Raw genomic sequence first — 54986 nt, 5'->3', positions numbered from 1 at the left:
GCCGACGATCGTCACATCCATGCCCTCGGCGAGCAGGGTCCGGGCCAGGGCAAGACCCATACCGGAGCCGCCACCGATGATGATCGCTTCAGTCATGATCCGAGACTGCACCGCAGGACCGGTCCCGGGGCAGGCCGCGTCCTTCCTAGGTGCGGCACGGCCACCCAGGAGCGGGCCGACCGTGGGAAACTCGACGCGTGAACGCGATGGCCAACTTCCTTCGGATCCGGCGGGGTCGGATCGGCCCGGCCGAGGTCGGGCTGCCCACCGGGCCGGGCGCCCGGCGCACACCGGGGCTGCGCCGCGAGGAACTGGCCGCGCTGGCCGGCGTGAGCGTGGACTACTACATCCGGATCGAGCAGGGCCGGGAGACCGCGCCGAGCGACGCCGTACTGAGCGCACTGGCCCGGGCACTGCGTCTCAGCGCCGACGAGCACGCCCACCTGCTCGGCCTCGCCGACCAGGTCGCCGGGCGCACACCGCGCCGTCGGCCCGCCGACCCGCGCCCGGCCGGCCCCGGCCTGCGGCTGCTGCTGGAGTCGGTCCGGCCCAGCCCGGCCTACGTGCTCGACGACGTCAACGACGTACTGGCCGCCAATCCCGAAGGCCTTGCCCTGATGCCCGGGCTCGGCGGCTGGCCGTCGGCACAGCGCAACACGATCCGGTACACCTTCCTGCACGCGAGCGCGCGGACCCTGTTCGCCGACTGGGACCGGGTGGCCCGCAACTGCGTCGCGCACCTGCACACCGCCGAACTGAGCGCGCCCGGGCGCACCGCCGCGCTGGTCGACGAACTGTCCTCGGCCAGCGGCGAGTTCGCCGCTCTGTGGCGTCGGCACGAGGTGTGGGTCAAACGCGCGGGAGAGACCGCGTTCCGCCACCCGGCGATCGGCCGGATCACCCTCGCCAACGAGGTGCTCACCGCTGCCGGTGACGGTCAACGCATCCTGCTCTACCAGGCCCCGCCCGGAACGGCCGAGCACGACGCCCTGGTCCTGCTGGCCATGACCACCGGGAACCTGCGCACCACCTGAACCGGCCGACACGCCGAGCTGACCGTCGAGGTCTCCTACGACGGGGGCGTGACCTGGCAGCCGCTCACGGTGAAGACCGACGCGAATACCGGCTCGCACCGTGAGGTGAGCGCACGACGGTGACCGCCGCCCGGCGCCGACAGCCCCTCCGGCCCGGCCCCGCACCCCGCGGGACCGGGCCGGACCTGTCGGCGCCGCGGGGTGCGGGGCCGGGCGGCGGTACGGGCGCCGAACGAGTCGGACGTCTCCGGCACCCCCGGGGACGCCGTTTTGCCGGACCGGCAACAGTACTGGCCGAGTCGCGACCCGATGGGCGACGGTGGGCCGGTGACCGACAACATCGCAACGGAATCGCCTGTGTCCGACCTCCCCTCCCCCGCCGACGGATACCTCGGGGACCCGGCCGTACGGGCGGAGTGGGACAACCGCTATACCGACCGGCACCAACTGTGGAGCGGACAGCCCAACGGTGCGCTGGTGGCCGAGGTCGCCGGGCTCGCACCGGGGCGCGTGCTCGACGTCGGCTGCGGCGAGGGCGCGGACGCCGTCTGGCTCGCGCGCGCCGGCTGGGACGTGACCGCTCTGGAGGTCTCGGGTGTGGCGCTGGCGCGGGCGGCGGGCCACGCGCGGGACGCCGGCGTCACCGTTCGCTGGATCCACGCCGAACTCACCCGTTCGACGCTCGCGCCGGCCTCCTTCGACCTGGTCTCGGCGCAATACCCGGCCCTGCTGCGCACCCCCGACGCCGCCGCCGAGCGTGCCCTGCTCGCGGCCGTCGCGCCCGGCGGCATCCTGCTGCTCGTCCACCACGCGGGGATGGAGAACCAGCAGGCCAACGACAGCGGCTTCGACCCGGCCGACTACGTCTGGCCCTCGATGGTCGCCGAACTGCTCACCGACGACTGGGAGATCGAGGTCGACGAGCAGCGGCCACGCGTCGCCCCCGACGGCGGCGCCGGCGCGCACCACACCGACGACGTGGTGCTGCGCGTACGCCGCCTCCGCTGAGGGCGCCGGCCCCCGGGATGCCGGTGTCAGGGCGTCAGGTAGGAGTGGAAGACGTGCTCCGGGTCGTACGCGGCCTTCAGTTGCCGCAGTCGCTCCCAGCCAGCCGGGGTGTACGAGCGGCGGGCCCGGGAGGGATCGGCGGTGAGGTCGGTCTCGGCGATGTAGTGGCCGGTTCCGTACGGCTCGACGATGCGCATGGTGTCCTGCAGCCAGCGCATGTTGTCGGCGTCCGCGGCGGGGTCGTCCCAGATCGCGAAGGGGGCGAGATAGGTCTCGCCCAGGATCGAGAAGGCCATGTCCTCGGCGAGGGCGCGGTCACGCGAGGCGGGCCACAGAGGCGCGAGGACCAGTGACTGTTCGGACGGGGCTGCGGCGACCGTGGCGGCGAGGGCGGGCAGCAGGGTGGTGTACCCGGTGTCCGACCACAGGGTGTCCACGGCATTGCGGTGGCCCTGTTGCCAGGAGGAGGACGCCGTTTCGTACAGCTCCTCGAAGGTCGCGGGCCGGTCGGCCTTCCGGTACAGGGCGCGGTCGGCCAGGGGGCAGTCCCGCAGCGGTTCCAGGCAGCGGGCGGCCTCCTGTGGCGTGTGCGCGAATGCGGTGCCCGTGAAGCTGATCGTCTTGGGCCTCGGGCTCGCCGTCGTCACCTCCGGGGAGGCGGTCGCGAGCATGAAGGACGCCTCGACGTTCGCCGGGAGCCTCTCGGCGGCCTCGATGGCCCAGCGGGTCACGGGCTCGACCTCGGTCAGCGGGAAGACGTACGAGGTCTCGGCGATCGCAGTCGGGCAGTCGTACAGCGACACCTGGAAGCGGGTGGCGACGCCGAAGAAGCCGGGCCCGGCGCCACGGGCGGCCCAGAACAGGTCGAGATTCTCCGCGCTGTTGCAGGTGAGGGTGGTGCCGTCGGCGGTGACCACCTCGACGGCCCGCACGCTCGCGGCCGCCGGGCCGAGCGCGCCCGAGTTCCAGCCGAGGCCGCCGCTGAGCAGATAGCCACCGAGGGCGACGGGTCCGCAGTGCCCGGCCGGGAAGGCGAGGCCGTACGGGGTGAGCGCGGCGACGAACTCACGTCCGCTCAGCGCGGGTTGGACGGTTGCGGTGCGCGAAGTCGGTTCAATCGCGCAGGCGTTGAGTGCGGAGAGGTCGATGAGCATGCCGTCGTCGCGCAGCGGTGAGCCGCACCAGCTGTGTCCGTGGGAGCGCAGCGCGATCCGGTGTCCTTCGGAGCGGGCCAGCCGGACGGCGGCCGGGACATCGCGTTCGGAGGCGACGCGGACGATCAGATCGGGGAAGCGCTGCGGCTTGAGGCCGTTCCAGAGCATGGCGGACCAGGTGTCGTGGTAGGCGGCGTCGCCGCGTCGGACGACGTCTCCCTCCATCTCTTCGGTCTTTTCGCTCATGGCGAGTCTTCAGCCGCTGGCGAGCCCGAAGGTACGGAACGCGCGAGAACCCACGCAGGCAGTCTAATTCACCAGCGGATTACCGCACAAACACGACAAAGCGATCAGAGGCTCCCCCACTCCCGTCCCGCCCGGGTCAACTGCTCCCACACGGCCGTGAGGACCGGATTCGCCGGAGCGTCCCGCCGGGACGCCAGGTACAGGGTGTTCAACGGTTCAACCACCGGCCGGTGCATCAGCGCCACCTCGCCCGCGGCCAGCGCGGGGGCGACGAGATAGCGGGGCAGGACCGAGATCCCCATGCCGGAGGCCACCGCGGCCAGCACGGCACGCAGGTCAGGGACGACGACCGCGACCTGATTGGGCGGCCGCCGCCCGAACTCGGTGCGCCAGTACCGCCGGACGATCGGAAGATCCTCCGAGTAGGCCACCAGCGGCAGATGGGACAGTGCGGCGACCGGGTCGTCGGACAGCCGCTCCCCGTCGACGGCATGCGCCAGTGCGGGCGGCCCCACGAGCAGGAACTCCTCGTCCACCAGCGTCGTCACCAGCAGGTCCTCGCGCTGTGGGCGGATCGCGGAGACCACCAGGTCGAGCCGCGCGGCGGCCAGCTCCGACAGCAGTTCCTCGGCAAGGCCCAACGTCACCCGGATCCGCAGCCCCCGGGCAGACAGCGGCGCCAGGGCGGGAAGCACCTGAAGCGACATCAGCTCGGCCGCGCCACCGAGCCGGACCGTCCCGGCCAGGGCACCCGGCTCCCGCGAGGGTTCGAGGGCGGTGCGCAGCCCGTCGACATGCGCACCGATGCGCGCGGCCAGCACCGCGGCACGGGGCGTCGGCTGCGCCCCCTTGCTCGAACGCACGAACAGCGACTCCCCCAGCTGCTCCTCAAGGCGTGCCAGCTGACCGGTGACCGCCGGCTGGCTCACCCCCAGTCGCGCGGCCGCCCCGGACAGCGATCCGGTGCGGTAGATCTCGAGAAACGTCGCCAGCAGGTCCAGCCCGGGCAAGGCGACTCCTCCCATCACAGAACTTATGGAGAGCACCCGTCTGCCGCATTCTAGCGGCTGATGCGGTGCGTCGGCCGCACCCTGTGACGCCAAGCGCCGACCGCCCACAGTCGTAAGAAGTATGCAACTCCGACCCATCACATTCCTTATGAATGGGGTGGGGCATCGGGGCATGCCCGTGATGAATCCTGCCGTTGTCCTGATCGCCGGGGCACTCCGGGCCACGGCGCACGGGCGTCACGGGCACCACGTTCACCACGTGGTCCCTGTTCGCCACATTCACCACGTTCACCACGTTCACCGCGTGGTCGACAGAGAAGAGCAGGCATTCCATGTCGAAGATCCTGATGATCGTCTCGGCCGCCGACAGCTTGGAGCTCGCCGATGGATCCAACCACCCCACCGGCTTCTGGGCGGAAGAGGTCGCGGCTTCCCACCGGGCGCTGCTCGCCGCCGGAGCGCAGGTGGACATAGCCACTCCCGGGGGCGTGCGTCCCACGGTCGACGCGCTCAGCCTCGACGCCCGCGGCGGAGTGTCCGAGACCGACGCCCAGGAGTTCCGCGCCTACCTCGACGGCATCTCCGAGCAGCTCTCCCACCCGCTCGCGCTGTCGGAGGTGGAGCCGGCGGACTACGACGCGCTCTACATCCCCGGCGGCCACGCGCCCATGGCCGACCTCGCCCACGACGCGGATCTCGGGCGGCTCCTGAAGGAGGCCGACGCCCGGGGCACGGTCGTCGCCGCTCTGTGCCACGGCGTCGCCGCCCTGCTCAGTGCCACGACCCCGGACGGTGACTTCGCGTTCGCCGGCCGCACGCTGACCGCGTTCTCCGACGCGGAGGAGAACCAGGGAGGTCTGGGCGAGAACACTCCCTACTTCCTGGAGAGTCTGCTGCGTGAGCGCGGCGCTGTCGTCGAGACCGGGGCGCCGTGGAGCGACACCGTCGTGGTGGACGGCAACCTCGTCACCGGCCAGAACCCGCAGTCCAGCGTCGCCACGGCCGAGGCCACGCTGAAGGCGCTCGCCGGCCGCTGAGCCGTACAGGGGCGGGTGCGCTCACCGCGCGGCGAGGCATCGACCGGCCTCGCCGTCACGGCTGGAACGCGCCCGCCCCGCCCGGCAAAGGCAGACGGGACGTTCAGGCTCCGGCCTGCAGGCGGAGGCCCGTCAGCGTCAGTTCCAGGGCGGAGCGGAACTGGTCGACGTCGTCGTGGCCGTCGAACTCGTCGACGATCTCGTGCACGAACGGGAACTCCTCGGGGTCGAGCTCCCGCCAGGTCTGGGCGAAGCGGCCGAGATACTCCTCACGGCTCACGGCGCCGTCGAGGATCTCCTCGGGCGGTTCCTGGCCCATGTCGACGGCGGTGCCGACGACGACCCCCACGATCGCGGACACGGCGTGGAAGCGCTGCCGCGCGGTGAGATCCAGACGAAGGGTCTGCCGGCCGAGCTTCTCGTACAGGCGCAGGGAGTTGCCCTGGACGTCGGTGTTACGCATGAAGTAGGCACCCAGCCAGGGGCGGTGCACGATCGCGTCGAACAGCAGCACGGCCATCGCGCGCAGGTCGTCGATCGGGTCGTCGCTGCCCGGAAGGTCTTCGATGTCGGCCAGCACCGCGCCCACCACGTGGTCGGTGGCGCGGTCGAGCAGTTCCTCCTTGCTCGCCACGTACCAGTAGATGCTGGCGACGCCGCCGCCGAGGCGCTGGGCGAGCGCCCGGAAGGTCAGTGCGGGCGCCCCGGCCTCGTCGAGCAGGGCCACCGCCTCGGTGAGCACGGACTCCATCGAGTGCGAAGCCCGTCGACGTCCCCCGCCCGAGCGGGTCTGCAGGCGTGTCATGGCTCCCTTTCCACCGTTCTCTCCCACCGTTCTTGCGTCGTACCGAACGCTGTTCTATCGTATCGCATCGTACACTGTTCGATAACCGTACGTCGTTCGATGAAGTGGGATGAAGAGGACTGATTGCCATGACCACCGCCACGCTGCAAACCCCGTCAACACGCACCTATCCGTCCCTACGCGCGGCGTGGATTCCCCTTGCTGCCCTCTGCCTGGCCTTCTTCGTCGAGATGGTCGACAACACGCTGCTGTCGATCGCGCTGCCCACGATCGGCCGTGACCTCGGCGGCGGGACGACCGCGCTGCAATGGGTCACCGGGGCGTACTCGCTGACCTTCGGCGGGCTGCTGCTGACCGCCGGGTCGATGGCCGACCGGCTCGGCCGCCGTCGGGTGCTGCTGGCCGGACTCGCCATGTTCGGCTCCGTGAGCCTGTGTGTCGTCCTCGTCTCCACGACGGGCGAGCTCATAGCCCTGCGGGCGGTACTCGGCATCGCCGCCGCGGCGATGGCCCCGATCACGAACTCACTGGTCTTCCGGCTGTTCGACGACGCGGCCCTGCGGATGCGCGCCATGACGGTGATGATCGTCGTCGGCATGTCCGGCTTCGTCCTCGGACCGCTGCTGGGCGGTACCGCGCTGGCCCACGTGGGGTGGGAGTGGCTGCTGGTCGTCAACGCCCCGATCGCGCTGATCGCGTGCATCGGCGTCCGGCTCGGCGTCCCGGCCGACCGGCCGGAGGACCTGACCAAGGACGCGCTCGACATCCCGGGCGCCGCGCTGAGCGTCAGCGCCATCGGGCTCGCCTGCTACTCGCTGACCAGCGGTGTCGAGCACGGCTGGCTCTCCACGGCCACCCTCGCGTCGATCGCGGGCGCCGTCGCGGCCGCGGTCGCGTTCATCCGGCACGAGCGCCGCAGCGCGGCACCCATGCTGGACCTGCGCCTCTTCTCCAACGGCACCGTCCGTGGCGCCGCCCTCGCCCAGATCGGCACGTCCATCGCGATGGCCAGCGTGATGTTCGGGCTGATCCTGCACTTCCAGTACGCCTACGGCTGGAGCCCGGTGCGGGCCGGCCTGGCGAATCTGCCGATCATCGTGACGATGCTCGCCGCGACTCCGCTGTCCGAGTGGCTCGCGCGCCGGTTCGGCCACCGCGTCGCCTGCCTGGTGGGCGCGGCCTGCCTGGCCGGCTCGCTGGCCGGTCTCGCCTGGGGCGTCGACCACGGGTACGCGGCCATCGCCGCCTGCATGGTGTTCATGACCGTCGGACTGCGTACCGTGATGACGATCTGCGCGGTCGCGCTCGTCGACGCGATGCCGAGCAACCGCACCTCCATCGCCGCCGCCCTCAACGACACCGCGCAGGAGGTCGGCTCCAGCGTCGGTACCGCCGTCGTCGGCACCCTGATCGCCGCGCTGGTCACCACCCAGCTCCCCGCCGGCACCTGGAGCGGCGACCTCGTCGCGTCGTTCTTCCACGGCGAACGGATCACCTACGCCCTGCTCGCGGTCGTCGTCGGCCTGATCGCGGCCGGGGGTGCGCTGAGCCTCACCGACTCCCACAGCGTCGAGGAGCACCCCGCCGAGGAATCCGCCTGACGGCAGAGCCCTACGACGGCGGCACGGCAGCGTTGTGCAGCGGTGGCGGAGGTCGGCCCGGATCACGCAGATCCGGGCCGGCTCCGCTTTCGCTTCGGTCTTCGCCTTCGCCGTCCACGACCGCCGGCGCGTTCTCCGGACGGGCTTAGGGTGCCCCCGTGAATGTTGATGATCTTCAGTGGCAGTCGACCCGTCTCGGCGGTGTCCTGCCGCGGCTCGTGGACGAGATCCTGGACCGCGGGGGCCTCGAGACCCTGGTGGAGGCGGCGCGTGAACGCGAGGACTGGTTCTGCGCCGTGGGTGCGGTACGAGGGCTGTGCGCGGCAGGGGAGTTCGGGCGGGCCTGGACGGTCGTGGAGCCGTTCGCGGCGTCGGGCTGGCAGCGGGCCGTGCGGACGGGGGCCGATGTCCTCGTGCGGTGGAACCGTGTCGAACAGGCGCTGGAGCTGGCGCACCCCGGCCGGCGGGGGCAGGAGGGTGCTGAGGCCTGGCGGGACTACGCCGAGGTGCTGGTCCGGGCCGGGCGGGCGGACGAGGCGATAGACGCGCTGCGCCCGTACCTACTGCGTGAAGGATGGATCCTGCGGAGCCTCGTGGAGATGACCGACGGGCAAGGATGCGACGACCGGGTGCTGGAGGTGCTCACCCCGCTCGCCGCGGGTTTCCGGCATTTCCAGGGGCAGAGCGACGCCCGTGATCTGCGGGAGGCACCGCCCGTTCCGTCCGGTCACCTGTGGGAGGCCCTGTCCGCACAGGCCCGGGTCCTGGAACGGTCCGGCCGCGTCGACGAGGCGATCCGGCTGCTCGGCGCGGACGTGGCCGCACGCCGGTACGGACCGGAGAACACCGTCATGTTCTACGTCGAGCTGCTGGCCCGGCACGGTCGGGTCGAGGAGCTGCGCGACCTCGCCACCGGCAGCCACCAGTACACCGCCGCGAGTCCGTACGTGAAGGTGCTGGAGGACCTGGGCCGAGCCGGAGAGGCGGAGGCGTACCTGCGCGACTGCATGGCAGGCCAATATCCGGGCTGGTCCGAGAGCATCCTGATGGGTCTGCTCATCCGCCAGGGTCGCTACGACGACGCCATCGATGCGGTGGGGCACACGTTCGACGAGCTCTACGACGGAAACCTTCTCCAGGCAGCCCTCATCCTGCTCGCCGAACAGGGCCAACACGACAAGGCGATCGAACTCACGGAAGGACGCAGCCCCGAGTACCTCGCGGAGAACGAGGCGTACTGGCTGCGGTCCAATCGGTGGTGGCTGATGGGCGACGCGGGACGCGCCCGGGAGGCGATCGCGCAGGTCGAGGCGCTGCCGGCCGACGAGGTCGACGACCGCGAGCTGACCATCGCCTGGCTCCTCGCCCAGGACGGCCGCGTCGAGGATGCGATCGCGCTCCTGCGCCCACTGCCCGGCACACGCGCCGCGACCGACCTGGCCGAACTGCTGATCGGTCAGGAGCGCTTCGCCGAAGCCGTCGCCGTCATCCCCGGCGTGGCAGCCCAGCGCAGGGAGCAGGAGATGGAGAGGCAGAGGACTGCGTCCGACAGCGTCGGCGGTTGGGGCGGCTCATCGACGGTGGAGGCCTGCTCGACCTGAAGCCTTTCGGCGCGGCGGTCGTCAGCGGTGCTCCGGAAGCGGGTCGGCGAAGTGCCAGCCCTCGGCGAGCAGGCCGTCGACCGCCTCCACCGCGGTGTGCAGCCGCTGCTCGTGGCTGCCGGTGACCAGCAGGTACCGGCGGCCGGTGCGCTCCAGTTCCGTCCGGAAGCGGCCGGTCATCCACGGGCGCAGCTGCGGGCCGTCGCGCAGGCCGTCGTCCTCGAAGGGCACGCCCTCGTGGTCGGTGAGCAGGTACAGATGGCGCGGGGTGCGGTCGGCGACGGCCGCGGTCTCGGGGCTGGGCGTGCCGAGGTAGCGCTCGTGCCAGATCGTGGTGGCGAAGGAGTCGGTGTCGCAGAAGAGCACCGGGGAGCCGGCGCGGGCCGCCTGCTGTTCGTCGGCGTCCTGGCGGCGGGCGATGACGGGGAACTCCTCGGAAGTGAACTCCACCTCCGACCAGTCGGCTGCGGGATCGGTGCCGCGCAGCGCGGCGAGCTTCTCCTCGCTGTACGCGCGGCCGTACTCGGGCACCCAGCCGGTGTCCGTCCAGATGCCGCCACGGGCGCGGTAGTGGGCGGCCAGGGCCCGGGAGAGCGTGGTGGTGCCGGTGGACTCGGCGCCGAGGACGACCACGCGCCGGGCGAGGGCGGCGCGCACGCCCGGGCCGAGGTACGCCCAGCAGCCCACCGGGTCCTTGCGCACGGCCGTGCCGGAGACGGGGTACGCGGTGCGGTCGAGGTCGACCAGAACCTCGGCCGCGCCGAACCGGCGGGCCAGCTCGGTGCCGTAGGACTCGGAGGTGAACACGGCGTCCACCGGGTCAGGGACGGCCGTGCGGAAAACGGCCATGTGGGCGTCCCAGACCGCGGGGTCGTGCAGGTCGACCGGGTGGTCGTCGACGGCGCCGACGACCTCGGCGTCCGGGTGGGCCTCGCGCATCCAGGTCACCCGGTCGGCGAGCGGTACCGACTCCACGGAGGCCGCGCAGACCAGGACGGTCAGCCGGTCGCACTGCGCGAGGGCGGTGCGGACCAGGTGGTGGTGGCCGGCGTGCGGCGGATAGAACTTGCCGAGCACCAGGCCGTGGCGGTACGGGCGGGCTCGGCGGGCGGCGGCGCTCATGCGGTCACCGCCGTGGCGGTGGCGGGGCCGGCGGCGAGGGTGCGCCGCCAGCCGAGCAGGCCGGCCACGCACAGGGCGAGGAAACCGACGTACAGCAGGGAGGTCAGGTACAGGCCCTTGTAGGCGTACAGCGGGATGTAGACCAGGTCGGCGGCGATCCACAGCCACCAGGACTCCAGCAGCTTGCGGCACTGGCCGTAGGTGGCGGCCAGGGAGAGCGCGGTGGTCAGCGCGTCCCAGAAGGGGACGGTGGAGTCGGTGGCCCGGTCCAGCAGGAGGGTGAGGGCGGCGGTGCCCAGCACTCCGGCGGCGGCGAGCCAGGCCCATTCGACAGCCGTGGTGCGGCGCACCGGCAGAGCGCCGGCGGTGACCGGTCCGGCGCCGCGGGCCCAGGTCCACCAGCCGTAGGCGGCCAGTGCGATGAAGACGACCTGGAGGCCGGCGTCGGCGTACAGGCCGGCCTGGAGGAAGAGCACGATGAAGAAGACGTTGTTGGCTATGCCGACCGGCCAGTTGGCGATGTGCTGCCGTGCCACCAGCCAGACGCAGAGGGCGCCGGTGGCGAAGCCGAGCGCTTCGGTCCAGCTGAGGTTCCAGTTCACGAGCGACTCCTTAATAGTCACTTCGACTATAAACAGGAGGGCGGGCAGAGGACAAGGGGAAACCTGGGGGCACGCTGCGGTCATGGCGTCGGCCTTCCTGCAGTCCGGCCGTTCGACGAGATGACGGACCGGAGCCCATTCCCTGCCGGGAATTGCCGGTCTCCACCGCGCGTCGCACGATCCGGTCCCAAGCGACCAGCCCGGCAAGGAGATTCACGTGATCGAGATCGACCCGCAGCACCTGGCCGACCGCTACATGGCTCAATGGACACTGGCCGACGCCGCCGAACGGCGCGCGGCCATCGAGCGGCTGTGGGCCGAGGACGGCAGACACATCCTTCACCCACCCGCGGGGATCAGGCGGCTCGCCGCGGAACTCGGCTTCGCCCACAGCACTTTGGAGGCTCGCGGCTACGACGCCATCGAATCCCGAGTGACGCGGAGCTACGAACGGTTCGTCGCGAAGGCGGGATTCACCTTCCGGGCCCGCGCCGACGCGGTTCGCCTCGACGGCGTGGTCAAGTTCGGCTGGCAGACGGTGTCCGCCGAGACCGGCGACGTGGTGGGCGGCGGCCTGGAGATGCTCGTGCTCGACGACGACGGGCGGATCAAGGCCGATTACATGTTCCCGGGCGGCTGAGCCGCGGCAGCAGCGGCGCCCGTCGGACCGGCAGCGACGTCAGTCGTTCCAGGGACCTCACCTCTCGGCCCGGCGGCCGCCGCGAGCGCCTCGGCCGTCGCCGCGTCGGCCGGCAGGAACGCCTCCAGTTTCAGCTCGGCCAGTGTCACGTCGACGGCGGTGGCGAAGGTGGTCACGGTCGTCATCAGGCGCAGCTCACCGTACGAGGACCGCAGGCGGAGCGGGACCGCGAAGCCGAGCAGTCCGGAGGACACACCCAACTGTGGTACGTACGCCGCGAGTTCGGCGCGCAACTCTTCCAGGTGGCCGAGGCGCGCCAGGACGTGGCGTGCCCATTCGTCGAGATTGCGGATGCGGGGGGCCAGGCCGTCGGGATGCAGCGCGAGACGGTAGACGTTGGTGCCCGGACCGACCAGCTCGGGCGCCGCCCCCTCGGTGATCAGGTCGAACGCGGTGTTCGCGGCGATCAGAGCGCCGCCGCGGTCCACCACCAGCGCCGGATACGGCAGATGGCCGCGCAGGATGTGGTCGATCGCCGTGCGCACGGGCGCCAGCGCCGGGTCGTCGAGCGCGCTCTCGGGGTAGACGGGTGCGTACCCCGCCGCCAGCAGCAGTTCGTTGCGTTCCCGCAGCGGCAGTTCCAGCGACTCGGCCAGGCGCACGACCATGTTCCGGCCGGGGACGGACCTGCCGGATTCGATGAAGCTGAGATGGCGCTGGGTGGTGCCCGCCCGAAGCGCCAGGTCGAGCTGGCTGAGATGACGGCGGATACGGCGTTCGCGAAGCGCACGGGGAAAGCTCACCGGCCTGTTGTACCGGCGGCGAAAGGTCCTGGGCCATTCCCCGCAGGGAATTGTCGCCGGCCGCACCCGACGTGAACATCACCGACATGGACATCGGTGTACTGCTTCCGACCGCGACCGCCCAGTGGGGCGCGGCCGACGACCCTCGCGAGCTGGTCCCCTTCGGCCGGCAGGCCGAACGCCTGGGCTTCTCCTCGCTGTTCGTCAACGACTCCCTGATCAGCCCGCGCATCGAGGCGCTCACGATGCTGGCCGCGCTCGCTCCGGCGACCGAGACCGTGACGCTGGGCACGGCTGCGCTGATGCCGTTCCTGCGGCGGCCGGTCCAGGCCGCGCAGTCACTGGCGTCGGTCGACCTGCTGTCCGGTGGCCGGCTCATCGTCACCGTCGGCGCGGGCTTCCCCGGCCGCTTCGGTCGCCCGCTCTACGCGCTGTCCGAGCTGCCGTGGGAAAGGCGTTTCGCCCGTCTGGACGAGACCGTCGCGCTGTGGCGGGCCCTGTGGGACGGCGCCGACTCCTTCCACGGCGAGATCCTCCGGTTCGCCGACATCCCGCCCGCGACCCGGCCGTACCGGGCCGGCGGCCCGCCGGTCTGGCTCGGCGGCGCGACCCCTGCGGCGCTGGCCCGCACCGGCCGGTCGTACGACGGCTGGCTGCCCTACCCGCCCGACCCCGCCGACTACGCGGCCGGCCTTCGTCAGGCCCGCCGGGCGGCCGTCGACGCCGGGCGGGCAGCCGAGGACATCACCCCCGCGCTGTTCGTCTCGGTACGGATCGACGACGACGTCGAGCACGGACGCCGGGCGACGGACGCCTACGCGCGGGCCACGTACGGCATGCCCCTGGAGGAGCTGGAACGGATCCAGGCCGTCGTCACCGGCTCCGCCGACCAGGTGCTCCGGTGCCTGGACCGGTACGTCGCCGCCGGCGCCCGGCACATCGTCGTCCGGCTCGCCGCGCTGGATCTGCGCACTCAGCGCGACCAGCTCGAACGGATCGCGGACCTGATCCCCGCCGTCCGCAGGACAGCGGGTCACGCCGTCGGCCCGGGGTGAGCGAGCGGCAGTGGCGGCCGGCTGCGCGGCCGAGGACGGCTTCCGCGCCGAGCCGGGCGTCCCGCTCGTCCGAGCGAGCGCGAGGAAGGCACCGACGGGCTTCATGGTCGCCTCATGCGCCGGTGCTCCAAGAGCCGTCCGGTGTCCGGGTCCTGAACCTCTGGGGTGTCACCCCGGTGCGAGGGCAGCGGGGTTCCCGGTTTCGTGTGCACGACCGGCTCGGTACGCCCCCGCGAGAAAGGCGTCGTCATGACCGTCACGCGTCCCGTGGTCTTCATCCACGGACTCTGGCTGCACAGCAGCTCCTGGCAGCCTTGGATCGACCTGTTCGGCGAGCAGGGTTACAGCCCGTCCGCGCCCGGCTGGCCCGGCGACCCCGACACCGTCGAGGAGGCGCGCCAGAACCCCGAGAGCATCGCCGGACACGGCATCGACGACGTGGTCGAGCACTACGCGGCCCTGATCGCGGACCTGCCGGTGCGGCCCGTCCTGATCGGTCACTCCTTCGGTGGGATGATCGCGCAGAAGCTGCTCGGCCAGGACCGCGCCGCCGCGGCGGTCGCGATAGACGCCGCGCAGATCAAGGGCGTACTGCCGCTGCCGCTGTCCGCGCTGAGGGCGACGTTCCCGGTCTTCAAGAACCCGGCCAACAAGCACCGGTCGGTCTCCCTGACCGCGGAACAGTTCCGGTTCGCGTTCGGCAACGCTATCGAGGAGGAGGAATCGGCGGCACTGTACGAGCGCTGGACCATACCGGCACCGGGCAAGCCGCTGTACGAGGCCGCCTCCGCCAACTTCGACCCGCACTCGCCGGCGAAGGTCGACACGGACAACAGCGGACGGGGTCCGCTGCTGCTCATCTCCGGCGGCAAGGACCACACGGTGCCCGAGGCCGTCACCCGGGCCACCCTCAAGCAGTACCGGCACTCCGAGGCCGTCACCGACATCATCAGCTTCCCCGACCGGGGGCACTCCCTGACGATCGACGGAGGCTGGCGCGAGGTCGCGGACACCGTACTGACCTGGCTGCGGCGGCAGGATCAGGAGCCCGGGCGATGAGCCCCCGGCCGCCCGAGGCCACCGGAACGTCCGGCCCCGACGCGGGCCTGGCGGGACGTACGGTGGTGGTCACCGGCGCCGGGCGCGGCATCGGGCTGGCCGTCGTGGAGGCCTTCCTCGCGGCCGGCTCCCGCGTCGTCGCGGCGTCGAGGTCACGTACCGACGCCCTCGACGAGCAGGTGAAGCAGGGTGCTGAACTCACCGTCGTGGAGGTCGACCTCGCGTCACCCGACGGTCCGTCGGCGCTGGTCGCCGAGGCCGTCGCGGTCCACGGCGGTGTCGATGTCCTGGTGAACAACGTGGGCGCGGTACGACCGCGGGTGGACGGTTTCCTGAGCACGACGGACGCGGACTGGGACTGGACGTTCACGGTCAATCTCATGGCCGCCGTCCGCACCACCCGGGCCGCCCTGCCGCATCTGCTCGCCACCGGGGCGGGCTGCATCGTCACCGTCTCCTCCGTCAACGCCCGGCTGCCGGACCCGCTGGTCATCGACTACGGCGCGGCAAAGGCGGCACTGACCAACTTCTGCAAGGCCCTGTCCAAGGAGGTGGGTCCACGCGGTGTGCGGGTGAACACCATCGGTCCAGGCCCGGTGGAGACGGCGCTGTGGCAGGGGGCCGGCGGTGTGGCCGCCGCGGTCGGCCGGTCCCGGGGCGTCGACCCGCGGGAGGTGGCCCGCGGCGCGGCCGGCCAGTCGGTGACCGGCCGCTTCAGCCGGCCGTCCGAGGTGGCCGATCTCGTGCTCTACCTCGCCGGACCTTCGGCGGCGAACATCACCGGGGCCGACTTCGTCATCGACGGCGGTCTCGTCGAGTCCCTCTGACCCGTCGACCGCGCCGGCCACGGTCTTCACCCCGGACGACCCGCGGGTCCTCGCCCGCCGCCCGCGCGACTCCGCGCCCCTGGAGGCCGACCTGCGGCTGCCGGCCATCCTGAGCAAGTAGGAGCTCCGAACAAGAGTGGGCCCGTCGGACGGCGCCCACTCTTGTTCGGCCGGGGGCCGCGTGCCGTGGGCACGTCCTGCCATGCGCAGCGCCGCCTTCCGTCACGAGTCCCCGGGTACGGAACACCACGGCCTGGCACAGCACGACCACGCCGCCACAATGGCGGCCCCGGTCGACGCGCCGGCCCCGCTGCGGCCTCTCCCACCGGAGCACCGGGAAGTCCTCGTGCACACCTGCCCCCGCCTGGCAGCAGCGGCTCGCATGCCGTACGGACGCGAGCATTCCGGCCCGGGAGTCCAGAGCGAGAGTGCACGATAGAAAAAACGCTGCATCATGGGAGCGCTCCCACAGGGCGGACAGCCCGCCACGCACCGCACGCGAACGGCAGGACCAGCGGCCGCGACCCGGACGCGACGCCCGCCCGCCCTTCGAGCGCGCCCACGCCCGAGCCGGTCACTGCATCACGAAGGGGCTTGTCATGGTGTGGTCCGACGTTCCCTCCGCACCCGGTCCGCCGATGGTCGGCCGGCTCGCGGAGCGTGAGGCGATCGGAAGGCTGCTCGCATCGGTCCGTGACGGCTTCAGCGGCGTCCTGGTGCTCCACGGAGACGCGGGCGTCGGCAAATCCCGGCTCCTGCGGTACGCAGCCGAGTCCGCCCAGGACCTGACGGTCGTCAGGCTGGTCGGTGTCGAGGCCGAGACCCGGCTGAGCTACGGAGCCCTGCACCGGCTCCTGCGGCCCTGCCTGGACCGGCTGCCGGCCCTGCCGCAACGCCAGTGTGACGCCCTGAACGCCGCGTTCGGGCTGACCGACGCACCACCGTCCGACCGTCATCTGGTCGGGTTGGCCACGCTGACGCTGCTCTCGGACGCCGCCACGGCCGCGCCGATGCTCTGCCTGATCGACGATGTGCAGTGGCTGGACCGCGAGTCGGCGGAGACGCTGGCATTCGTGGGCCGACGCCTGTACGCGGACTGCCTCGGGCTGCTGTTCGCCGGGCGCGCGGGCGCCGGCGACCTCGCTGTCTTCGGCGATCTGCCCGCAATCCGGCTGGAGGGGCTCGCCGGCCACGAGGCCAGGGCCCTGCTGAGCGCCCGTGTGACCGGGCACCTGAACCAGTCGGTCGCCGAGCGGCTCGTCGCCGGCACCGGAGGCAACCCGCTCGCGCTCCTGGAACTGGCGGTGAACCTGGGCTCGGAACGGCTGGCCGGGGTCACCCCGCTGCCCGAGCCGCTGCCGGTCAACCGGCAGCTGGAGGAACACTTCCGGCGGGCGGCGGCGCTGCTGCCCGCCGACACCCAGACCCTGCTCCTGCTCATGGCCGCGACGCCCACGGACGACCAGGCGGCACTGTGGCGTGCCGCCGGCGCGCTGGGGCTGTCCATCCGGTCCGCCGCACCCGCCGTCGCCGCGGGGATACTCAACCGCGGCACCACCGCCGAATTCCGCCACCCGCTGATCCGTTCCGCGGTCCACTCGGCCGCGTCCGCGGACGAGCTGCGCAGGGTCCAGACGGCACTGGCCGCCACGAGCGCCCCCGAGCGCCGGGCCTGGCATCTGGCCGAGGCGGCCGACGGCCCGGACGACGACGTGGCCGCGGAACTCGAAGCCGCCTCGGAACTGGCCCAGGCTCGTGGCGGATACTCCGAACAAGCCCTGGTCCTCACGCGGGCGGCGGAGCTGACCGCACATCCCGCCAAACGGGCCGAACGGTATCTCGACGCCGCGGCGGCGCACCTCACCTCCGGCAACCTGTCGGCGGTCCAGGCGCTGCTCGAACTCGCCACTCCCCACCTGAGCGGCCCGGTGGCCCGGGTTCAGGCGACTCGGCTGCGGGCGTCCGTCGAGATGCTCCGCGCCCGCCCCCGCAAGGTGCCCGCGATGCTGCTGGACGCGGCGGCCGAGCTCACCACCACCGATCCGACGGCACGCTGGGACCTGCTGCGCGAGGCGATGCAGGCCGCGATCATCGGCGGCCGGATGATCACCGGGACGACACCCCGCGAAGTCGCCGAAGCCACTGCCGCCGCCTGGCACGAAGCGGCGATGCCGGCCGGGAGTCCCGATCCGCTGATGGCGGCACTGGCGCGCTCCATCGCCCACGGCTACGCGGCGGGGGCCCCGGCCCTGGCGGCAGCCCTGGCCCGGTTGCGCAGCGCCGACGATCTGCACGAGCAGGACGCGTTCAGCGTCATGGTCAGCATCGCGGGCGACGAGGTGTGGGACATCGAGGGCAAGCGGGAGATCCTGCAGAAGCTGGTGGCGGCGGGCCGCGCTCGCGGCGCGCTCTACGGGCTCAGCCTGGCCCTGCTCGCCCTGGCCAAGGCGGAGATCTGGAACGGCCGGTTCGCCGCCGCCGAAAGCTGCTTCATCGAGTCGGACGACTACATGAACGCGACGGGGTACTTCAGGTCGGGAGACTTCCACAAGGCCCTGCTGTACGCCTGGACCGGCCGGGAAGCCGAACTGCGGGCCGCCGTCGCGACGATGCGCGCCATGTCCGACAGTCACGGCACCGGAGTGACGTACCGGTGGGCCGCCCAGGCCCTGAGCATCTTCGAGATCGGTTGCGGGCGCTACCGGGAAGCACTCGACGCCCAGCTCACCATATTCGCCGACCACCCCATGGTCCTGGGCGACATCAATCTCGCCGGAATGGTCGAGGCCGGACTGCGGGCCGGTGATCCCGGGGCCGCCGCCCTGGCCATGGAACGCATGGAGGAACGCGCTCCGCTCGCCGCGACCCCGTGGGCGCTGGGACTGCTCGCCCGCTGCCGGGCCCTGATGACCGACGGCGACAAGGCCGAGCGGCTGTACCAGGAGTCGATCGCGCAACTCGAGAAGGTTCCGGTGGCGGTGGACCTGGCGTGGTCGCGCCTGCTGTTCGGCGAGTGGCTGCGCCGCCGCAGACGTCGTGCCGACGCCAGGGTCCAACTGCGGTCCGCCTTCGAGTCCTTCGAGTCCTGGGGAGCCGTGCCCTTCGCCGAACGGGCGAAGGCGGAGCTGCTGGCCACCGGGGAGACGGCACGCAAACGAACCGCCGACACCCGATTCGACCTCACCCCGCAGGAACGTCATGTGGCGATGCTGGCCGCGTCGCGGCTGACCAACGCGGAGATCGCCGGCCAGCTGTTCATCACCACCTCGACCGTCGAGTTCCATATGAGCCGGGTGTTCCGCAAACTCGGCATCACGTCGCGCAGGCAGATCGAGCGCAGGCTGGGTGAGACCGACCCGGACGATTGACCGCGGGAAGCCCGGGGACCGGCCGGTCGAGCGAGCCGACCCGACGGTCTCACCGGTGGCCGTATCAGAGCGGTGCACGGCCGAGACAACCGACCCTTCCGGAGGCATATTTCACTGGAGTGTCCAGCTCCCGGCCTTGCGCGGGTCATGCCACGCCCCTTATAACCGTCGGTGCAGCATCGGTGGGGGTGGCCGGAAAGGGCAGTTGCCGCCGGCCAGGGGGATCCTCAGCTCCGCCGGGAACGGACCGCAGCGTACGCAGACCCACGGAGACCCGAGGACATGACCGACCACGCCTTTCGCGATGCCATGACCCGACTTGCCGTCGACCCGGCCTTCAGGGCCGAACTCGACGGTGACACCGAGGAGGTGGCCCGAAGACTCGGCCTGACACCCGCTCAGGTCGACGAGCTCCGCGCCCTGCGCGTCGAGTCCGGCGCCACCGGGGGGCCGGCCGCACTCGACCCACGACTGTCCAAGTCGTCCCTGTTCTTCGGGAGCGCCGCACACGCGCTGGCCCACCATGACGCAGCGCATGTCCCGGTCGACCATGTACCCGGCGACCAGGCCTCCGTCGAGCACACGACCGACCTGGCGCTTCCTGCCGACGGCCACGCGGGCGCCGACGGCCTCGACGTCTCCACCACCGGTCCCCAGAGCCTGCTCGGCGGAGGGCTGGCCCAGCATTCACCGGTCGATGTGAGCGGCGGATTCGGCGAGTTCGGCGATTTCGGGGGGTTCGGGAACGAGGCCGGGTCGGACCTCGGCGGGCTCGGTGGGCATGACGGTGGGGGTCCCGACGGCAGCTTGGGGGACTTCGGCGGCTTCGGGGACGCGGGCTCCGGTGACGGCGGCTTCGGAGCCGGTGGCACCGACGGCGGCTTCGGGGACGGCGGGTTCGGCGGTGGCTTCGGCGGTGGGCCCGGTGACGGTGGCGCCGACGGCGGGTTCGGCGGTGGCTTCGGGGACGGCGGGTTCGGCGACGGTGGCGCCGACGGCGGGTTCGGCGGTGGCTTCGGGGACGGCGGTGCCGGATCCGGTAGCGGCCTCGGCGGGTTCGGTAGCCTCGGCGGACACGGTGGCGGATTCGGTGGCGAGGGCGGCGACGCGGGCCACTTCGGACACGGCGGCATCTACGACCGCGGCGACGACGGCGGTGGGGACAGCGGCGGCGGTGAGGGCGGCGGCGGAGACAGCGGCGGTGGCGGCGGCGACCAGGAGAACACCGGACGCCGACCCGGCGGCGGTGAGGGGGGCGGCAGCGGCGGCGGAGAAGGCGGCGGCAGCGGCGGCGGTGAGGGCGGCGGCGGAACCGGTGACGGTGGCTCCGGTCACGGCGGCTCCGGTGGCGGTGAGGGCGGTGGCCACGGCGGCTCCGGTGGCGGTGACGGCGGGGGTTCCGGCGGGGGCGGCGAAGAGGGCGGCGGTCACGGTCACGACGGTGGCTCCGGCGGTGGCGGCTCCGGCGGCGGCGAAGGCGGCGGCGAAGGCGGCGGCGAAGGCGGCAGCGGCGGCGGCGGGGACCAGGAGAACACCGGTCGGCGACCCGGCGGCGGCGGTGAACCCGGGGGCGGCGACGGCGGCGGCAGCAGCCAGGAGAACACCGGACGCCGTCCAGGCGGCGGCGGTGGAGAGCCCGGCGGGGGCGACGGCGGCGAAGGCGGTGGTGGTGGCCGCGCGGGCATGACCGGCGGCACCGAGCACATGCGCGGCGGTGTGAGCGCCCCCGGCCTCGGCAGCATCTCCACACACCTCTCCCCCTCCGCGCCCGGCACCGACGGCGGCTTCACCGACGGAACGTTCACCAGCGGATCCGGCGCGGGCTGAGCCGACGCATGCTCTGCCACGCCTGCCGCGTCCATGTGCGGCGCGACTTCCCGTACTGCCTGCACTGCGGCACACTCCGCCGCGGCGCGGCACCGACGTCGTACGCCGCGCCGCAGCTGCGCGGCCTCGACGACCCCGCCCTGCTCGTCCCGCTCACCGGCCCGGTCACCACAATGGGCCGGGGCGCGGACAGCGACGTCGTCCTGTCCGACGTCAGCGTGTCGCGCCGCCATGCCCGGATCGTGCGCACCGGGTCGGGCTTCCGGATCGAGGACCTGGACTCGTTCAACGGCACGGCCGTCGCGGGCGTCGACCTGCACGGCGGCGCCGCCGACCTCGCCGACGGCACCGAGCTGTCCGTCGGCGACGTACGCCTGGTGTTCGAACAGCCCCGCGACGCCCACATCGGCCAGCGGACCCAGGTCGTCGGCACCCAGCTCACCCAACTCCCCACCGCGGCGCAGGAGGAGGCGGCACCGGAGGCGAGCGGCCCGCTCACCGCACGTCCCCGCCGCCGCTCCGGCTGGGCGCTCAAGCAACTGCCCGCCGACCGCGGCGAGGCCCGCTGGGTGCTCAACAGCACCCGCACCGGCAGGTATCTGGAGCTGGACGAGCGCGAGGTCTTCCTCTGGCAGGCCGTCGACGGCGAGAACACCGTACGGGACCTGCTGTTCGCGTACGCCGACCGCTTCGGCGAGCTCGCCCTGCCGCGCATCGAGGCCGCGCTCGCCGCGTTCGCGGACGCGGGACTGCTGCGTGGTCTGCCCGGGCACCCCGAGGCGGCGGAGCGGACGGGCTGGCGGCGGGTGGGACACGCCGTGTACCGGGCGTTGCTGAAACTGGAGATATCGGTACCCGGCCTCGACCGCACCGTCGCCCGCCTCTACCAGGCCTTCGGCTGGCGGTTCTTCACCCGGACCGGGGTCACGCTGGTCTGGCTGTCGGTGATCGGCGGGCCGGGCGCGTTCTTCGTCGCGCAGCAACGCCAGCGGCTGCTGGACTTCGGCGGCGCGGGCGTCCGGGGCCCGGTGCTGCTCGCCGCCGGATACATATCCGCCCTCGTCGTCCACGAGTTGACGCACGCCCTGGCCGTGAAGTCGTACGGCCGCAAGGTCAGGCGCGGCGGTTTCCTGCTCATGATGGGCATGCCGTTCGCGTTCGTGGACACCAGCGACATGTGGTTCGGCACCCGCTGGTCGCGTGTCGTCGTCGCGCTCTCCGGGCCGCTGTCGACGGCCGCGCTGGCCGGCTGGTGCGCGGCAGGCGCGGCCTTCCTGCCCGCCGGAGCGGCCCCGGCCGTCCTCTTCCAACTGGCCTTCGGGCTCTACCTGAACACGCTCTACAACTTCAACCCCCTGATGCCGCTGGACGGTTACCAGGCCCTGACCGATGTGCTGCGGATGCCGCGGCTGCGCGAGGAGGCGAGCGCGTACTTCCGCAAGGGGCTCTGGCTGGACCTGCGCAGCGGCAACCGGCCCGGGCCGCGGCAGGCGGGCATGGCCGCGTACGGACTCGCGGTCGTCGTCGGCACGTACGGCTTCCTCGTCCTCGCCCTGCTGGCCTGGCGCTCGCGGATCGGCGACCTGCTGGACGGGTGGCTGTCCCCGGCGTGGACCTCGCTGGTCGAGGCGGTCGTGGTCGCCCTGGTGGCCTTCCCGGTGTGGTCCGCGCCGGTGCGCTGGCTGGCCCGCCGGGTGCGGCGCCGGCGTGACGCACGGCAAGCCCCGCAGGCTCCGGCGATGGGCGCGGTCGCGGAGGAAACGGCATGAACGAGGACATCGGCAGACCCGGCCCGTGGGCCGTCCCCGGTTACGAAGAGGTGCGTACGCTCGGCGAGGGCGCCGGCGGGCGGGTCGTCCTGGCCCGGCACACCGCGACCGGGATACCCGTGGCGGTCAAGTATCTCGGCGAAAACCTGCGTACCGACCGGGAGTTCCTCGCCCGCTTCCGCGCGGAGGCCCGGCTCCTCGGCGAGTTGCGGCACCCGTGCGTGGTGCGGCTGTACGAGTACGTCGAGGCGCGCGGCGGTGCCGCCATCGTGATGGAGGCGGTGGACGGCGTCAGTCTCCGCCAACTGCTGCGCCGGCACGGGGCGACCGGCCCCGAGGCGGCCCTGGTCCTGCTCAAGGGCTCGTTGCTCGGCCTCGGCGCGGCCCACGAGGCCGGGGTGGTGCACCGCGACTACAAGCCCGAGAACGTGCTGGTCCGTGCCGACGGCACCAGTGCGCTCGCCGACTTCGGCATCGCCGTACGCGCCGGCCGCGAGACCGAGGCCGCCGGCACGCCCGCCTACATGGCGCCCGAGCAGTGGCAGGGCGAACCGGCGGGACCGGCCGGCGACGTGTACGCCGCGGCGGCCGTCTTCCACGAGTGCCTGACCGGGCGCCGCCCGTTCACCGGCGACGACGTGAGCGCGCTGCGCCTCCAGCACCTGCGGGCCCCCGTCCCCCTGGACGACGCACCCGCCCCGGTACGCGGACTGCTGCGCCGGGGCCTGGCCAAGGACCCGGCGGATCGTCCGGGCGTCGAGGCGTTCCTCGCCGACCTGGAGCGATCCGCCACCGAGGGGTACGGCGCAGGCTGGGAGGAGCGCGGACGGCGCAGGCTCGCCGAACTCACGGCGCTGCTCGCCCTGTTGTTCCCCTTCACCGCGACGGCGACCCTCGAAGCTCCGGCCCGGGCCCTGACCCTGCTCGGCCGGCTCAGGCGCGCCGGGTGGAAGGCCGCCGCCGGCGCCGCCGCACTGGCGGCCGTCGCGGGCGCGGTGACGTCCGTGGCGGCCCGGCCGCACGACACGTCGACGACGGTGGCCAGTTCAGTGCCCTCGGCACTCGACTCGCCCACACCGTCCGCCTCTTCGCCCTCCGCGTCCGTGTCCGCGCCCGGTGCCTCCCCCACGGTCGACACCAGCCCGACCGCGACCCCCTCGGACGGCCCGACGGTCTCCCCCAGCCCCACACCGAGCACCGCCGCGCCGTCCGAGTCCCCCACACCGACGACCGCGGGCCCGGCCACACCCACGCCCACACCGACACCCACGCCCGGCACGATCACGATCACCATCGGCTCCTGGCAGCGGGGGCAGACCCCCGGCACCCTGGTCGCCGACGTCACCGTCGACACGACCGGCACCGGGCCCGTGACCGTCACGGCCGACTACTACGTGAACACGCCCGCCGATCCCTACGGCCACCGGACGCAGCGACTGTCCGGCGGCACGCACTACCCCTTGGCCTTCGTGGCCGACTTCGCCAACCACCCGTGCCGGGGCACCTGGACGGTCACGCTCACCAGCACTCCGGCGGCGGCGAACGGACCCCAGACGGCCACCCTGGACGCACCGCCGTGCTGAGCTCCGTACCGAGCGAGAACGAGAACGGATCGGCATGACGACAACCACCACCGTCGCAGGGCGCACCCTGTCGGGCTGGTCGCGCGACTCCCGCCACGGCACCTGGTACGCGCTGCTCCCGGTCAGGTCCGGCGAGCCGGTGCTCGGTGCGCTTCGCATCGACCGTGCCCTGCTCGCGCCGGAGGGCACGCGCGAGCGGCTCGCGGCGGCCGTGCTCGCCGTCGGCAGGCTCCGGTTGCCCGGGGTGCTCGGCACGGTCGACCTGGTCGTGGAGGCCGGGGAGGTGTGGCTGGTCACCGCCCGGCCACCGGCTCCCACCCTCGCGGACCTGCTGGCCCGCGGGGAGACGGGCCCCGGCGCGGGCAGCGCGGCCAGCGTCCTGAACGAGACCGCGCAGAGCCTGCTCGCCCTGCACGCGGCCGGTCTCGCCCACGGGGCCCTGGACGCGGACACCGTCGTCCTCGCCCCTGACGGGGTCGCCCTGCTCGCCGAGGCCGCGCTGGGCACGGTGCTGGGGGACGCACCGGACTCGGCGCGCCGCGAGGCGGACCGCACGGCCTGGGCCGGTCTGGCCCGCACCCTCGGCGAGGCCTGGGTGACCCCCGGCACTCCCGCAGCCGCTCTGCTCGCGCAGTGTTCCGCCACCGCCGATACCGAGGGGCTCGCGGCGGCCCGAGCGACACTGGTCGCCGGGCGCGCGGCGCTCCCGGCGGGTTTCCTGCGGCGTACGGAACTCCGCGCGGCGGTGGCCGCGGCGACCCCGGTGCTCGCCACGGCTCCTACGGGGGACGAGAGGGAGGCGGACACCGAGCGTGTGCGCACCCAGGAAGAGGAAGACGAAGCCCTCGGTGCCGCAGCAGGTGGTACCGAGGTCGCCGGTGCCGAAGCCGCCGGTACTGACGACGCCGGCCCCGAAGACGTGGTTCCGCAAGTGGACAGCCCCGGGCACGCCGTGCCGGACGAGCCGGACGAGCAACTCACCATGCCCGGCCGGGCCCGCTCCGCCCCGCACCGGCCCCGCTCCGCCGCCGCGGACGATCAGGCCACCGTCCTCGGCCGACGCAATCGCACCCCCGCCGCATCCCCGGCAGCGACACGCGCCGAGGCGACGACGACGCCCCCGACCGGCGAGGACGACGGCGAGATCCTCCTGCGCTTCGGCCCCGGCGTCCCCACGGAGGCCCAGGAGGTGCTGCGCGCCCAGTGGCGTACCGCACCCGTGCCGCCGGGCGGCCGCCCCCACCCTCGAAGGCGGCGGGCCTGGATCGCCACGACGGCATTCCTCACCGCCGCGGCCGTCCTGCTCTGGCTGCTGCTGCGGCCGGACCCGGCCCCGGCGGTCACCGCCGTCGAAGTCCGGGCGCCCGCAGGGCAGTTGCACTGCGGGCAGACCGCCGATCTGGTCGGCGTCGTGACCACGGACGGTCGCGGCGGCCCGGTGACGTATCACTGGCTGCGCAGCGACGGCCACGACTCCGGCGAGCTGGTCCACATGGCCCGCCGGGGCGACCGCAGGGTCACCGTGCACCTGCGCTGGACGGTCCGCGGCCCCGGAAGCTTCCGGGGATCCGCACGCCTGCGGATCGCGCACCAGCCCGAGCCGATCGAGGCGCAGGCGGCCTTCGACTACACCTGTTCCTGACGGCCCCGGCCACCGGCTTCCTGACGGCCTCGGCCACCGGCGCGCCGGTCGGGGCGACGATCGATCGGCTCAGGAGGACTCCGTGGCCCCGGGAGGTGTGGTCACCAGGGCCGTGACCAGCCGCCGGATCAGCGGGCCGGCGGCCTGCGGTTGCGGCCCGGGGTGCATCAGGAGGTGGTGGACCGTGCCGGTCAGGGCCAGGGCCAGCATCGGGCAGTCGGCGTCCGGGGCCACTCGGCCCAGCCGTTGTTCCGCCTCGAGGTAGCGGGTCATCGCATCCTCGACCGCGCCCGGTCCCGGAGTGCCGTCCGCCCAGGAGCGGGCCACACGTTGGGCGACCTGGTTGCGGGAGAGGGCGGCCGCGGCGATCGCGGGACCGCTCGTGCCGAGCATCGCGAGTGCCGCGGCGGTGAGGTTGTCGTGCACGCTGCCGCTGCCCGCCCGGTCGGGCAGCGGTCCCACCTCCGCGGCGATCCGCGCGAACCGGTCCAGGACGAGTTGCGTCACGAAGTCGTCCAGGTCCTCGAAGTGGTTGTAGAGCAGCCCCTTCGCGCAGCCCGCCTCCTCCGTGACGGACCGGTTGGTCAGGCCGGCCGTGCCCTCCCGGGCCAGTACCCGCTCCGCCGCGGCGAAGAGCCGCTCCCGGACATCGGGGATCGCTACTCCGCGTGGGGACATCGGTTCCTCCCGGACGGCACTTGCCAGTATGGGCGAACGCTCATACCTTGGAATGGGCAGATGCCCATACTAGCTCTCCGGCAGGAGCGATCCCATGTACGAGCTCGCCAACACCGCACAGTCCCAGGCCTGGAACGGCGACGAGGGACGGCACTGGAGCGACCATCACGACCGCTGGAACGCCGTCAACGAAGGGTTCGACGAGCCCCTCCTCACCGCGGCCGGGATCGGCCCCGGCGACCGCGTGCTCGACGTCGGCTGCGGGGCCGGGCAGACCACGCTGCTGGCCGCCCGTACCGCTGCCCCAGGATCGGTCCTGGGCCTGGACCTGTCCGGCCCCATGCTCGACCGGGCGCGCCTGCTGGCCGCGCGGGAGGGCCTGGGCAACATCGGCTTCGAGCAGGGTGACGCCCAGATCCACCCCCTGCCCGAGGCCGGGTTCGACGTGGCCGTGAGCCGCTTCGGGGTGATGTTCTTCGCGGATTCGGCCGCCGCGTTCGGCAACATCGCCCGCGCGCTTCGCCCCGACGGACGGCTCGCCTTCGTCTGCATGGCGGACCCGGCCCGCTGCGAGTGGGCCCAGGTGTACGACGCGGTGAGCGCGGCCCTGGCCTCCGTGCCACAGGCGGCAGGTGACCTCACCGGCCCGGGCATGTTCTCCCTCGCCGACCCGGTCGTCGTACGCGAGGTGCTCGGGCAGGCCGGTTTCGACGACGTACGCACCGAAGCCGTCGACGCGCTCGGGGACTTCGGCCGCGACGCCGACGACGCCGCCGAGCACCTCCTGGGGTCCGGCCCCGGACGGCATCTGGTGGAACGGCTCGGCGCCGCGGGCGACGGGGCCGAGCGTGTGCGGGCCGCGCTGCGTGCCGCCCTCGCTCCGTACGCACAGGCCGCCGGGGTCCGTATGCGGACCGGGGCGTGGCTGGTCACGGCCGTCCGCCGGTGACCGCGATGTCCACCCTTCCGCCGGACCTGGAGTTGCGGACGCGCCAGGGCGGGGGCGGGGGAAGTCGAGCTGTTCTCGAGCGTTCCCTGTCACCGTGGGCGTCACGTCTGGTCCGTCACTCATCCCCGTGGTGACGGACCAGACTTCATGACGCCGGACCCATGGCGCCGGCCCCGGCGCAGGAGCGTCGGACCGACCAGCCGTCAGGCCGCCTTGCGCTGCCGCCTGATCGGCTCTCCCACCCTGTGCAGATGCGCAAGCGCCTCGCGGTAGGACTGGATCAGCCCGGTCTCGTGGTACGGGACCCCGATCTCCGCGCAGTACGCGCGCACGACGACCTGGGCGCGCCGCAGGTGGGGAGTGGGCATGCCGGGGAACAGATGGTGCTCGATCTGATAGTTGAGCCCGCCGAGCAGCAGATCGGTGACCGGGCCGCCGTGGACGTTGCGGGACGTAAGCACCTGACGGCGCAGGAAGTCGGGTCGCTCGTCGCCGGTGAAGGTGGGCATGCCCTTGTGGTTCGGGGCGAAGGTGCAGCCGAGGTAGACACCGAAGAGGCACTGGTGCAGGGCGAGGAACGCCACCGCCTTGCCGGGCGAGAGCACCAGGAACAGCGCGGACAGGTAGGCAGCCAGGTGCAGGAGGAGCAGGCTCCCCTCCAGCAGACGGCTCTTCATGGACGGTGAACGCAGCGCCCGCACACTCGCCACGTGCAGGTTGAAGCCCTCCAGCGTCAGCAGCGGAAAGAACAGGAGTGCCTGGTGACCACCTATGAGGCGGGCCGGACCGCTGCTGTTGCGGGCCTGCTCGGTGGACCACACCAGGATGTCCGGGGCGACATCGGGGTCGAGTTCCTCGTGGTTGGGGTTGGCATGGTGGCGGGTGTGCTTGTTCATCCACCAGCCGTAGCTCATGCCGATGCCGAGGTTGCCGTAGAGCCGGCCCCAGATCTCGCTCGGCCGCCGCCGTCGGAACACCTGCCGATGTGCCAGGTCGTGGGCCACGAGCGCGACCTGTCCGAAGAGCAGGGCCATGAAGGCGGCGACCGCCAGCTGCCACCAGGTGTCGCCCAGCACCACGAAGGTGGTCCAGGCCGCCGCCAGCAGCCCGGTCACCAGGCCCAGCCGCACGGTGTAGTAGCCGGGGCGCCGTTGCAGCAGACCCGCCTCGGTGATGCGCTGCGTCAGCCGGGCGAAGTCGCTGCCCGCGTCCGGGGCGGATCCGCGTGGGCGGACCGCGGACGTGGCGGTCGCGACCGTGAGGTCGGGAAGAGTTGTCATGCAGTGAGTCTGGGGAGGGGCATCCCCTCGGCAGAAGCCGGTCAGTTGCAGGCTTCCAGGGGGGCTGTCCCCCCACCGCTTCGGGGGGCGTCACCAGGCCCGCATCTCCTGACCTAGGGTTTTCTCCGGGTTTCAGGACTTCGAGCCGACGGACGGTGGCGTACCGGATCGTCAGCGACCGGCGTACAGAGTCGCCAGATCACCCGAGAGCGCGGCACGTACCTGGCGGGTGCGCTCGTCGACCAGCACCTCGACTTCGTCGTTGAGCAGCGCGGTCATGGTCTGCTCCGCCACGTCGGCCGCGCTGATCTTCGGCGAGTCGATGGAGGCCGCCAGGTCGGTGTCGACGTAGCCGGCGTGCACGCCGACCACCAGGGTGCCCTGCTCCTGCAGCGCCAGCCGGAAGGCGTTCGTCAGGGACCACTCGGCGGACTTGGAAGCCGCGTAGCTCGGCAGCTGGCGGTTGGCCACCCATGAGGCCACGGACAGCATGGTGACCAGCGCTCCGCCTCCGTTGGCGGCCAGTACGGGTGCGAACGCACGCGAGACGGCCCAGGTGCCGAAGTAGTTGACCTCCATCTCGCGCCTGGCCCCGTCGAACGACCCCTCCAGCAGAGAAGGGCCACCGGCGACCCCGGCGTTGTTGATGACGATGCTGACGTCCCCGGCGGCAGCCGCAGCCGCGGCGACCTGTTCCTCGTCGGTGACGTCCAGGCGCAGCGGGACGAGCCCCGGGGCCTCGACGGACTCCGGATCCCGGACACCGGCGTACACCTTGGCTGCGCCGTGTTCGAGCAGTGCCTGTGCGAAGGCCTGCCCGATTCCACGGTTGGCGCCCGTCACCAGGGCCACCGAACCCTTGATGTCCATGATCGTCCTTCCTCTGGGCGGATCCGAGGGACTCCCCCTTCGACGCTAAGCCCTGGACAGCGGCTCAACCACCGGTCGGCGGGGGCGGGCGCGGGCCGGGCCGAGCGCGCCGACCCCACGCGCGCCGAGGTGCCGGCCCGCCGAGGTTCCTGTGAACGCGATGTCCGGCATCGCCACGAGCGCTTGTGCGGAGGGTCGGACGCGGTCCAGCTGTGAGGGCACGCGCGGCCACCGCGGACAACCGCCCCTCCCCCGCACAGGAGTCACGCATAACCCATGTGGCTCACTCGACCCGTCGCCTCTGCGGATCGGGGATGTCGTGGGGGGTGCGTCCACGCCGGAGGCGGGCCCAGGACGGGACCGTCTCCTTCGTGGACGCACGGCGCACCCGGGGTCAGCCCTCGAAGATCTCGCGGAGCTTCGCCTCCTGCTCACCGCTGAGGTTGGAGCGGATCAGCTGCGCGTGGCCCCCCGGCAGCTCCGCCTTCACCCGGTCCACCACGGCGTCCTGGGTGAGCAGGAAGAGCGCTGAGGTGCCGGGGGTCACCTCGGCCTTCACGGTGTCGATGAGGTCGTCGTCGATGCCGACGTCGGCGAGGCTGCCGCCCAGCGCGCCCGCCGCGGCCCCGATCGCGGCGCCCAGCAGCGGCACGAAGAAGATCAGGCCGAAGAGCATGCCCCAGAACGTCCCCGACAGGGCGCCGACGCCGGTGAGGTTGCGCAGTTGCCGCGTCTTGGGCTTCTTCGCGCCCTCGGGCCAGCTGACGACGGCGGCGTCGACCACCTTGATCAGTTCCTGCTTCTGCAACCGGAGCAGAGCGTCCTCCGCCTTGTCGGCGCGATCGAAGGAGTCGAACTTCCAGACGGTAAGAGTCGCCACGTTTTTCCTCCAGTGCACGCGGGAGATACCCGAGGTCGGTGCGACCAGTAAACGATCCCGCCCGAAATGGTGCATCTCGACGCATGGGGTACGAAGGCCGCCCGGCGGGCACTCCTCACGCCGCCCCGAGGCCGCCGGACTTGCCTGCAAAGCCGCCCTGGTCTCCTGAATCGGCGGACGGCGACAGGTAGTCCTCGACGGTCACCGAGTTGTGGAAGCGTGCGCTCTTGGTGGTGAGCCGGACGAGGGCACGGCTGGGGCCCGCGGGCAGAGCGGAGATCAGGCGGGCGCCCTGCGCCAGCCCCCACACACCGAGGCGGGACGTGGGGATCAGGGTCTTCGCCGCGCCCAGCGCGACCGCGCGGCTGCCGTGCACGTGCTGCGCCATCGCGCGCTCGTAGGCGGGGAAGGCGCGCTCGTGGTCGCCGCCCGCCCGCGCCAGTTCTCCGGCGAGTACGTACGCGCCGACCACGGCCAGGCTGGTGCTGCCGCCGACGGCCGGACCGGGGCAGTAGCCCGCGTCGCCGACGAGCGTCACCCTCCCTCTCGACCAGGTGTCCATGCGCAGCTGCGTGATCGAGTCGAAGTAGAACGCCGGGGTGCGGTCGAGTCCGTCGAGCCAGCCGTCCACGTCGGTGTGCAGGCCGGAGAACGCACCGCGCAACAACTCCTTCTGCCGGGGCACGTCGTGGTGGTGGCAGTCGAGTTCGCGCTCGCTGCGGAACAGGAACAGCACCCGCGCTTCGCCGAGGTGCCGCGCGCCGTACATGCCGGCTGTGCGGCCGACACCTACGTGAATGACGAGTTCGCCGTCGAGGCCGGTGACGTCCGGCAGGGTCAGCACCCCGAAGTAGGCCCCGATGAACGCGTCGGCGCGGGAGTCCTCGCCGAAGACGAGGCGGCGCACGTTGGAGTGCAGTCCGTCCGCGCCGACGACGAGGTCGAAGCGGCGCGGGGCGGCGTTCTCGAAGCGCACCTCGCCGTCGGGCCGGATCGCCGTGATCGAGTCACCGAAGACGTACTCGACGTCGTCGCGTGTGGCGTCGTAGTAGATCTCGCTCAGGTCGTCGCGCATGATCTCGACGTGCCGCTCGAAGGCACCGCCGAAGATCTTGGAGAGGTCCGCCCGTACGGGTCGCCGTGCGCCCTCCCGATGGACGGTCAGCCGGTTCGTGCCGGTGGCCCGCGCCTCGACCCGCGGGAGTACGCCCATCCTCTCCGAGATGTCCACCGCGGGCCGGAACAGGTCGACCGCGTGGCCGCCGGTCCTGCGCAGGGTCGGCGCCCGCTCGACGACGGTCACCGAGTAGCCGTGCCGAGTGAGCCAGTACGCCAGCACCGGACCGGCGACGCTGGCGCCGGAGACGAGAATCCGCATGACACTCCTCCTGCTCGTTCAGGTCCGGGTCCGCCGTCGGGATCGGCCATGAGCCCACTGTCTCCACCGGCACCCGCCGACGGATTGGACGAATGTTCCCCTCGGTCCTGCCGGATACTTACGGTGTGCTGCTGACCTGGATCGCGGAGATCGCGGACGAGCCGCTGGTGCTGGAGCCGACCGACCGGCGGGTGGAGTGGGAGACCAATACCTGGTGGCTGGGCATGGCGGAGGACAGGCGGCCGCCCTCGGTGCCCGAGGTGGCCGCCGCCTTCGAGCGGACCGCCGAGGGTATTCGGCTCCGCATCCGCGAGACCGGTTTCACCGGGGTGGCGACGTTCTATGTCTGGCATGACGAGCAAGCCGGTCAACTGCGGTGCTCGACCGGATCGGTGGCTGCGGATGAACTGCCGTTCGACGGCGCCTACATACCCTCTGACGAGCTCCGTCCGGTGATCGAGGCCTTCCTTCGGGACGGGCATCCGGGCGTGGTTCCCGGATCGCATCCTGACGATGTGCCCGCCCCGGCGGAACCGGCCGCGCCGGCAACCGAGTCGGCGCCCCTCGCTGTCTGGGTTCGCAGTGTCGGACCGGTCACGCCCTGATCCGTTCGACTCCCCCGTCACGGACGGCACATCCCGCGTCCGCGGCGTGAGCCGCGTCGGCCGCTCGACGACGGAGCCCGGGTGCTCCGCGCCGCGCGCCTCGCCGAAGACCTGGGCTTCGACCACGTCGCGGCCCGCAACCGTCTCGTGGACAGCGGCTTCGGCCTCGACACGGGCCCGCTGGTTCTGCTGTCGGCCGTCGCGGGCGCGACCACACGCCTGCGCCTGCTGACGTCCGTACTCGTCGCGCCGTACTACCCGGCGCTGCCGCTCGCCGGCCAGGCGGTCACCCTGGACGTCGTCTCCGGCGGCCGCCTGATGCTGGGCTCACCGCCTGCACCCTGTGGCTGCCGCTCGCGGCCGGACAGGTCGAGAAGGCCATGGAAATCGAGAAGGCCACGGAATGGGTCGCCGCCGAGGTGGCGCCGCAGCTCACCCGAGGCCTCGGCGGGGACGACCGAACCCGTCGCGTCACCACCGCCCGCGGCAACGACCCTGCGATCCGCAAAAGCCAGTCGGAAGCGGAATCCGCGGCCGCGCTGTGAGGTTGTCACCATCATGGCTACTCTCGGACTCATCGGCAGTGGACACATCGGCGGCACGCTGGCCCGGCTGGCGGTCGACGCCGGCCTGGACGTCGTGCTCAGCAATTCGCGCGGCCCCGAGACGCTCGGCGACCTGGTCGCGGATCTCGGCCCACGGGCCCGCGCGGCGACTCCGGCGGAGGCCGGCGCGGCGGGCGACTGGGTGGTGGTGACCGTGCCGCTCAAGGCGTTCGACCAGATCCCGCAGGCTCCGCTGTCCGGCAAGACGGTCATCGACACCGGCAACTACTACCCGGAGCGTGACGGCGAGATCACCGCACTGAAGGACGGCACCACCACGGAGAGCCAACTCCTCCAGGGCCATCTGCCGGACGCGCATGTGGTGAAGGGATTCAACAACATCTACTTCCGCCACCTGGGCGAGCTGGCCCGCCCGAAGGGAGCGCCCGACCGCACCGCGCTGCCCCTCGCGGGCGACGACCCGGCGGCGGTGCAGCACGCCACCGAACTGCTCGACCTGCTCGGCTTCGACGCGCTGGCCTACGGCGACCTCGCCGACAGCTGGCGCTCACAGCCCGGCACCCCGGTGTACGGCCTGCCGTACGCGGGCGACGCCTCCGACTTCATGAACGTCGAGGCCACCCCGGCCGGAGCCGACATCATCCGCGCCCGCATCGAGGCCGCCGCCCGCTGACACCTGGCGGACGTGCCGGCCGCTCCACGCTCGCCGCGCCGCTCACCCGGGCGGGGCGGCGAGCGGAGCGGGGGTGCCGGCCGGGGGTTCGGCCGTCGCGGGCCGGCCCGTCACTCGTACCGGTATTTCAGCGAATCCGCCTCCACCTGCTCGATGTCGGCGAGCGTCAGCTCCGGCATCCGCAGCTGGGCCAGCGTCACCTCGGCCGAGGTCGGCTGGGCATCCGCGGACAGCCACTGCTCAGGCTTCCAGGCACCGCTGCGCAGAAGGGACTTGGGGCAGTGCGGGTAGACCTCCTCGATCCCGACCACCAGCGCACTGGTCGGCGGCTTGCCCACGGGGGTCAGCTGCGACAGGAGTTCCGGCCGGGTGGAGACGCAGGCCCGGCCGTTCACCCTGAGCGTCGTGGTGCGCCCGGGGACGACGAACAGCAGTCCGGCCCGCCCGGTGGCGATGACGTTCTGGAGGGTGTCCAGACGCTTGTTGCCGGTCGCGTCCGGTATCGCCAGCGTCCGTGAGTCGAGGACGGCGACGAACCCGGCCGGCCCGCCGCGCGGGGAGACATCACAGTTGCCCTCGGCGTCCACGCTGGCGACCAGGACCAGCGACGAGCATCCGACCAACCGCCGGGTCTGTTCGGTGAGTTCCGTCATCTGCTTGCGCACGGCCGCGTCGCCGGGAAGTGCGTAGACCCGGCGCAGGGCGTCCTGATCGGACACGGCGTCGAGGTGGAGCGAGTCGAAGGCACTGCCGACAAGAGGTGACGTCATACCCCGACCCTAACGGGCCGACCCGCGACCGACCCCGGTCAACGGGCACCGGGACATGGAGACACCTTTACACGATCGTGGACCGTGACGTGGTGGTTCTGGTCGAGGTTCGGCGTCATGATCCCTTCATGAATGACAGCGAAGCGCCCGTGTACGAGGTGTTGTACGGATTCGACCGCCGGACCACGTCGGTCCTGGCGATCTCGGCCCTGTTCAGTGTGCTGGTGCTGGTGCCCTCCGTCGACATTCCGCTGGGCCTGCGCATCGTGGGCATCCTGCTGTTCGGTGGTGGCGGACTGATCATGGCCGCGGGAGCACTGACCCGGAAAACAGCGTTCAGAGTCGACGCAACAGGCATACTCCTCGGCGGGTCTCCCGTCCGCTATCGCGCCACCACGGCGCATGTGCCGTGGCAGGACATCACGGCCGTGGTGCTGTGGCAGCAACCGGTGCCGCACAGTGTGCTGCCGTGGGTCGGCGTCGCCCGGCGCGAGGGCGCCCCGCCGCTGCCCGGGTCCGGGCAGGGACGCATCGCCCGCTCCATCGGCGAGGCTCTCACCCCCGTACCGGCCGAACTGCTCGTGGCGTCCAGGGCCATGACCGGCTGGCGGCTGGACCGAAGCCGACTCGCCGCCGCCGTCGCGTACTTCGCACCGGGGATCCAGGTGGTCGAGCACACGCTTTAGCCAACGCCGTACGAAGTCCAGCGCGGGCGCGCGGTGCGGGTGTCCGTCCGATGCCGGATCACCAGGCCCGGCTCATACGTCAGCGCCGCTGCGGGGGTGTACCGGGGCTGTGAGCGAGGGGTCGACCAGAACCGGATCCTCCGCCCGGGCCCCCGCCAGGACGTCGGGCTGGAGACAGGCGGTGGCCAGGCCGGGTTCGGCGGTGCCCGCATCGGCGAGCAGCGTGCCGTCCGGGTTCCATACGGCGCTGCCGCCGCAGCCGTGGTACGGGCCGCTGGGCCCGCTGTGATTGGCCAGCAGTACATAGCTGGTGTTGTCCAGGGCCCGTGCGGGGAAGACCGTTGCGCGCTGGCGCTCTCCGCTTCCCCGGCTGAACATCGCGCCGACCACGTAGGCGTGACAGCCGCCGAGGGCGGCGGCCCGGGCGTGCTCGGGATAGCCGGAGTCCCAGCAGATGCCGAGTCCGAGTCGCCAGCCGTCGAGATCGACGGTGCAACCTCGGGAACCCGCCCCGAAGCCGGCAGCACGCTCGTTCGGGGTGACGTGCTGTTTGTCGTACTGGGCGGCGAAGCGGCCGTCACGGCCCAGAACCACGGCGGAGATGCGCAGTTCGCCGGTCTCGGGGTCGCGGGTGGGTGCTCCGGCCACCACGGCGCAGCGGGTCTCGGCGCAGGCGGTGGCCAAGGGGTCCAGCCGGGGGTCCGCAGCGCTCAGCGTGTAGGTCGCGGGGTCGGCCACGATTCCCGGCAGTTCGTAGCCGGTGAGGAAGAGTTCCGGCAGGACCAGCAGGTCGGCGCCCTGGTCGGCGGCGCGACGGACCAGGGCGGCGGCAGCGGCGACGTTGGCGGCGACATCCAACCGGACACAGGCCGCCTGACCGGCCGCGACGGTGAGTGGTGCGGCAGGCAGGCCGTGAAGATCATCCATGGTGAACCAAACTACCCAAGCAGGCCAAGGGCCGTGGACCGACGTTGCCCACGGCCTGCCATGCTGACTAGAGTCGGCCGGGTGACTGCCGGGTCGGCCATGGGCCATGCACGAGTGAGGTTCCCGGCCTCGGCGTGAGCACGAGGCGGGCAAGAGACCCGCCGCCCTTCTCCGCGTCTTTGCTCCCGGCGCCCGCGCACGGCGCCCCCTTCACACGAGTCCCAAGACCGGAGACACACCACTGATGTCCCATGCCCAGCCGTACCCACAGGACCCCGAACCGGCCACAACTGGCGTCCAGCTGAACCACACCGCCGTCTACGCAAGCGACCGGCACCTGTCCGCCGAGTTCATCGCCGCGATTCTGGGCCTGAGGGTCGGCGCCCCGTTCGGCCCGTTCCTGCCCGTCGACCTCGGCAACGGCGTCACGCTCGACTACTACGAGAAGCGGGACGAGCCCATCCAGTCGCAGCACTACGCCTTTCTCGTACCGGATGCGCAGTTCGACACCGTGATCGCCCGCCTGGAGGTGATCGGGGTGACCTACTACGCCGACCCCGGCCACACCGAACCCGGCAGGATCAACCGCCTGTTCGGTGGCCGCGGCGCCTACTTCGACGACCCGGACGGCCACAACATGGAGGTCATGACACGGCCCTACGTCCGCCCCTAGAGCGCGCCCGGGCCGTGCAGCTCTGTTGCGGCTGATCGTCGAAGAGAGCGATGGACCGTGGTGGCGGGGCAGGCACTGCGCGGGCCCCGCCCTGCTGTTCCGGCGGTACGGCCGACGTCAAGGACAGCGCTGCCGGGCAACACCCCCTACGACGGGCCTTCGCCCGCGGGCCGCAGACATGGCTGTCCTGGTGTGGAACATGCGCCGCTCCCCGAGGGACCGAACGACAGAGATACTGCACAAAGTATCCGGTCGGTCACTTCAAGCAATGTCTCGTGGCGCGCGTGGACGCAACGGATCAGCGTCCGCGCAGCACGGATAGCCTGCGCGCATGGAGCGGATACAGCGGGTCGCCGGTGCGATCGTCGGCTCGGCGGTGGGGGACGCCTTGGGCGGCCCCTTCGAGTTCGGCCCGCAGGGAGCGTTCTCCGCGCGGTTTCCGGCCGCGGGGATCGGTGGCGAGATGTGCGGAGGCGGCGGCTGGGACCCCGGCGAGGCCACTGACGACACCCAGATGGCCGTCCTGGTCGGGGAGTCGCTGCTGGAGCGGGGCGGACTGGATCTGCCGGACGTCTTCGCCCGCTTCCAGCGGTGGGCGGCATCGGAGCCGAAGGACATCGGCTTGCAGACCGAGGATGTCCTGACCAACGGGATGCCCTGGGACCTCGCCGCCGCGATCCATTTCCAGGTCAACCGACGAGCAGCGGGAAACGGCTCCTTGATGCGGGCGACGACCTCCGCCGTGCACTTCGCTGCCGCCGGTCAGGAAGCCACCATGGACGCGGCCCGCAGCATCGCTGCCCTGACCCACGGCGACCGGGCGGCCTGGGAAGGCACCGCGATCTTCCACGAACTCGTCCGCCTCACCCTCGAGGGCGACGATCCCCTCGCCTCGCTCCCGGGCGTCCTGGACCTCGTCCACCCCGACCACCGCGACCGGTACGCGACTGTCCTCGCACCCGGCTGGCACCCCGATCGGGCCACCGAGTTCAACGGTGCCGTCTGGCCCTGTCTGGGCTCCGCCGTCTGGGCCCTGCGCACCACCGGCAGCTTCGAGGACGCGCTGCGTGCGGCGATCGACCTCGGCGGTGACACGGACACCGTCGCCGCGGTGACCGGAGGTCTCGCAGGGGCCTACTACGGACTGGACGCAGTCCCCGACCGCTGGACCCGGACGCTCCATGTCCCGCTGCCGGGCTTCGACGGGCGGGTCCTGCATCTGGCAGAGCTGCTCCACCTCGCGCAGCGCCTCGGAGGCTGAACCGGGTCCGCACCGGCACCGGACCGCGGTTCTGCCTCTGGTTCGCACCGCGCGAGCGCGTCACTGCGGGTCGAAGCCCGTCCCCCGGGAGACCTTCTCCCACGCGGCGAGTTCGGCCCGTACCGAGTCCAGGTGGCCGACGAGGAAGTCCACCGCGTCACCGCCGAGGGCGAGCCGCAGCGGGGTGTTCTCGGCGTCCAGGGCCAGCCGGATCGCCGCGGCGGCCTTCGCCGGGTCCCCGGGCTGGGCGCCGTCGCCTTCCTGCACCAGCTTCCGGGTCGCGCCGACCTTCTCCTTGTACGCCGGGTGCTCCTCGGAGAAGTAGGCCGCGCCCTTGCCGAACAGGTTGGTACGGAAGGCACCGGGCTCCACGATCAGCACCTTGACGCCGAACGGCGCCACCTCGTCGGCCAGGCCCTCGGACAGCTGTTCCAGCGCCGCCTTGGTCGCGCTGTACGCGGAGAATCCGGCGAAGGACAACTGCCCGCCGAAACTGCTGATGTTCACGATCGATCCGCTGCCTCGCTCCCGCATCTGCGGCAGCAGCGCCCGGGTAAGCCGGGCCGGGCCGAACACGTGCAGCTCGAACAGGTCACGCAGCTCGTCGTCGGTGGTCTCCTCGAACGCCCCGACCTGCGTGCGCCCGGCGTTGTTGACCAGCACGTCGACCCGGCCGTAGCGAGCCAGGATGTCGGCGGCCACCGCGTCGATCCGCGCGCCGTCCGTGACGTCGAGGCCGATCGCCTCCACCCGGTCGGGGTGCGCGGCGACCAGGTCCGCCAGGCCCTCGGGCCGCCGGGCCGTACCGATCACCGTGTCGCCGGCCGCGACCGCGGCTTCGGCGATGGCCCGCCCGAAGCCGCTGCTCGCGCCGGTGACCAGCCAGACCTTGCCGTTCTCGGTCATCTCTCGTCTCCCCCGTCACCTGCCGTCCGGGACCTTCCCGCCGACGGCCCCCATCCTTCGCCAGGATCCGGCACCACGTCCAAGATCTGCTGTGATAGCCATGCGTTATGGACGTCCACGGACGCGATCTGCGCTACTTCGTCACGGTCGCCGAGGAACTGAACTTCACGCGGGCCGCCGAGCGGCTGTTCGTCTCCCAGCCCGCGCTCAGCAAGCAGATCCGGATGCTGGAGAAGCAGCTCGGTGCGGGTCTGTTCCACCGAGACCGGAGGGCGGTGCGGCTGACGGCGACAGGGGAAGCGCTGTTGCCGCATGCCCGCGAGTTGCTGACCGCCTGGCAGGCCGCCGAAGCGGCGGTGGAGGACGCGAAGGCCGCCGAACGGCACACCTTGGTCATCGGCATGTCCACCAGCCCGGGACGCGGGCTGCTGCCCGCTCTCCGCACCCGGCTGGTGTCCCTGTACCCGGACGTACGGCCCGTCCTTCGGCAGGTCAACTGGGCCGACCCCAGTGCCGGCCTGGCGGACGGGTCCAGCGATGTGGCATTCGTCTGGCTGCCGCTCCCGGACGGCGAACGCTATCGGTACGCCATCGTCGCCCGGGAACCACGTGTCGTGGCGCTGCCGCATGGTCACGCCCTGGCGGCACGGGCCGCGGCCGATCACGAGGGTGCGGTGGACTTCGCCGATCTCCTGGACGAGCCGTTCCTGGCGCTCCCCCCGGAGGCCGGGCCGCTGCGGGACTACTGGCTGGCCCTGGATTCCCGTGGTGGCCGCGCGCCCCGGATAGGCGGAGTGGTGGCCAGCGCCGAGGAGACCCACGAGGCGGTCGCCAACGGCCAGGGGGTGGCACTGCTCGCGGCCGGCAACGCCTCCCTGGTCGTGCGGGACGAGGTGACCGCCGTACCGGTCCGCGGCATCTCACCCTCCCGACTGGCAGTGGCCGCGCGCATGGACGACCAGCGGCCCACCGTACTGGCCTACCTGGCCGCAGCGGAAAGGTTAGGAGCCGGCACCTCTTGACCACCCGATCCGCACCGCCACCGGTAACCCCGCCCTCGGCGTGTGGCACACCGGCTGTGACCGCGCCGTTGTCACGCGCCGGCGACCGTCCGCGCGAAACGGGACCAGTCGGTGAACTCCCAGTCCCAGCGGCGGCAGACGCGCTCCTTGGGCACGTCGTCCTGCGAGGGGTCGAGCAGCATCAGTTGGGCGTGGCGGCCGTCGCCGACGACGATGGCGAGCAGATAGCCGCCCGGTTCCGTCAGCATGAGGGACATCTCGTTGTTGGTCATGGCGAATCGCGCATCGGGCCGGTCCACCTTCTTGACCTCGATCCGTACGGGCCTGCCCTGCGGGTCCGCTCCTTCGAGGTCGTAGCCGACGTTCTGTCCGCTGACGTCACGCAGCGCCCAGCCGAGCTGGTTGAGGTATTCCTTCGCGGCGAGTTCCGCCGTCCGCCAGCGCGTCAGCACGGACGCCAGGGAGCCGGAAGAGCGCGGGGCCGCCTTGGTCACCCGGATGCCCTCGGCCGGGTCCGCGACGGCAGGCGTCGCGTCCTGTGCGGCGGGCCCGGGCACGAGCCTGCTCTCCGCCTCGGTCAGCCTGCGCCCATGGGTGCGGGCGACGTCCTTGAAGTGTTCGCCGAGTCGTGAGCGCAGCGCGTCGGACAGTACGGCGGGGTCCGTGCCGGCCAGAGCGGCGGCGAAGTCGACGCTGCGCAGGCCCAGTACGGCCTTCAGGGCTCGGGCGGCGCCTTGATTGCGCTTCTCGTACAAGGCCGTTGGGGCGCCGTCGGGAAAGAGGACGGCGATGTCCTGCGGCTCCAGCGGGAGCGGCGAGTGGGCGAACGGCGGCCGCCGTGCGGTCATTTCCTCTCTCAGTGACGTCACCAGCAGCTTGCCGGCGGACGCGGTGGCCGAGACCAGCACGCTGCGCAGATCCTCGCCGTCCAGGACCAGCTGCCACAGCCGCTCGGACACCGGGTCGCCCGGGGAGCGCAGCCGCTCGGCGATCGCGCGGGCCGCGTCGGCCAGGACCCGGCGGGTCGACTCGTCCGCCGTCACCGCGTGGGTGCGGGACGGATCGGTGAGGAGGTCACCCGAGACGATGACGGGCAGACCCACTTCGTCCTGGAGCGGCAGGAAGCACGCCAGACGGCCGCGTACGCCGGTCATGGCGAGGGCGCGTGCGTCGAGCGGTACCGCCACGGTCGCCGATCCTTGCCGCAGCAGGGCGAACACCGCCTCGTCCCCGCCCAGGCTCAGCCGGACCCGCGCGGTCTCTCGTCGGACGTGGATGTCCTGGCCCCCGGCCGGGGTCGAGGTGCGGATCCGGGTCACGTTGCGCAGGAACAGCGCGCTGAGCGGGTCGATCGCTCGGGGCGCTGTCGTGGTGCCGGGCCGGCACACGACGGTGAAGGCCACGCCGTCGACGGGTGCGTCCGTGTGCACCTCGGCGGGTATCCGGATCAGCGGTACCGCGTTCTCCCCCGACTCGCCCAGCAGGGCCGCGGCAGCCGCCCTGTCGAACGCGAAACGTACGCCCGCCGACCGGACTTCGATGCGGGAGGCGATCGCCGCGAGCGACTTGAAGCCGATGCCCCGATAGCCGATCGAGTCACCGCCGCGCGCCTTGGTGGAGCTGGCGCTGCGGCACAGCGCCTCCACGTCCGCGGCGTCCAGGGACCGGCCGTCGTTGCTCCAGCGCAGCCGGCCCTCCCCCAGGTCCTCGACGACCACGGACGTGGAGCCGGCGTCGTCGGAGTTCTGCAGCAGTTCGTAGGGCACCCGGTCGCGATAGGTGTCGGCGAGCAGGTCCTCCATCCGCGCGATCTCGCGGAACAGCCCGGGGGCCTGCGCGTGCTCGCGTACGAGGGCCTTCTGCAGCGCGGCGACGGCGGTCGCCATCGGGTCGGTCACAGGTCCTCCGCGTCCAGCACGCGCACGACGACGCGGGTCGGCTCACCGGCGAGTTCGTCCAGGTCGAACGAGCACTGGGCGATCCAGCGCGGCAGACGCGACGGCAGTGCGGCGCCCTCCCCGACGGGAACCCTGCCGTACAGCGACACCTCCTGTTTGTCGAGGAGGAAGTCGGTGTCGTCGAGCACCTCGACGGCGAGTCCGGGCATGGGGACCTCGAAGGGGCACTCTGCTTCGACGTCGTACTCGTCGTCGGAGCCGTCTCCCCGCCACGACTCCATCGCGATGCAGTCGGCCAGCAGTTCCCCGGCGGACCCGAACTCGGCGAACCCGCCCAGGCGTACCTGCAGCGAGCCGTCGCGCTTCTTGCCGACGACCGTGGCGTCACAGGCGGTGGGCTTCAGCCGGACGGCCTCGTGAACCGTCTCGTCGACCATCTCGACGGGCAGCGGCCGCGTCTTCGGCGAGGACCAGACCAGGTCGAGGTTGGTCTCGCTCAGGTCGAAGGAGGTCACCTGGAGCCTGATCTTCTCGGGCTTGACGGGCTTGGAGCACTCCCAGGTGCGGCTGGACTTGGAGAACCGCACCGGTCGCTTGCGGGCTTTCTTGATCGTCTCCAGCAGGGCGTGGGTGTACGTGACCAGCTCGGGCCGGTCCACCGGGCTCAGCCCGAGCAGCAGGGTGGGCGGGTAGCTGTCGTCGTCGCTTCCCGTGAACCGGTCGGTCCAGTCCTCGGGCAGGAACCGCGCCGTGCCCGATACGACGATCTCCTGGAAGTGCTCGTCGTCGAAGCTGTCCGTGACGAGTCGCGCTCGCACGTTCTCGACCTGCCAGCCGACGAGTGACAGAGCCAACTCGTCGATCTCGACATCGAGTTCCTCGACCTTCTTGGCCATCGGAGACCCACCCCTCCCGCTTGCGTCTTCCCAGGTCAGCCCAGTGATTCGGGTGACTCGCAGACCATATCCCGCCGACCCTCACGCCCTCGTACCGCCCGCACCGCCCACGGCACCCATGCCCCCGGACTCACGGTCAGGGGCGTGTGTCGTCGGAGGTGTCCGGCTGAGATGTCCGGGCGGCGCGCAGATGGTCGGCAGCCTCCTGCGTGAGCGTGTCCGCGGGCCATCCGGCGAGGGTGGTCAACGCGGTGCGGCGTGCTTCGGGCGTGCCGGTGGTGAGGGCGGACCGCAGCAGGGGCCAGCCGTGTCCAGGATGGCGTCGCAGGAAATGCGCGAACAGCAGCAGGGCGTGGTCGCGTTCGGGACGGGCGGTGGTGGCGAGGCGTCGTTCGGCCAGGTCGAGGATGTGTGCGGTGTGCCGGCGGCGGCTGTGGTGCAGGGCGTGGCCCCAGGCCGGGTCGAGCAGGGACGGTCCGGTATCCAGATGTGCCAGGAGTCGGGCCGTCGGGTTCAGGTGCAGGACTTCGGCAGGCCGCAGAGCGAGATGGAAGTCGGGGCGCCCCGGGTCGTCGAGGTGGTCCAGGACCAGCGCTTTCCACCGGGGTTCGTGGAGCAGGCCCTCGTAGCGTGCTGTCAGGCACTCGATGTCGGCGGGTGCCCAGGGCAGTTCCCGGGGCGGGTGGCGGAAGAACATGGTGATGCTGATCAGATCGAGAAGCATGCCGATGCCGGGTGTCCCGGTCTGCGCCAGGTCGGCATAGCGGTGCAGCACGGTGACGGCGTCCGCGTAGTCGGCCAGGCCGGGTGCGGGCCCTCCCTCGCCGTCGGCCAGCGCGGCCAGAATGCCGCCGCAGCCGTTCAACAGCGCGGTGTCGACGTGCGGTTGGCTCAGTGCGCTGTGCAGGTCGCCCGTGGTGGCGGCCAGGTGGGCGAGGTACTCGTCCATGATGGCGTTGCGGAAGCCCTCGCGCAGCAGCCATGCCTTGACAGCGGGATCGGTGGTGTCGCGCAGGGTCCGGACCGCCTGGATGCGGCCCCAGCCCGCGACCTGCCGGGCCAGGGCGTGGACGGCCCGGTCTCCGTCGGGCTGGGAACGGTGCAGTGCGACGGCCGCGTACAGGGTGAGCTCGTCCAAGGTGCCGAGCAGCAGCAGGAGTTCCCGGTCGCGGATGTCCCCGCCCAGGCCCAGGAGCACCAGGCCGATCTTGACCGGGGCTCGGTGGGTGCCGTGCTCCGCCAGCTGCCGGCCCAGCCGGCGCAGGCCGTCGCGCGGCAGACCGCGGCGACGGACCTCGGCACTGAGCTCGTCGGCGACCTCTGTCGGCGAGCAGGTGGCGAGGTGGTCGTGAAGACCCCTCAGTTCGTCGCCGCTCGGGCCGGGCCCCGATGCCGGCAGCAGGCGTTCGATGTGGTCGGCGAGTTCGACGCCGGTGGGCGGACCGACACCGTCCCCGTCCGGGGTACGTCGCAGCAGAGCGTCCTCACCTCCGCCGACGAAGACGAGGCGACTGCCGTCCGGCTGTGCGTCGGGGAGCGGATCGCCGAATCCGGGCCACGGACCGGCACCGTGACGGCGCCGAAGGGTCAGTGCATGGTCGAAGAGGGTGGGTCTCCCGTCGGCGCCGCCGCCGCTGCGCACCCACCACGAGCCGGTCAACGACCGGTGGGCCGACGGCCCTTTCGTGCAGTCATGACGTGGATGGTGCCCAACACGGCTCCTCTTGGCAAACGGGTTGTGCGGACTGCGGGGGCAGCCTTCAAGCCCTGACCGGCATGCAGCATCATGTGGGTGTGATCACCATTCACCTGAAGTACGAGATCGACGCCGACAAGATCGAGGATTTCGAGGAGTACGGGCGACGCTGGGTCGGACTCGTCAACCGGTTCGGCGGGACCCACCACGGCTACTTCCTGCCGAGCGAGGGCGACAGCGACATCGCCTACGCCCTCTTCTCCTTTCCCAGCTTTGCCGCGTACGAGCAGTACCGCAAGGACAGCGCGACTGACGCGGAATGCCAGGACGCCATCGAACTGGCTCGCAGCACCCGTTGCATCAAGCGGTACGAGCGCCGCTTCCTGCGTCCGCTCGACGTCACGTCGTAGGCCGCGGCCGGGCCTGGAGACGTTTCCCAACGGATGCGCCCCGGCGCGGAGTTCACCTGCGCTTCCGGCAGGCTGAGCGGGTGACGCCGGGCACTTCCCGCAGGGCTCGGCGAAGCTGCCGGTCTGCACGTCGGTGAGCCCTCGCCGCCCCGCCTCCCGTGTCTCACCGCTTGCGCCATTCCTCGGCCAGCAGCTCGTAGGACCGCACCCGTTCCGCGTGGCCGTGGGTGATCGTGGTGATCAGCAGCTCGTCCGCGCCGGTGGCCTCCTGGAGCTGCGCCAGTCGGTCGGCGACCCGGCCCGGGGAGCCGACGAACTGGGTGTCGAGGCGGTCCTGGACCAGTTCCCGATCCGTGTCGGACCAGACGTGGGCGCGGGCCTCGTCCGACGTGGGAAAGCGGATCGCGCCCTCGGCCGTACGGATGCTGCGTACCCACAGGCCGTATCCCGTGGCGAGTTCGCGGGCGGTCTCGTCGTCCTCGGCGACCACGACGTCCGCGGACACACTGACGTACGGCTTGTCCAGGACGTCGGAGGGCTCGAACGCGGCGCGATAGCCCTCCACCGCTTCGAGCACCGTGGCCGGACTGACGTGGTAGTTCGCCGCGAACCGCAGACCGTTGCGGCCCGCGACCACGGCGCTCTGGCCTCCGCTGCTGCCCAGGATCCAGATCTCGACGTCGGCGCCCTCCCCCGGCACGACATGGGCCTCGACGCCGTCGGCGGAGCGGTAGGTGCCCGCGAGCAGCGCCAGGATGTCGGCGATCTGCTCGCCGTAGTCCTGCGACTCGGCGTTCGGCAGGTGGAGCAGCTGGCGCTGGAGTGCCACGCGCGGTGAGCCGAGCAGGTGATCGAACGAGAATCGGGGCGGTATGCGCAGCCCGTTGGGGGCCCGCCCGTCAACCACCCCGGTCGCGGTCGGCGCCGGGCCGGCGGTCCTGCCGGGCGGGCGTCCGCCGGAGCGGCCGAGGCCCAGGTCGAGGCGCCCGGGGTGCAGGGCGTCGATCAGGCCGAACTCCTCGACCGTGGACAGGGCGGTGCGGTGGCCCAGTTGGGCGGCGCCGGACCCGAGCCGGATGGTCGAGGTCGCGGAGGCGGTCAGCGCGAGGACGACCGCGGGCGAGGTGCCGGCCACGCCGGGGTTGAGGTGGTGCTCGGCGACCCAGTACCGGGCGTACCCGAGCCTCTCGGCCTGCCGGGCCAGGTCGATGGAGTTGCGCAGCGCTTCGGTGGCGCCGGAGCCGGACGAGATCGGGATCAGGTCCAGGACGCCGAGGGGGATGTCGGACATGTGCGGTGGGCTCCTCAGTGGTCGGCGGGCACGGGCGTGGGGACGGGCGGCGCGAGGACCGGGCCCCGGGAGAACGGCGGATCGGGGATCTCGCGGCGCAGCACCGGCGCGATGTCTGACTGGAACAGCGCCAGGGGGGCGCGATGCTGACAATCCGTCAAGCCACCTGCGTCCGCTTGCAGATGGAGCACGGTGTGTCCGAACCGTTCGTGGTAGCGGTGTACCTTCTCGGTGATCTGCTGGGGGCTGCCGATCGGCGCGGAGCTGCGCTCCACGAAGTCCTCCAGGGTCGTGAACACCGGTTCGAAACCCAACCGCTTCTGGAACGCCAGGTTCCCTTCGAACACGGGCCGGTAGGCGGCGAGGACCTTCACGACGCCGCCCGCTCGTCGCGCACCTCGTCGGGGTGGGTCAGACCGAGGTGATCGCGCAGGGTCGGGCCCTCGTACTCGGTGCGGAAGACCCCCTGCTCCTGGAGTAGCGGGACCACCTTGTCGGCGAAGGGGTCGAGGCCGCCCGGAGTGATGTGCGGGACGAGGATGAAGCCGTCGCCGGCGTCGGCCTGGACGAAGTCGTTGATGGTCTTCGCTACGGTGGCCGGTGAGCCGATGAAGGCCTGCCGGTTGCCGGTCTCGATGACCAGGTCGCGGATGGACCACCTGTTGGCCGCGGCGAGTTCGCGCCATTCGCGGGCGGTGGCCAGCGGGTCGCGGTACATGCGCACCTGGGCGCGCCCCTGGGAGATGTGGTGGTCGCCGACCTCCGGATCGATGTCGGGCAGCGGCCCGTCCGGATCGTACGAGGACAGGTCGCGGTTCCACACGAATTCGAGGTGCTTGATGGCCGTGGCGCAGCTGACCTGGCTGCGGCGCACCTCCTTGGCCAGATCCTCGGCGTCGGCGTCGGTGTCGCCCAGCACGAAGGTCGCGGCCGGGAGGATCAGCAACTGGTCGCCCCGGCGGCCGTACTTGGCCAGGCGGGACTTGACGTCGGTGTAGAAGGCCCGGCCCGCGTCGAGGGTGCTGTACCGGCTGAAGATGGCGTCGGCGCCGGCCGCGGCGAACTCCCGGCCCTCCTCGGAGTCGCCGGCCTGGAAGATGACCGGGCGGCCCTGGGGTGAGCGTGGCACGTTGAACTGGCCGTGGATGTCGAAGTGTTGGCCCCGGTGTTCGAAGGCTCCGGCCTTGGCGTCACGCAGGAAGGCGCCGGTGGCCGGGTCGGCGAGGATCTCGTCGCCGTGCCAGGAGTCGAACAGTTCGTGTGCCGTGGCCAGGAATTCCTTGGCCCGGGAGTAGCGCTCCTGCTGCGGCAGGAAGCCGCCGCGCCGGAAGTTCTCGCCGGTGAAGGCGTCCCAGGAGGTGACCACGTTCCAGGCGGCCCGGCCGCCGGAGAGATGGTCGAGGCTGGCGAACTGGCGGGCCACCTCGTAGGGCTCGTTGAAGGTGGAGTTGATGGTGCCGGTCAGTCCGAGGTGCTCGGTGACGGCGGCCAGCGCGGCGAGGACGGGGAAGGTGTCGGGGCGTCCGACGACGTCCAAGTCGTAGAACTGCCCGCCCTGTTCGCGCAGCCGCAGTCCCTCCGCGAGGAACAGGAAGTCGAACTTGGCGCGCTCGGCGGTCCGCGCGAAGTGCGCGAAGGAGCTGAACTCGATGTGGCTGCCGGCCTCGGGGTCGCTCCACACCGTGGTGTTGTTGACGCCGGGGAAGTGGGCGGCCAGGTGGATCTGCTTCAGGGGCTTGCTCATGTCGTACGGTCCCTCCGGCTCAGGCGTTCGCGGCGGCATAGCGGTTGGCGGGGCGGGCGAGCCCCAGCAGCCCGCGCAGGGTGTCGGCCTCGTAGGCGCGGCGGAAGGCGTCCCGGCGTTGGAGTTCGGGCACCAGGTCCCTGGTGATCGCGGGGAGGTCGTGGCCGGCGACGGCGGGCCGCAGCCGGAAGCCGCTCAGCCCGGCCGACTGCAGTTCCTGGAGCAGGTCGGCGAGTTGGGCGGGGGTGCCGGTGAAGATCCGGGCGTCGCTGGTGTAGGGGTGTCCGGCGAGCGCGTCCAGGCGTTCCCGGCGGGCCGCGGCCGCGCCGGGCTCGTCGTCGAGGAAGACCACCAGGTCGCCGAAGACGTGCAGGGTCTCTGCGGCGCGGCCGGCCGCGGACTGCTCGGCACGGATCTCCTCGACGACGGCGCGGGCCTGTCCTGCGTCGTGCGGGGTGACGTAACCGATGTCGGCGGCCCGGGCCACCAGGCGGTAGGGGACGGTCGCATGGGCCAGAGCGCTGACGACCGGCTGGCCCTGCGGCGGGCGGGGCGTGATCGAGGGACCCTTGACGCTGAAGAAGCGGCCCTCGAAGTCGATGTGGTGCAGCTTGTCCCGGTCGACGAAACGGCCGGTGGCGACGTCCCGGATCTCCGCGTCGTCCTCCCAGCTGTCCCACAGCCGGCGCACGACCTCGACATGGTCGGCCGCCTCGTCGAAGGCGTCCGCCACCACCTCCTGCACGGCAGGTGTGCCGTAGTCCTCGAACCGCAGCGGCGGGAACGTTCGACGTCCGAAGTGTGCGGCTTCGTTGCGGCGAGCCGTGACCTGGACGCGCAGACCGGCGCGGCCGCTGCTCACATGGTCGAGGGTGGCGATCGCCTTGGAGATGTGGAACGGCTCCGTGTGGGTGGCCACCACCGTCGGCACCACACCTATGTGGCGGGTGAGCGGGGCGACGCGCGCGGCGATGAGGACGGCGTCCAGTCGTCCGCGGACCTGGTCGGTGCGGTCGTCGGGTTCGGTGGGGGACGAGGACTGGAGGCCGAGTCCGTCCTCGATGGTCACGAAGTCGAGCAGTCCGCGCTCGGCCTCGGTGACGAGGTCGGTCCAGTAGGCGGCGGTGAGCAGTTCGCGGGGCCGGGCGACGGGCTCGCGCCAGGCGGCCGGGTGCCAGCCGGCGCCGTCGAGGGCGACGGCGAGGTGCAGCGGGGAGGGTGACGAGGACACGGGATCGGTGCCTTCCTGATCAGCTGTACGAGGGAGTCGGCCCCGGGGCAGGGGGCGGCTGCGAGGACAACGGGTCAGGGACGACAGAGCGCGCCGGCCGTGCGCAGCAGGTCGATGTGCGGCCGGGAGTACAGGTGCAGGCGGCGGGGCGGAGCGGGCTTCATGTCTTCGCTTCCGACTGTCCGGTCACGCGTTCTTCGCTGCCCTGCGCCCCGTCGCGGTCCTCCCTTACCGGCTGTGCGCCCGGTGTGCGGACCAGCGTGAACCGGATGCGGCGGCGCAGGGTGAAGCCGATGGACTCGTAGAGCCGGATCGCGGGGGTGTTGCTCGCCGCGGCGTGCAGGAAGGGGGTGTCGCCGCGTTCCCTGATTCCCGCCGCGACCGCGCGGACCAGCCGGGTGGCCAGGCCCCGGCCGCGGTGGTCCGGGTGGGTGCAGACGGCGCTGATCTCGGTCCAGCCCGGCGGTCGCAGACGTTCGCCGGCCACGCCGATCAGTCGTCCGCGGTCCCGGATGCCGAGATAGGTGCCCAGTTCGACGGTACGGGGCAGGAAGGGGCCCGGCTGGGTGAGGGCGATCAGGCCGAGGATCTCGGGCACGTCGGCGGGTCCGAGTCGTACCGCTTCAGGCGCGGGTTCGGCCAGAAGGGCGGTGTCGACCAGCTGGACGCCGGTCCCGCTGTCCTCGATCGTCCATCCCGGGGGCACGGTCCGTACCGCGGTGACGGCGGTGACGGTGCCGGGGCCCACCAGCGCGGCCAGGTCGTCCCAGGCCCGGGGATCGGCGGGGTCTTCCAGGGCGGTGAACGGAGAGACGTCCGTGGGGTAGCGGGCGGCCCGGCCGATGCGCTCGGCGAGGTGGGCGTGCGGACCGGTCAGCGCGGCCCAGGCGGCGTTGTCCAGGATGTGCGGTTGCGCCGGGCTCGGGGCGGAGGACGTGGACGGGGCGTGGTGGACGCTGGTGGACATGGCGGTGCGGGATCTCCCTTGTCCGGAACGCTGCGGGGCGCGGTCGGGACCGTGCCGTGTCACGGCGCGGCCCGACGGGCCACCGGCGGCCGAGAGTTGTCGGGCGGCGGGCGGCGGTCAGAGGACTCTGCTGAGGAAGTCCCTGGTCCGCTCGTGTTTCGGGTGGTCGAGGACCTCGGACGGCGGGCCCTGCTCGACGATCCGGCCGCCGTCGATGAACACGACCCGGTCGGCGACCTCGCGGGCGAAGCCGATCTCGTGTGTGACGATGACGAGGGTCGTGCCGCTGGTCGCCAAGTCCTTGATGACGGCGAGGACTTCGCCCACGAGCTCGGGGTCGAGGGCGGAGGTGGGCTCGTCGAAGAGGATCACACCGGGCCGCAGGGCCAGGGCTCGTGCGATGGCCACCCGTTGCTGCTGGCCGCCGGACAACTGCCGGGGATACGCGCCGGTCCTGTCGGCCAGGCCGACCCGGCCGAGCAGTTCCCTGGCCAGTTCCTGCGCCTCGGGCTTGGTGAGCTTCCCGGTCGCGACCGGGGCGGCGGCCACGTTGTCCAGCACGGTGAGGTGCGGGAAGAGGTTGAAGTTCTGGAAGACGAAGCCGATGCGGCTGCGCTGTGCCAGGATCGCCCGCTCGCTCAGCTCCTTCAGTCTCTCCCCCTGGCGCTTCACGCCGATCGGCTCGCCGTTGACGCTGACGTAGCCGACCTCGGGCTTCTCCAGGTGGTTGATGACCCGCAGCAGTGTGGACTTGCCGGAGCCGGACGGGCCGAGGACGACGGTGACCTCGCCGGGCCGTACGGTCAGGTCGATGCCGTCCAGCACCCGGTGGGTGCCGTACCACTTGTGCACGTCGTGCACCTCGACGGCGGCGGGCGCCGCGGCCGTCGTGATCTCGGCGAACTCGGCGAACTCGGTGGTCTCGGCGGTCTCGGTGCTCATACGGCGGCCTCCCTGCGCACACGCGTCCGCAACTCCCCGATGCCGGCGCGGAGTTTCTGCAACGGGGTCGGCGGCAGGGCGCGGGTGGCGCCCCGGGCGAAGTACCGCTCGACATAGAACTGGACGACGGAGACGGCGCTGGTGAGGATCAGGTACCAGACGGTGGCGACCAGCAGCAGCGGCACGATGTCGCCCGGGTAGGTGCTGCCCATCATCTGCACCGTGCCGAACAGGTCGAGCAGGGACACGTAGAACACCAGCGAGGTGGCCTTGATCAGACCGATCAGCTGGTTGACGTAGTTCGGGGTGATGGACCTCAGGGCCTGGGGGAAGACGATCCGGGTGAACTGGTAGCCCTTGGGCAGACCGAGCGCGGCGGCCGCCTCGTGCTGCCCCTGGTCGACGGAGAGGATGCCGCCGCGCACCACTTCGGACGCGTACGCCGCCTCGTTGAGGCTGAGTCCGACGACCGCGACGGCCATGTCGGTGGCGAGCTTCGACTCGTCGAAGGTGAAGAAGGCGGGCCCGAAGGGCACCCCGAGGCTCAGCGTCTTGTACAGAGCGCTGAAGTTGTAGAGGAAGACCAGCAGGACGACCAGCGGTACGGACCGGAACAGCCAGGTGTAGAGCCAGGTCACGGCTCGCAGCACCGGGTTCCCGGAGAGCCTGCCGAGCGCGATCAGGATCCCGCCCAGCAGGCCCAACACCGCGCTGAGGGCGGTCACTTCGAGGGTGATGCCGAGCCCGTCGAGGACGGTGGGGCGCAGGAACCAGTAGCGGAATCGGTCCCACTGGTAGAACGGGTTGGTCACCAGCCCGTGGGCGATCTGGGCCGCCAGCACGAGCACGACGACTGTGCTGATCCAGCGGCCGGGACGCCGGAGCGGAAGGACCCGCTGCGCCGCGAGGGGCTTCGGTTCGACAGGGAGAGCCGGGACAGCAGGAACGGCAGGAACGGCAGGGCGGGGGATCGCCTCGGCGGGCGGTGCTGATCCGGAGGACACAGCGATACCCGGAGATTCACTCATGGTGGGCTCCAGCGGATTCGGACACCCCGGATCACGCGCCGCGGCACTGTCCGCGCCGAGCGGGAACGGCTCGGTACGCGGCGAGGCACGGGTACACGCAGGACGGGGGCTGGGCGGGGAAGGGGACCACCGTTACAGCGGTGGTCGTCAGTGACTCAGAAAGCCGTCAGCCTCGGCAGAGGGCGCAACAAGCGGCCGTACACAGCGCGCTGTTGACGCGCAGCAGGTCGACGGAGCGGTCCGCGCACAGCAGGACGCGGCCGGAACGCCGCCATGCGGCCGTCCCTTCGGCTGCGCACATCGCTGTCACCATCACTTCTCCGGTCCTGGGGGCATCTCGGTCCGCGCCGCAAGCTGCTGAGTGCGAGAACCACCGCGTGCGGTCCGCGCCCGTCACGTGAACGGCACCAGCGCCTCCGGGACGGCCGGTGCGTACCGGCCGATGCGCCGGCTCATCCAGTGGGTCGGGTCAGGCCGCCGTGGACAGTGCGGGCCGGCGTGCGAGCGCGGTGGAGAACTGCTCGACGATCGGGAACAGGGCGTCGACGACCGCCGGTGCGAGGGCGAGTGTGCCGTCCTCGCGGACGGTGATGTCCTTGTCGAGGGTGAACCAGCCCTGGACGATGTGGGCGGCGCCCATCGAGGTCAGGACCGGCCGCAGCGCGTAGTCGATGGCGAGCACATGGGCGACGGAGCCGCCGGTGGCCAGCGGCAGCACGGTCTTGCCGGCGAGCGCGTACTGCGGGAGCAGGTCCAGCAGCGCCTTGAGGACACCGGAGTACGACGCCTTGTAGACCGGGGTCGCGACGACGAGTCCGTCGGCTCGGGCGAACAGCTCGGCGGCCTCGGCGATGGCGGGGTGGCGTGGGTCCGCGCCCAGCAGCGCCTGGGCGGGGATGCCGCGGACGTCGAGCGGGACGACCTCGTGGCCCTGAGCGATCAGTTGCCGGTCCAGGTGGCGCAGCAAACGACCGGTGCGGGAGGAGGCGGAGGGGCTGCCGGAGACGGAAAGGACGGTGGCCATGAGGCTGCCTCTTTCTGGAATTTCACAAGCGCTGCGGACAATGCAGAGCCCCTGGTGCGGAATTGTTTTCGGACACGCCGAAATCGACGGACGTGCACAGGAACGCAAAGAGCCGGGAACGGATGCACCGGCGCCGCGACGGGCTTACCGGCGTGCCTGGTTCAGGCGGTGAAGGGAGGGCTGCGACGGAGTGGTCAGGCCGCGCCGTGACAGGAGGCGCTGGAGACACGTGCGAGGTCGACGTGGCGTCGCCGCGTGAGGTCCAGTCGCATCTTCATACCGTCGATGGTGGCAGCCGGTGCCGAACACCGTCAAGGAAAACCCGACCGTTCTCGAATCGCGGACCGCTGCATTTCAATGAGGGCGACAGGAAAGCCCTTGAACTTGCCCCGCGCAGGGCGGCCGACGAACTCGACCTGTCACAGCCCGCCTTGAGCGAAACGGTGCCCGATCGGGAGCGGGAACCGGGGGTCGATCTGAAATCTCCACCGGACGGTCATCAAGCCGGAGAACTACACCGCCGGTCGCGGCGGCCACTACTGGGTCGAGGTCACGGGCCCCCCTTCCGTATCCGGCCGTATCGACCTCGACGACTCCGAGCCCGTGCTGTCGAGGCTGCACAAGGGCGACCGCATCGGGGTGGTCGTCCGGCACGGCCACCGCACCGACATCACCTTCCGCGGGCACGTTCAGCAGACGACGGACTCACCGACGAAGTACCCAGCGCTCCACCTGGGCAGCGGCCTGACCCTGCTGGACGGCGGGGTGCTCGCGCTGTACTGCGCCGTACGGTTGCGCCGCGGGATGCCCGAGCCGGACGGGTTCGGCGTCTTCGACGAGTTCCCGCTCACCGGCAGGATGATCGTCGGAGCCGGCGCGGTCACCGTCGCCTCCGGCGTCATCACCGTCGACGAACACGAGGGCGACCCGCTCGAGTTCGCCGGCACCTGGATCCTCCTCGCCCTCTTCAGCCTCGCTGTGTGGGCGGTGCGACGCCGGTTCCGCAACCGACGGCTCGACTGACCGTACCGGCGCCGGGTCCGGGCCCGGGTTACGGGCGGGGGGCAGGCGACGGTACGTCACTCACCGCGGGGCCGACGCGAGAAGGCGGCCGGCTTGCTCGATCCCGCGGACGGTCTCGAACGATCCACCGCCGTCGCACGGGATCACCGCACCGGAGATGTAGGCGGCGGCCGAGGACGACAGGAACATGGCGAGGTCGGCGATCTCCTGCTTCGTGCCGAACCGGCCCAGTGGAACGGTCCTGACCGACCTGTCGCCGTCCGGGTCGTCCCCCGGCGACAGCCGGGCCATGCCCTCCGTGTCGGCGATCGGGCCCGGCGCGATCGCGTTCACGCGGATGCCCTTGCCGCCCCACTCCAGCGCAAGCACCCGGGTCAGCTGGTCCACACCCGCCTTCGCGGCGCAGACATGGGCCTGGTAGCGCACCGGGATCACCGCCTGCGGCGCGGTGATGTTGATGACCGAGGCGCCCGGAGCGAGGTGCTCGAACCCGGCGCGCATCACGTGGAACGTCCCGTTGAGGTCGATGTCCACGACCACCTTGAAGCCGTTCGACGACAGCTCGCTCGCCTCGGCCAGGAAGTTGCCGGCCGCCCCGGAGACCAGGACGTCGACCGGCCCGGACTCCGAGCGCACCGCGCCGAAGACCGCTTCGACCGACCCCATGTCGCGCACATCGGCGACGTACCCGCGTACCGGGTTCCCGTGTGCGCCGAGCTGCCGGACGGCCGCGTCGACGTTGGCCTGCTTACGGCTGGCCACCGCCACCGCCGCACCCCGCGCGGCGAACGCCTCGGCGATGGCCAGGTTGATGCCGGACGTACCGCCGAACACCACCACCGTCTTGCCGCTGAAGTCGAACCGGACGTCCATGAACATCTCTCCTTGGCTGCTGTGCCGTCATCAGCCGCTCCGCTCA

Annotated in this window: 54 protein-coding genes and 2 pseudogenes (1 of these 56 only partly in view); 25 read left to right on the top strand and 31 right to left on the bottom strand. The window is 71.9% G+C overall.

The window, feature by feature from the left end; translation table 11 throughout:
* Positions 1–96 carry the start of an SDR family oxidoreductase gene (locus ACZ7OY_RS34035; protein WP_471915030.1) on the bottom strand. Its footprint begins 618 nt before the window's first position, so the window shows 96 of its 714 coding nt (coding positions 1–96); it begins with the start codon at positions 94–96; its stop codon lies beyond the left edge, outside the window.
* A gap of 110 nt (positions 97–206) precedes the next feature.
* Here ACZ7OY_RS34035 and ACZ7OY_RS34030 point away from each other — a divergent pair, with 110 nt between their 5' ends.
* Positions 207–1034: a helix-turn-helix domain-containing protein gene (locus ACZ7OY_RS34030; RefSeq protein ID WP_471915048.1), complete on the top strand. Its 828-nt coding sequence runs from the start codon at positions 207–209 to the stop codon at positions 1032–1034.
* 327 nt (positions 1035–1361) lie between these two features.
* Positions 1362–2042 (top strand): class I SAM-dependent methyltransferase, encoded by a 681-nt coding sequence (locus ACZ7OY_RS34025; protein WP_471915029.1) that lies wholly within the window; start codon positions 1362–1364, stop codon positions 2040–2042.
* A gap of 26 nt (positions 2043–2068) precedes the next feature.
* Here ACZ7OY_RS34025 and ACZ7OY_RS34020 read toward each other — a convergent pair whose 3' ends face one another.
* Both ACZ7OY_RS34020 and ACZ7OY_RS34015 read right to left on the bottom strand, forming a co-directional pair.
* Positions 2069–3442, bottom strand: coding sequence for an FAD-binding oxidoreductase (locus ACZ7OY_RS34020; protein WP_471915028.1), 1374 nt, complete (start codon positions 3440–3442; stop codon positions 2069–2071).
* A gap of 104 nt (positions 3443–3546) precedes the next feature.
* Entirely contained in the window at positions 3547–4452 is a 906-nt protein-coding gene (locus tag ACZ7OY_RS34015) for a LysR family transcriptional regulator (RefSeq protein WP_471915027.1), read from the bottom strand.
* Between the two features lie 332 nt (positions 4453–4784).
* Here ACZ7OY_RS34015 and ACZ7OY_RS34010 point away from each other — a divergent pair, with 332 nt between their 5' ends.
* The gene (locus tag ACZ7OY_RS34010; RefSeq protein ID WP_471915026.1) at positions 4785–5489 is read left to right on the top strand and encodes a type 1 glutamine amidotransferase domain-containing protein; all 705 of its coding nucleotides are present in this window, start codon (positions 4785–4787) and stop codon (positions 5487–5489) included.
* A gap of 103 nt (positions 5490–5592) precedes the next feature.
* Here ACZ7OY_RS34010 and ACZ7OY_RS34005 read toward each other — a convergent pair whose 3' ends face one another.
* Complete coding sequence (locus ACZ7OY_RS34005) at positions 5593–6240, bottom strand: TetR/AcrR family transcriptional regulator (protein ID WP_471915047.1); 648 nt, start codon at positions 6238–6240, stop codon at positions 5593–5595.
* 182 nt (positions 6241–6422) lie between these two features.
* On the opposite strand from ACZ7OY_RS34005, the gene ACZ7OY_RS34000 reads away from it, so the two are divergent.
* On the top strand, positions 6423–7895 hold the full coding sequence (locus ACZ7OY_RS34000; protein ID WP_471915025.1) for an MFS transporter: 1473 nt from the start codon (positions 6423–6425) through the stop codon (positions 7893–7895).
* A 158-nt stretch (positions 7896–8053) separates the two neighbouring features.
* Positions 8054–9496, top strand: a complete 1443-nt coding sequence (locus ACZ7OY_RS33995; RefSeq protein WP_471915024.1) for a tetratricopeptide repeat protein — start codon at positions 8054–8056, stop codon at positions 9494–9496.
* Positions 9497–9517: 21 nt separating this feature from the next.
* On the opposite strand, the gene ACZ7OY_RS33990 is transcribed toward ACZ7OY_RS33995, so the two are convergent.
* Complete coding sequence (locus ACZ7OY_RS33990) at positions 9518–10618, bottom strand: AAA family ATPase (RefSeq protein ID WP_471915023.1); 1101 nt, start codon at positions 10616–10618, stop codon at positions 9518–9520.
* A complete protein-coding gene (pnuC, locus tag ACZ7OY_RS33985; protein ID WP_471915022.1) occupies positions 10615–11220 on the bottom strand; it encodes a nicotinamide riboside transporter PnuC in 606 nt (201 codons plus the stop codon). The genes ACZ7OY_RS33990 and pnuC overlap by 4 nt, the downstream gene beginning before the upstream one ends.
* Before the next feature lie 217 nt (positions 11221–11437).
* On the opposite strand from pnuC, the gene ACZ7OY_RS33980 reads away from it, so the two are divergent.
* Positions 11438–11860, top strand: coding sequence for a hypothetical protein (locus ACZ7OY_RS33980; RefSeq protein WP_471915021.1), 423 nt, complete (start codon positions 11438–11440; stop codon positions 11858–11860).
* Here the strand turns inward: ACZ7OY_RS33980 and ACZ7OY_RS33975 are convergent.
* Positions 11839–12663: a helix-turn-helix domain-containing protein gene (locus tag ACZ7OY_RS33975; RefSeq protein WP_471915020.1), complete on the bottom strand. Its 825-nt coding sequence runs from the start codon at positions 12661–12663 to the stop codon at positions 11839–11841. The genes ACZ7OY_RS33980 and ACZ7OY_RS33975 overlap by 22 nt on opposite strands.
* An 86-nt stretch (positions 12664–12749) precedes the next feature.
* Between ACZ7OY_RS33975 and ACZ7OY_RS33970 the strand changes: the two genes are divergently transcribed.
* The 4 genes from ACZ7OY_RS33970 to ACZ7OY_RS33955 all read left to right on the top strand — a co-directional run bounded on the left by ACZ7OY_RS33970 (position 12750) and on the right by ACZ7OY_RS33955 (position 18972).
* Positions 12750–13718, top strand: a complete 969-nt coding sequence (locus ACZ7OY_RS33970) for an LLM class flavin-dependent oxidoreductase (protein ID WP_471915019.1) — start codon at positions 12750–12752, stop codon at positions 13716–13718.
* 249 nt (positions 13719–13967) lie between these two features.
* Positions 13968–14777, top strand: coding sequence for an alpha/beta hydrolase (locus ACZ7OY_RS33965; RefSeq protein WP_471915018.1), 810 nt, complete (start codon positions 13968–13970; stop codon positions 14775–14777).
* Positions 14774–15604, top strand: coding sequence for an SDR family NAD(P)-dependent oxidoreductase (locus tag ACZ7OY_RS33960; RefSeq protein WP_471915017.1), 831 nt, complete (start codon positions 14774–14776; stop codon positions 15602–15604). The genes ACZ7OY_RS33965 and ACZ7OY_RS33960 overlap by 4 nt, the downstream gene beginning before the upstream one ends.
* A 599-nt stretch (positions 15605–16203) precedes the next feature.
* Positions 16204–18972: a helix-turn-helix transcriptional regulator gene (locus tag ACZ7OY_RS33955; protein ID WP_471915016.1), complete on the top strand. Its 2769-nt coding sequence runs from the start codon at positions 16204–16206 to the stop codon at positions 18970–18972.
* 159 nt (positions 18973–19131) lie between these two features.
* On the opposite strand, the gene ACZ7OY_RS33950 is transcribed toward ACZ7OY_RS33955, so the two are convergent.
* Both ACZ7OY_RS33950 and ACZ7OY_RS33945 read right to left on the bottom strand, forming a co-directional pair.
* Positions 19132–19659 (bottom strand): hypothetical protein, encoded by a 528-nt coding sequence (locus ACZ7OY_RS33950; RefSeq protein ID WP_471915015.1) that lies wholly within the window; start codon positions 19657–19659, stop codon positions 19132–19134.
* A complete protein-coding gene (locus ACZ7OY_RS33945; protein WP_471915014.1) occupies positions 19660–20676 on the bottom strand; it encodes a hypothetical protein in 1017 nt (338 codons plus the stop codon).
* Between ACZ7OY_RS33945 and ACZ7OY_RS33940 the strand changes: the two genes are divergently transcribed.
* From ACZ7OY_RS33940 to ACZ7OY_RS33925, 4 genes are read left to right on the top strand one after another with little or no spacing between them, the layout of a single operon-like run.
* The gene (locus ACZ7OY_RS33940) at positions 20656–20799 is read left to right on the top strand and encodes a hypothetical protein (protein WP_471915013.1); all 144 of its coding nucleotides are present in this window, start codon (positions 20656–20658) and stop codon (positions 20797–20799) included. The genes ACZ7OY_RS33945 and ACZ7OY_RS33940 overlap by 21 nt on opposite strands.
* 8 nt (positions 20800–20807) lie before the next feature.
* Positions 20808–22568: an FHA domain-containing protein gene (locus ACZ7OY_RS33935; protein WP_471915012.1), complete on the top strand. Its 1761-nt coding sequence runs from the start codon at positions 20808–20810 to the stop codon at positions 22566–22568.
* A complete protein-coding gene (locus ACZ7OY_RS33930) occupies positions 22565–24151 on the top strand; it encodes a serine/threonine-protein kinase (RefSeq protein ID WP_471915011.1) in 1587 nt (528 codons plus the stop codon). Before ACZ7OY_RS33935 ends, ACZ7OY_RS33930 begins: the two co-directional genes overlap by 4 nt.
* 34 nt (positions 24152–24185) lie before the next feature.
* Positions 24186–25793, top strand: coding sequence for a hypothetical protein (locus ACZ7OY_RS33925; RefSeq protein ID WP_471915010.1), 1608 nt, complete (start codon positions 24186–24188; stop codon positions 25791–25793).
* 69 nt (positions 25794–25862) lie between these two features.
* Here ACZ7OY_RS33925 and ACZ7OY_RS33920 read toward each other — a convergent pair whose 3' ends face one another.
* A complete protein-coding gene (locus ACZ7OY_RS33920; RefSeq protein WP_471915009.1) occupies positions 25863–26471 on the bottom strand; it encodes a TetR/AcrR family transcriptional regulator in 609 nt (202 codons plus the stop codon).
* A gap of 94 nt (positions 26472–26565) precedes the next feature.
* Here ACZ7OY_RS33920 and ACZ7OY_RS33915 point away from each other — a divergent pair, with 94 nt between their 5' ends.
* Positions 26566–27420, top strand: coding sequence for a class I SAM-dependent methyltransferase (locus ACZ7OY_RS33915; protein WP_471915008.1), 855 nt, complete (start codon positions 26566–26568; stop codon positions 27418–27420).
* Between the two features lie 203 nt (positions 27421–27623).
* Here ACZ7OY_RS33915 and ACZ7OY_RS33910 read toward each other — a convergent pair whose 3' ends face one another.
* The 4 genes from ACZ7OY_RS33910 to ACZ7OY_RS33895 form a co-directional block, all read right to left on the bottom strand.
* Positions 27624–28700 carry a fatty acid desaturase family protein gene (locus tag ACZ7OY_RS33910; RefSeq protein ID WP_471915007.1) on the bottom strand — a complete coding sequence of 359 codons (1077 nt, stop codon included), beginning with the start codon at positions 28698–28700 and terminating at the stop codon, positions 27624–27626.
* Between the two features lie 171 nt (positions 28701–28871).
* On the bottom strand, positions 28872–29570 hold the full coding sequence (locus ACZ7OY_RS33905) for an SDR family oxidoreductase (RefSeq protein WP_471915006.1): 699 nt from the start codon (positions 29568–29570) through the stop codon (positions 28872–28874).
* 394 nt (positions 29571–29964) lie between these two features.
* The gene (locus ACZ7OY_RS33900) at positions 29965–30450 is read right to left on the bottom strand and encodes a DUF1269 domain-containing protein (protein WP_351600897.1); all 486 of its coding nucleotides are present in this window, start codon (positions 30448–30450) and stop codon (positions 29965–29967) included.
* 115 nt (positions 30451–30565) lie between these two features.
* Positions 30566–31828 carry an FAD-dependent monooxygenase gene (locus ACZ7OY_RS33895; protein ID WP_471915005.1) on the bottom strand — a complete coding sequence of 421 codons (1263 nt, stop codon included), beginning with the start codon at positions 31826–31828 and terminating at the stop codon, positions 30566–30568.
* 125 nt (positions 31829–31953) lie between these two features.
* Here ACZ7OY_RS33895 and ACZ7OY_RS33890 point away from each other — a divergent pair, with 125 nt between their 5' ends.
* From ACZ7OY_RS33890 to ACZ7OY_RS33875, 4 genes and pseudogenes are all read left to right on the top strand, one after another.
* Positions 31954–32433 (top strand): hypothetical protein, encoded by a 480-nt coding sequence (locus ACZ7OY_RS33890; protein ID WP_471915004.1) that lies wholly within the window; start codon positions 31954–31956, stop codon positions 32431–32433.
* A 30-nt stretch (positions 32434–32463) separates the two neighbouring features.
* Positions 32464–32748, top strand: a pseudogene (locus ACZ7OY_RS33885) (LLM class flavin-dependent oxidoreductase); the annotation flags it as partial.
* A gap of 65 nt (positions 32749–32813) precedes the next feature.
* The gene (locus ACZ7OY_RS33880; protein ID WP_471915003.1) at positions 32814–32978 is read left to right on the top strand and encodes a hypothetical protein; all 165 of its coding nucleotides are present in this window, start codon (positions 32814–32816) and stop codon (positions 32976–32978) included.
* A gap of 13 nt (positions 32979–32991) precedes the next feature.
* Entirely contained in the window at positions 32992–33672 is a 681-nt protein-coding gene (locus ACZ7OY_RS33875; RefSeq protein WP_471915002.1) for an NADPH-dependent F420 reductase, read from the top strand.
* Between the two features lie 110 nt (positions 33673–33782).
* Here ACZ7OY_RS33875 and ACZ7OY_RS33870 read toward each other — a convergent pair whose 3' ends face one another.
* Entirely contained in the window at positions 33783–34442 is a 660-nt protein-coding gene (locus tag ACZ7OY_RS33870; protein WP_471915001.1) for an MSMEG_1061 family FMN-dependent PPOX-type flavoprotein, read from the bottom strand.
* Positions 34443–34570: 128 nt separating this feature from the next.
* Here ACZ7OY_RS33870 and ACZ7OY_RS33865 point away from each other — a divergent pair, with 128 nt between their 5' ends.
* Positions 34571–35128 carry a hypothetical protein gene (locus ACZ7OY_RS33865; RefSeq protein ID WP_471915000.1) on the top strand — a complete coding sequence of 186 codons (558 nt, stop codon included), beginning with the start codon at positions 34571–34573 and terminating at the stop codon, positions 35126–35128.
* 72 nt (positions 35129–35200) lie between these two features.
* Here the strand turns inward: ACZ7OY_RS33865 and ACZ7OY_RS33860 are convergent, their stop codons facing one another.
* Positions 35201–36055, bottom strand: coding sequence for a carbon-nitrogen hydrolase family protein (locus ACZ7OY_RS33860; protein ID WP_471914999.1), 855 nt, complete (start codon positions 36053–36055; stop codon positions 35201–35203).
* Positions 36056–36299: 244 nt separating this feature from the next.
* On the opposite strand from ACZ7OY_RS33860, the gene ACZ7OY_RS33855 reads away from it, so the two are divergent.
* Positions 36300–36728, top strand: a complete 429-nt coding sequence (locus ACZ7OY_RS33855) for a VOC family protein (RefSeq protein ID WP_471914998.1) — start codon at positions 36300–36302, stop codon at positions 36726–36728.
* 331 nt (positions 36729–37059) lie between these two features.
* Entirely contained in the window at positions 37060–37989 is a 930-nt protein-coding gene (locus tag ACZ7OY_RS33850; RefSeq protein WP_471914997.1) for an ADP-ribosylglycohydrolase family protein, read from the top strand.
* 60 nt (positions 37990–38049) lie between these two features.
* On the opposite strand, the gene ACZ7OY_RS33845 is transcribed toward ACZ7OY_RS33850, so the two are convergent.
* Entirely contained in the window at positions 38050–38895 is an 846-nt protein-coding gene (locus tag ACZ7OY_RS33845; protein WP_471914996.1) for an oxidoreductase, read from the bottom strand.
* A gap of 107 nt (positions 38896–39002) precedes the next feature.
* Between ACZ7OY_RS33845 and ACZ7OY_RS33840 the strand changes: the two genes are divergently transcribed.
* Positions 39003–39917, top strand: a complete 915-nt coding sequence (locus tag ACZ7OY_RS33840) for a LysR family transcriptional regulator (protein ID WP_471914995.1) — start codon at positions 39003–39005, stop codon at positions 39915–39917.
* Positions 39918–39988: 71 nt separating this feature from the next.
* Here ACZ7OY_RS33840 and ACZ7OY_RS33835 read toward each other — a convergent pair whose 3' ends face one another.
* From ACZ7OY_RS33835 to ACZ7OY_RS33825, 3 genes are all read right to left on the bottom strand, one after another.
* The gene (locus ACZ7OY_RS33835) at positions 39989–41815 is read right to left on the bottom strand and encodes a sacsin N-terminal ATP-binding-like domain-containing protein (protein WP_471914994.1); all 1827 of its coding nucleotides are present in this window, start codon (positions 41813–41815) and stop codon (positions 39989–39991) included.
* Complete coding sequence (locus tag ACZ7OY_RS33830; protein WP_471914993.1) at positions 41812–42711, bottom strand: hypothetical protein; 900 nt, start codon at positions 42709–42711, stop codon at positions 41812–41814. Before ACZ7OY_RS33830 ends, ACZ7OY_RS33835 begins: the two co-directional genes overlap by 4 nt.
* A gap of 136 nt (positions 42712–42847) precedes the next feature.
* Positions 42848–44371 (bottom strand): hypothetical protein, encoded by a 1524-nt coding sequence (locus ACZ7OY_RS33825; RefSeq protein ID WP_471914992.1) that lies wholly within the window; start codon positions 44369–44371, stop codon positions 42848–42850.
* A 134-nt stretch (positions 44372–44505) separates the two neighbouring features.
* Here ACZ7OY_RS33825 and ACZ7OY_RS33820 point away from each other — a divergent pair, with 134 nt between their 5' ends.
* Positions 44506–44817: an NIPSNAP family protein gene (locus ACZ7OY_RS33820; protein ID WP_471914991.1), complete on the top strand. Its 312-nt coding sequence runs from the start codon at positions 44506–44508 to the stop codon at positions 44815–44817.
* 163 nt (positions 44818–44980) lie between these two features.
* On the opposite strand, the gene ACZ7OY_RS33815 is transcribed toward ACZ7OY_RS33820, so the two are convergent.
* The 10 genes and pseudogenes from ACZ7OY_RS33815 to ACZ7OY_RS33770 all read right to left on the bottom strand — a co-directional run bounded on the left by ACZ7OY_RS33815 (position 44981) and on the right by ACZ7OY_RS33770 (position 53316).
* Positions 44981–46108, bottom strand: coding sequence for an LLM class flavin-dependent oxidoreductase (locus ACZ7OY_RS33815; RefSeq protein WP_471914990.1), 1128 nt, complete (start codon positions 46106–46108; stop codon positions 44981–44983).
* Positions 46109–46122: 14 nt separating this feature from the next.
* A pseudogene (locus tag ACZ7OY_RS33810) lies at positions 46123–46479 on the bottom strand (LLM class flavin-dependent oxidoreductase); the annotation flags it as partial.
* The gene (locus tag ACZ7OY_RS33805; protein ID WP_471914989.1) at positions 46479–47852 is read right to left on the bottom strand and encodes an NtaA/DmoA family FMN-dependent monooxygenase; all 1374 of its coding nucleotides are present in this window, start codon (positions 47850–47852) and stop codon (positions 46479–46481) included. The gene ACZ7OY_RS33805 and the pseudogene ACZ7OY_RS33810, both read right to left, overlap by 1 nt.
* A 19-nt stretch (positions 47853–47871) precedes the next feature.
* Positions 47872–49083, bottom strand: a complete 1212-nt coding sequence (locus ACZ7OY_RS33800; protein ID WP_471914988.1) for an LLM class flavin-dependent oxidoreductase — start codon at positions 49081–49083, stop codon at positions 47872–47874.
* A gap of 74 nt (positions 49084–49157) precedes the next feature.
* Positions 49158–49247 (bottom strand): putative leader peptide, encoded by a 90-nt coding sequence (locus tag ACZ7OY_RS33795; protein WP_471914987.1) that lies wholly within the window; start codon positions 49245–49247, stop codon positions 49158–49160.
* Entirely contained in the window at positions 49244–50050 is an 807-nt protein-coding gene (locus ACZ7OY_RS33790) for a GNAT family N-acetyltransferase (protein WP_471914986.1), read from the bottom strand. Before ACZ7OY_RS33790 ends, ACZ7OY_RS33795 begins: the two co-directional genes overlap by 4 nt.
* Positions 50051–50167: 117 nt before the next feature.
* On the bottom strand, positions 50168–50992 hold the full coding sequence (locus tag ACZ7OY_RS33785; RefSeq protein ID WP_471914985.1) for an amino acid ABC transporter ATP-binding protein: 825 nt from the start codon (positions 50990–50992) through the stop codon (positions 50168–50170).
* Complete coding sequence (locus ACZ7OY_RS33780; RefSeq protein WP_471914984.1) at positions 50989–52020, bottom strand: amino acid ABC transporter permease; 1032 nt, start codon at positions 52018–52020, stop codon at positions 50989–50991. Before ACZ7OY_RS33780 ends, ACZ7OY_RS33785 begins: the two co-directional genes overlap by 4 nt.
* A gap of 469 nt (positions 52021–52489) precedes the next feature.
* Complete coding sequence (gene ssuE / locus ACZ7OY_RS33775; protein ID WP_471914983.1) at positions 52490–53044, bottom strand: NADPH-dependent FMN reductase; 555 nt, start codon at positions 53042–53044, stop codon at positions 52490–52492.
* 194 nt (positions 53045–53238) lie between these two features.
* Complete coding sequence (locus ACZ7OY_RS33770; protein ID WP_471915046.1) at positions 53239–53316, bottom strand: putative leader peptide; 78 nt, start codon at positions 53314–53316, stop codon at positions 53239–53241.
* 331 nt (positions 53317–53647) lie between these two features.
* Here ACZ7OY_RS33770 and ACZ7OY_RS33765 point away from each other — a divergent pair, with 331 nt between their 5' ends.
* A complete protein-coding gene (locus ACZ7OY_RS33765) occupies positions 53648–54067 on the top strand; it encodes a hypothetical protein (protein ID WP_471914982.1) in 420 nt (139 codons plus the stop codon).
* A 60-nt stretch (positions 54068–54127) separates the two neighbouring features.
* Here the strand turns inward: ACZ7OY_RS33765 and ACZ7OY_RS33760 are convergent, their stop codons facing one another.
* A complete protein-coding gene (locus ACZ7OY_RS33760; protein ID WP_471914981.1) occupies positions 54128–54940 on the bottom strand; it encodes an SDR family oxidoreductase in 813 nt (270 codons plus the stop codon).
* Positions 54941–54986 lie beyond the last annotated feature (46 nt).

The organism is Streptomyces sp. NPDC107559, assembly GCF_055657365.1.
The sequence above is the reverse complement of the archived record's forward strand: the minus strand, read 5'-3'. Positions and strand labels throughout refer to the sequence as shown.

Bases quoted from the DNA above. Each gene is read 5' to 3' on its own strand.
- ACZ7OY_RS33870 (WP_471915001.1), bottom strand. From the start codon at position 34,442: ATGACGTCACCTCTTGTCGGCAGTGCCTTCGACTCGCTCCACCTCGAC.
- ACZ7OY_RS33925 (WP_471915010.1), top strand. From the start codon at position 24,186: ATGACGACAACCACCACCGTCGCAGGGCGCACCCTGTCGGGCTGGTCG.
- ACZ7OY_RS34010 (WP_471915026.1), top strand. From the start codon at position 4,785: ATGTCGAAGATCCTGATGATCGTCTCGGCCGCCGACAGCTTGGAGCTC.
- ACZ7OY_RS33785 (WP_471914985.1), bottom strand. From the start codon at position 50,992: ATGAGCACCGAGACCGCCGAGACCACCGAGTTCGCCGAGTTCGCCGAG.
- ACZ7OY_RS33955 (WP_471915016.1), top strand. From the start codon at position 16,204: ATGGTGTGGTCCGACGTTCCCTCCGCACCCGGTCCGCCGATGGTCGGC.
- ACZ7OY_RS33965 (WP_471915018.1), top strand. From the start codon at position 13,968: ATGACCGTCACGCGTCCCGTGGTCTTCATCCACGGACTCTGGCTGCAC.
- ACZ7OY_RS33895 (WP_471915005.1), bottom strand. From the start codon at position 31,828: ATGCGGATTCTCGTCTCCGGCGCCAGCGTCGCCGGTCCGGTGCTGGCG.
- ACZ7OY_RS33760 (WP_471914981.1), bottom strand. From the start codon at position 54,940: ATGGACGTCCGGTTCGACTTCAGCGGCAAGACGGTGGTGGTGTTCGGC.
- ACZ7OY_RS33840 (WP_471914995.1), top strand. From the start codon at position 39,003: ATGGACGTCCACGGACGCGATCTGCGCTACTTCGTCACGGTCGCCGAG.
- ACZ7OY_RS33915 (WP_471915008.1), top strand. From the start codon at position 26,566: ATGTACGAGCTCGCCAACACCGCACAGTCCCAGGCCTGGAACGGCGAC.
- ACZ7OY_RS33830 (WP_471914993.1), bottom strand. From the start codon at position 42,711: ATGGCCAAGAAGGTCGAGGAACTCGATGTCGAGATCGACGAGTTGGCT.
- ssuE (WP_471914983.1), bottom strand. From the start codon at position 53,044: ATGGCCACCGTCCTTTCCGTCTCCGGCAGCCCCTCCGCCTCCTCCCGC.
- ACZ7OY_RS34005 (WP_471915047.1), bottom strand. From the start codon at position 6,240: ATGGAGTCCGTGCTCACCGAGGCGGTGGCCCTGCTCGACGAGGCCGGG.
- ACZ7OY_RS33960 (WP_471915017.1), top strand. From the start codon at position 14,774: ATGAGCCCCCGGCCGCCCGAGGCCACCGGAACGTCCGGCCCCGACGCG.
- ACZ7OY_RS33805 (WP_471914989.1), bottom strand. From the start codon at position 47,852: ATGAGCAAGCCCCTGAAGCAGATCCACCTGGCCGCCCACTTCCCCGGC.
- ACZ7OY_RS33880 (WP_471915003.1), top strand. From the start codon at position 32,814: ATGGAAATCGAGAAGGCCACGGAATGGGTCGCCGCCGAGGTGGCGCCG.
- ACZ7OY_RS33935 (WP_471915012.1), top strand. From the start codon at position 20,808: ATGCTCTGCCACGCCTGCCGCGTCCATGTGCGGCGCGACTTCCCGTAC.
- ACZ7OY_RS33850 (WP_471914997.1), top strand. From the start codon at position 37,060: ATGGAGCGGATACAGCGGGTCGCCGGTGCGATCGTCGGCTCGGCGGTG.
- ACZ7OY_RS33990 (WP_471915023.1), bottom strand. From the start codon at position 10,618: ATGAGCGCCGCCGCCCGCCGAGCCCGCCCGTACCGCCACGGCCTGGTG.
- ACZ7OY_RS34030 (WP_471915048.1), top strand. From the start codon at position 207: ATGGCCAACTTCCTTCGGATCCGGCGGGGTCGGATCGGCCCGGCCGAG.
- ACZ7OY_RS33910 (WP_471915007.1), bottom strand. From the start codon at position 28,700: ATGACAACTCTTCCCGACCTCACGGTCGCGACCGCCACGTCCGCGGTC.
- ACZ7OY_RS33860 (WP_471914999.1), bottom strand. From the start codon at position 36,055: ATGGATGATCTTCACGGCCTGCCTGCCGCACCACTCACCGTCGCGGCC.
- ACZ7OY_RS33845 (WP_471914996.1), bottom strand. From the start codon at position 38,895: ATGACCGAGAACGGCAAGGTCTGGCTGGTCACCGGCGCGAGCAGCGGC.
- ACZ7OY_RS33815 (WP_471914990.1), bottom strand. From the start codon at position 46,108: ATGTCCGACATCCCCCTCGGCGTCCTGGACCTGATCCCGATCTCGTCC.
- ACZ7OY_RS33950 (WP_471915015.1), bottom strand. From the start codon at position 19,659: ATGCTGGGCCAGCCCTCCGCCGAGCAGGCTCTGGGGACCGGTGGTGGA.
- ACZ7OY_RS33930 (WP_471915011.1), top strand. From the start codon at position 22,565: ATGAACGAGGACATCGGCAGACCCGGCCCGTGGGCCGTCCCCGGTTAC.
- ACZ7OY_RS33920 (WP_471915009.1), bottom strand. From the start codon at position 26,471: ATGTCCCCACGCGGAGTAGCGATCCCCGATGTCCGGGAGCGGCTCTTC.
- ACZ7OY_RS33940 (WP_471915013.1), top strand. From the start codon at position 20,656: ATGACCGGCGGCACCGAGCACATGCGCGGCGGTGTGAGCGCCCCCGGC.
- ACZ7OY_RS33770 (WP_471915046.1), bottom strand. From the start codon at position 53,316: ATGCGACTGGACCTCACGCGGCGACGCCACGTCGACCTCGCACGTGTC.
- ACZ7OY_RS33780 (WP_471914984.1), bottom strand. From the start codon at position 52,020: ATGAGTGAATCTCCGGGTATCGCTGTGTCCTCCGGATCAGCACCGCCC.
- ACZ7OY_RS34000 (WP_471915025.1), top strand. From the start codon at position 6,423: ATGACCACCGCCACGCTGCAAACCCCGTCAACACGCACCTATCCGTCC.
- ACZ7OY_RS34020 (WP_471915028.1), bottom strand. From the start codon at position 3,442: ATGAGCGAAAAGACCGAAGAGATGGAGGGAGACGTCGTCCGACGCGGC.
- ACZ7OY_RS33875 (WP_471915002.1), top strand. From the start codon at position 32,992: ATGGCTACTCTCGGACTCATCGGCAGTGGACACATCGGCGGCACGCTG.
- ACZ7OY_RS33970 (WP_471915019.1), top strand. From the start codon at position 12,750: ATGGACATCGGTGTACTGCTTCCGACCGCGACCGCCCAGTGGGGCGCG.
- ACZ7OY_RS33905 (WP_471915006.1), bottom strand. From the start codon at position 29,570: ATGGACATCAAGGGTTCGGTGGCCCTGGTGACGGGCGCCAACCGTGGA.
- ACZ7OY_RS33865 (WP_471915000.1), top strand. From the start codon at position 34,571: ATGAATGACAGCGAAGCGCCCGTGTACGAGGTGTTGTACGGATTCGAC.
- ACZ7OY_RS33790 (WP_471914986.1), bottom strand. From the start codon at position 50,050: ATGTCCACCAGCGTCCACCACGCCCCGTCCACGTCCTCCGCCCCGAGC.
- ACZ7OY_RS33855 (WP_471914998.1), top strand. From the start codon at position 36,300: ATGTCCCATGCCCAGCCGTACCCACAGGACCCCGAACCGGCCACAACT.
- ACZ7OY_RS33795 (WP_471914987.1), bottom strand. From the start codon at position 49,247: ATGAAGCCCGCTCCGCCCCGCCGCCTGCACCTGTACTCCCGGCCGCAC.